Annotated in this window: 40 protein-coding genes and 1 riboswitch; of the genes, 21 read left to right on the top strand and 19 right to left on the bottom strand. The window is 38.9% G+C overall.

Going from position 1 to position 46866, the window contains the following annotated elements:
• Positions 1-119 precede the first annotated feature (119 nt).
• Positions 120-1061 carry a homoserine O-acetyltransferase MetA gene (metA, locus tag R3X26_RS16285; protein ID WP_317718387.1) on the top strand — a complete coding sequence of 314 codons (942 nt, stop codon included), beginning with the start codon at positions 120-122 and terminating at the stop codon, positions 1059-1061.
• A gap of 34 nt (positions 1062-1095) precedes the next feature.
• On the opposite strand, the gene R3X26_RS16280 is transcribed toward metA, so the two are convergent.
• Positions 1096-2376, bottom strand: a complete 1281-nt coding sequence (locus R3X26_RS16280) for a sodium:proton antiporter (RefSeq protein ID WP_317718386.1) — start codon at positions 2374-2376, stop codon at positions 1096-1098.
• 193 nt (positions 2377-2569) lie between these two features.
• Here R3X26_RS16280 and metH point away from each other — a divergent pair, with 193 nt between their 5' ends.
• On the top strand, positions 2570-6250 hold the full coding sequence (metH, locus tag R3X26_RS16275; RefSeq protein WP_317718385.1) for a methionine synthase: 3681 nt from the start codon (positions 2570-2572) through the stop codon (positions 6248-6250).
• Between the two features lie 149 nt (positions 6251-6399).
• Here metH and lysC read toward each other — a convergent pair whose 3' ends face one another.
• The 5 genes from lysC to R3X26_RS16250 all read right to left on the bottom strand — a co-directional run bounded on the left by lysC (position 6400) and on the right by R3X26_RS16250 (position 14858).
• Positions 6400-7752, bottom strand: coding sequence for a lysine-sensitive aspartokinase 3 (lysC, locus tag R3X26_RS16270; protein WP_317718384.1), 1353 nt, complete (start codon positions 7750-7752; stop codon positions 6400-6402).
• A 96-nt stretch (positions 7753-7848) separates the two neighbouring features.
• A riboswitch (Lysine riboswitch) is annotated at positions 7849-8027 on the bottom strand.
• A 188-nt stretch (positions 8028-8215) separates the two neighbouring features.
• The gene (locus tag R3X26_RS16265) at positions 8216-9988 is read right to left on the bottom strand and encodes a PglL family O-oligosaccharyltransferase (protein WP_317718383.1); all 1773 of its coding nucleotides are present in this window, start codon (positions 9986-9988) and stop codon (positions 8216-8218) included.
• Positions 9989-10151: 163 nt separating this feature from the next.
• Entirely contained in the window at positions 10152-13010 is a 2859-nt protein-coding gene (uvrA, locus tag R3X26_RS16260; RefSeq protein WP_317718382.1) for an excinuclease ABC subunit UvrA, read from the bottom strand.
• A gap of 207 nt (positions 13011-13217) precedes the next feature.
• Complete coding sequence (gene galU / locus R3X26_RS16255; RefSeq protein WP_317718381.1) at positions 13218-14093, bottom strand: UTP--glucose-1-phosphate uridylyltransferase GalU; 876 nt, start codon at positions 14091-14093, stop codon at positions 13218-13220.
• A gap of 126 nt (positions 14094-14219) precedes the next feature.
• The gene (locus R3X26_RS16250; RefSeq protein ID WP_317718380.1) at positions 14220-14858 is read right to left on the bottom strand and encodes a response regulator transcription factor; all 639 of its coding nucleotides are present in this window, start codon (positions 14856-14858) and stop codon (positions 14220-14222) included.
• Between the two features lie 297 nt (positions 14859-15155).
• On the opposite strand from R3X26_RS16250, the gene R3X26_RS16245 reads away from it, so the two are divergent.
• From R3X26_RS16245 to tldD, 10 genes are all read left to right on the top strand, one after another.
• Positions 15156-15707: a single-stranded DNA-binding protein gene (locus R3X26_RS16245; protein WP_317718379.1), complete on the top strand. Its 552-nt coding sequence runs from the start codon at positions 15156-15158 to the stop codon at positions 15705-15707.
• Between the two features lie 603 nt (positions 15708-16310).
• Positions 16311-18299 (top strand): RNase E specificity factor CsrD, encoded by a 1989-nt coding sequence (csrD, locus tag R3X26_RS16240; RefSeq protein ID WP_317718378.1) that lies wholly within the window; start codon positions 16311-16313, stop codon positions 18297-18299.
• Between the two features lie 220 nt (positions 18300-18519).
• A complete protein-coding gene (locus R3X26_RS16235) occupies positions 18520-19563 on the top strand; it encodes a rod shape-determining protein (RefSeq protein WP_317718377.1) in 1044 nt (347 codons plus the stop codon).
• A gap of 33 nt (positions 19564-19596) precedes the next feature.
• Positions 19597-20505, top strand: coding sequence for a rod shape-determining protein MreC (gene mreC / locus R3X26_RS16230; RefSeq protein ID WP_317718376.1), 909 nt, complete (start codon positions 19597-19599; stop codon positions 20503-20505).
• Positions 20506-20512: 7 nt separating this feature from the next.
• Positions 20513-20983, top strand: a complete 471-nt coding sequence (mreD, locus tag R3X26_RS16225; RefSeq protein WP_317718390.1) for a rod shape-determining protein MreD — start codon at positions 20513-20515, stop codon at positions 20981-20983.
• A gap of 13 nt (positions 20984-20996) precedes the next feature.
• Positions 20997-21572 (top strand): Maf family protein, encoded by a 576-nt coding sequence (locus R3X26_RS16220; protein WP_317718375.1) that lies wholly within the window; start codon positions 20997-20999, stop codon positions 21570-21572.
• Between the two features lie 18 nt (positions 21573-21590).
• On the top strand, positions 21591-23060 hold the full coding sequence (gene rng / locus R3X26_RS16215; protein WP_317718374.1) for a ribonuclease G: 1470 nt from the start codon (positions 21591-21593) through the stop codon (positions 23058-23060).
• 10 nt (positions 23061-23070) lie between these two features.
• The gene (locus R3X26_RS16210) at positions 23071-26931 is read left to right on the top strand and encodes a YhdP family protein (RefSeq protein WP_317718373.1); all 3861 of its coding nucleotides are present in this window, start codon (positions 23071-23073) and stop codon (positions 26929-26931) included.
• Between the two features lie 95 nt (positions 26932-27026).
• Positions 27027-27863, top strand: coding sequence for a carbon-nitrogen hydrolase family protein (locus tag R3X26_RS16205; protein WP_317718372.1), 837 nt, complete (start codon positions 27027-27029; stop codon positions 27861-27863).
• Positions 27860-29305, top strand: a complete 1446-nt coding sequence (tldD, locus tag R3X26_RS16200) for a metalloprotease TldD (protein WP_317718371.1) — start codon at positions 27860-27862, stop codon at positions 29303-29305. The genes R3X26_RS16205 and tldD overlap by 4 nt, the downstream gene beginning before the upstream one ends.
• A gap of 110 nt (positions 29306-29415) precedes the next feature.
• Here the strand turns inward: tldD and yjgA are convergent, their stop codons facing one another.
• On the bottom strand, positions 29416-29940 hold the full coding sequence (gene yjgA, locus R3X26_RS16195) for a ribosome biogenesis factor YjgA (RefSeq protein ID WP_317718370.1): 525 nt from the start codon (positions 29938-29940) through the stop codon (positions 29416-29418).
• A gap of 116 nt (positions 29941-30056) precedes the next feature.
• Here yjgA and pmbA point away from each other — a divergent pair, with 116 nt between their 5' ends.
• On the top strand, positions 30057-31400 hold the full coding sequence (gene pmbA, locus R3X26_RS16190; RefSeq protein ID WP_317718369.1) for a metalloprotease PmbA: 1344 nt from the start codon (positions 30057-30059) through the stop codon (positions 31398-31400).
• A gap of 119 nt (positions 31401-31519) precedes the next feature.
• On the opposite strand, the gene mgtE is transcribed toward pmbA, so the two are convergent.
• The 12 genes from mgtE to R3X26_RS16130 all read right to left on the bottom strand — a co-directional run bounded on the left by mgtE (position 31520) and on the right by R3X26_RS16130 (position 40945).
• Positions 31520-32887 carry a magnesium transporter gene (mgtE, locus tag R3X26_RS16185; RefSeq protein ID WP_317718368.1) on the bottom strand — a complete coding sequence of 456 codons (1368 nt, stop codon included), beginning with the start codon at positions 32885-32887 and terminating at the stop codon, positions 31520-31522.
• 165 nt (positions 32888-33052) lie between these two features.
• Positions 33053-33334 (bottom strand): HPr family phosphocarrier protein, encoded by a 282-nt coding sequence (locus tag R3X26_RS16180; protein ID WP_317718367.1) that lies wholly within the window; start codon positions 33332-33334, stop codon positions 33053-33055.
• Between the two features lie 3 nt (positions 33335-33337).
• Positions 33338-34228, bottom strand: a complete 891-nt coding sequence (gene rapZ / locus R3X26_RS16175) for an RNase adapter RapZ (RefSeq protein WP_317718366.1) — start codon at positions 34226-34228, stop codon at positions 33338-33340.
• 2 nt (positions 34229-34230) lie between these two features.
• Positions 34231-34683, bottom strand: a complete 453-nt coding sequence (gene ptsN, locus R3X26_RS16170) for a PTS IIA-like nitrogen regulatory protein PtsN (RefSeq protein WP_317718365.1) — start codon at positions 34681-34683, stop codon at positions 34231-34233.
• A gap of 2 nt (positions 34684-34685) precedes the next feature.
• On the bottom strand, positions 34686-34973 hold the full coding sequence (hpf, locus tag R3X26_RS16165; protein ID WP_317718364.1) for a ribosome hibernation promoting factor: 288 nt from the start codon (positions 34971-34973) through the stop codon (positions 34686-34688).
• Between the two features lie 83 nt (positions 34974-35056).
• Positions 35057-36487, bottom strand: coding sequence for an RNA polymerase factor sigma-54 (locus tag R3X26_RS16160; RefSeq protein WP_411572428.1), 1431 nt, complete (start codon positions 36485-36487; stop codon positions 35057-35059).
• A gap of 151 nt (positions 36488-36638) precedes the next feature.
• Positions 36639-37364: an LPS export ABC transporter ATP-binding protein gene (gene lptB / locus R3X26_RS16155; protein ID WP_317718362.1), complete on the bottom strand. Its 726-nt coding sequence runs from the start codon at positions 37362-37364 to the stop codon at positions 36639-36641.
• Between the two features lies 1 nt (position 37365).
• Positions 37366-37863: a lipopolysaccharide transport periplasmic protein LptA gene (gene lptA / locus R3X26_RS16150; RefSeq protein ID WP_317718361.1), complete on the bottom strand. Its 498-nt coding sequence runs from the start codon at positions 37861-37863 to the stop codon at positions 37366-37368.
• Complete coding sequence (gene lptC, locus R3X26_RS16145; RefSeq protein WP_317718360.1) at positions 37844-38407, bottom strand: LPS export ABC transporter periplasmic protein LptC; 564 nt, start codon at positions 38405-38407, stop codon at positions 37844-37846. The genes lptA and lptC overlap by 20 nt, the downstream gene beginning before the upstream one ends.
• Positions 38404-38976 carry a 3-deoxy-manno-octulosonate-8-phosphatase KdsC gene (kdsC, locus tag R3X26_RS16140; protein ID WP_317718359.1) on the bottom strand — a complete coding sequence of 191 codons (573 nt, stop codon included), beginning with the start codon at positions 38974-38976 and terminating at the stop codon, positions 38404-38406. Before kdsC ends, lptC begins: the two co-directional genes overlap by 4 nt.
• On the bottom strand, positions 38976-39950 hold the full coding sequence (kdsD, locus tag R3X26_RS16135; RefSeq protein ID WP_317718358.1) for an arabinose-5-phosphate isomerase KdsD: 975 nt from the start codon (positions 39948-39950) through the stop codon (positions 38976-38978). The genes kdsC and kdsD overlap by 1 nt, the downstream gene beginning before the upstream one ends.
• Positions 39951-39979: 29 nt before the next feature.
• Positions 39980-40945, bottom strand: a complete 966-nt coding sequence (locus R3X26_RS16130) for a calcium/sodium antiporter (protein WP_317718357.1) — start codon at positions 40943-40945, stop codon at positions 39980-39982.
• A 300-nt stretch (positions 40946-41245) separates the two neighbouring features.
• Here R3X26_RS16130 and mlaF point away from each other — a divergent pair, with 300 nt between their 5' ends.
• From mlaF to R3X26_RS16090, 8 genes are all read left to right on the top strand, one after another.
• Positions 41246-42049, top strand: a complete 804-nt coding sequence (mlaF, locus tag R3X26_RS16125; RefSeq protein ID WP_317718356.1) for a phospholipid ABC transporter ATP-binding protein MlaF — start codon at positions 41246-41248, stop codon at positions 42047-42049.
• Positions 42042-42833, top strand: coding sequence for a lipid asymmetry maintenance ABC transporter permease subunit MlaE (gene mlaE, locus R3X26_RS16120; protein WP_317718355.1), 792 nt, complete (start codon positions 42042-42044; stop codon positions 42831-42833). The genes mlaF and mlaE overlap by 8 nt, the downstream gene beginning before the upstream one ends.
• Before the next feature lie 2 nt (positions 42834-42835).
• Positions 42836-43315 carry an outer membrane lipid asymmetry maintenance protein MlaD gene (gene mlaD / locus R3X26_RS16115; RefSeq protein ID WP_317718389.1) on the top strand — a complete coding sequence of 160 codons (480 nt, stop codon included), beginning with the start codon at positions 42836-42838 and terminating at the stop codon, positions 43313-43315.
• A 22-nt stretch (positions 43316-43337) separates the two neighbouring features.
• Positions 43338-43973, top strand: coding sequence for an ABC transporter substrate-binding protein (locus tag R3X26_RS16110; protein WP_317718388.1), 636 nt, complete (start codon positions 43338-43340; stop codon positions 43971-43973).
• Positions 43970-44275, top strand: a complete 306-nt coding sequence (locus R3X26_RS16105) for a lipid asymmetry maintenance protein MlaB (protein WP_317718354.1) — start codon at positions 43970-43972, stop codon at positions 44273-44275. Before R3X26_RS16110 ends, R3X26_RS16105 begins: the two co-directional genes overlap by 4 nt.
• An 11-nt stretch (positions 44276-44286) precedes the next feature.
• Positions 44287-44541, top strand: a complete 255-nt coding sequence (ibaG, locus tag R3X26_RS16100; RefSeq protein WP_317718353.1) for a BolA family iron metabolism protein IbaG — start codon at positions 44287-44289, stop codon at positions 44539-44541.
• 7 nt (positions 44542-44548) lie between these two features.
• Entirely contained in the window at positions 44549-45814 is a 1266-nt protein-coding gene (gene murA, locus R3X26_RS16095) for a UDP-N-acetylglucosamine 1-carboxyvinyltransferase (RefSeq protein WP_317718352.1), read from the top strand.
• 157 nt (positions 45815-45971) lie between these two features.
• The gene (locus R3X26_RS16090) at positions 45972-46703 is read left to right on the top strand and encodes a 1-acylglycerol-3-phosphate O-acyltransferase (protein ID WP_317718351.1); all 732 of its coding nucleotides are present in this window, start codon (positions 45972-45974) and stop codon (positions 46701-46703) included.
• Positions 46704-46866: the final 163 nt, after the last annotated feature.

Raw genomic sequence — 46866 nt, 5'->3', positions numbered from 1 at the left:
TTCATAATGTACGTAATTTCAAAGTTAGTGCTGATTTCTTTCTGTAGTAGTACTCGACAACAGTATCAAATTCGATTAATGTGGCTATATAGACGTCTAGATAGCTCAAGGAGAAAGTAGTGCCAATTAGGATCCCAGATAGATTGCCCGCATCTGATGTACTGAAAAACGAGAATATTTTTGTTATGCCTATGTCTCGTGCTTCTACTCAGGAAATTCGTCCTTTAAAAGTGCTAATACTGAATCTGATGCCTAAGAAGATAGAAACTGAAACTCAGTTTTTACGTTTATTATCCAATAGCCCATTGCAGATAGACGTTGAGTTATTACGTATTGATGATAGGCCAAGTAAGAATACGCCTAGTGAGCATTTAGATGATTTTTATCGTCAGTTTAATACTGTAAAAGAAAAAAATTATGATGGATTAATAATAACTGGTGCACCGCTTGGATTAGTACAATTTGAGGATGTTATTTATTGGGAGCATCTAGAAACTATTATGACTTGGGCAACCGAGCATGTCACCTCTACACTATTTGTTTGTTGGGCTGCACAGGCTGGGTTAAAGTTACTATATGACTTACCTAAAAAAACCCGTAAAGAGAAGCTTTCCGGTGTCTATACCCATCAAATACAACAGAAATATCACCCAGTTTTAAGGGGCTTTGATGATACTTTTTTAGCTCCTCATTCTCGTTATGCTGATTTTTCTCCTGAGTATTTAGATTCACATACAGATTTAGATATTCTTGCCACGTCAGATATTGCAGGTGTTTATCTTGCAGCGACAAAAGACAAGCGCAATGTGTTTGTAACCGGTCATCCTGAGTATGAATCTCATACGTTGCACAATGAATATATACGCGATTTAGCAGAAGGAATGGATCCGGCTATCCCCGTTAATTATTATCCAAACGATAATCCAGATAATGTACCGATTGCAAGTTGGCGAAGTCATGGCCATTTGTTGTTTTCAAATTGGTTGAATTATTGTGTTTATCAACAAACCCCTTATGACCTCGAGCATTTTTCAGAAGAATACTTCACTAAAGATGATTGAAATTAAGGGATGCTAACTTAGCATCCCTTAATTATTAGTCTTGAGGTTCACTCTTTTTTGCTTTATTGATCATCGATGTGATAGTCGAACCCTGAATAAGTATCGAGAATACGACGACGGAGTAGGTCATTACCAAGATAATTTCACGTACATCAATATTCTTATTAGGCACAACCAAAATTCCAGCAGGAACCGCCATCGCCATTGCAAGCGCTAAACCTCCGCGTAATCCACCCCACGTCAAAATTCTAACTGACCAAGGGTTATAACTTCTAAAACGATTAAATAGCGTGTAAGACAAAGCAACACTCGTGTAACGACAAGCAAGAACTAATGGGATAGATATAACCATTAAAATCCAATCTTCAGAATGAAATTCAAAAGTTACCATTGATAAACCAATTAACAAAAATAACAGGCCATTTAAAAATTCGTCTATCAACTCCCAAAAATGGTCAAGGTGGTGCTCGCTCTCTTTTGAAAAACCTTTTAGTCTGGTCCAGTTGCCGATCATTATTCCCGCTATCACCATGGCTAAAGGACCTGATACATGAATAACGTCGGAAAATACATAACCAGCAGTCGGTATTCCAAGAGTCAATAACAGTTCCATAGAATGGTCATCAGTAGAACTAATTAAGTAATGGAATAGTAAGCCAAGTGCGGCTCCATAAATAATTCCCCCTATTGCTTCATGTAAAAATAATAATGTTACAGATCCTACGGTTGGGGTTTCGTTGCCAAAAGCGATGGTAAAAAGTGTTACAAAAATAACCAAACCGAATCCGTCATTAAAAAGTGACTCTCCCTCTATTTGAGTAGATATTCTTTTAGGAGCGTTGAGTTTTTTTACTATAGCAAGAACAGCAATTGGGTCAGTTGGAGAAATGAGAGCACCAAATAATAGACAGTAAACTAAGGCAAACTCCACACCAACTAGCCAGTTAATGACTGCGAATAACATAAAGCCAATCAAAAATGTAGAGACTAATGTTGCACCTAACGCGAGCAGGGTAATTTCCCATTTTTGGTCTTTCATATTATTAAGGTTTATACCCAAGCCTCCGGCAAAAAGTAAAAAGCCTAATACCCCTTTTAATAGAAAATCTTCAAAATTAATACTATCGATGGTCTCTATCGCTAAATTATTTAGATCAAACCAGCCGTTTTGCCCTGCAATAATCATAAGTAATGATAGAACCAACGCGCCTGCGGTAATTGCTATCGTAGTTTGAAGCTTGCCAAATTTCGAGTTGATAAACGCGATCATCATTGCAGCAGCAGCTAAAAAGCACAGTGTGTTGTAGACACTCATTAAATCGTTCCAATTTTTGTATTCGATAGGTGAATTCTCGTTCTAAAAGACAACTTTATCAACATAGATAATAAAAAATTGTTTTAAAGGCCGATGGTTAACCAAAATCCTATTTTAGTTCTTTTTAGACGTCTAGATTTCTACTCGTTCTGTGATAGGATGTCTGCAAAGTTAAAAATATTGAGGCTTAAACGTGTCTGGAAGTAATTTACGAGAAACAATAGAACAACAACTAAAACAGCGAATATTACTCATTGATGGTGGCATGGGCACCATGATTCAAAACCATAAACTCGAGGAAAAAGATTATCGAGGAGAGCGTTTTGCAGATTGGCATTCAGATTTAAAAGGTAATAATGACCTTTTAGTTTTAACTCAGCCTGAATTGATCGCAGATATTCATCGTGATTATCTAGAAGCGGGTGCAGATATCCTAGAGACCAATACGTTCAATGCGACCAGTATTGCTATGGCCGATTATGATATGCAAAGCTTGAGTGGAGAAATTAATTTCACCGCTGCTAAATTAGCAAAAGCAGCTGCGGACGAATGGAGTGCAAAAACGCCAGAGAAACCTCGCTATGTTGCAGGGGTGTTAGGTCCGACTAACCGTACCTGTTCTATTTCTCCTGATGTTAATGATCCTGGTTTTCGTAATGTTGATTTTGACGAATTGGTTGAAGCGTATTCAGAATCAACCAAAGCACTTATCAAAGGTGGCGTTGATTTAATACTGATTGAAACTATTTTTGATACCCTAAATGCTAAAGCCTGTGCATTTGCTGTAGAAGGTGTATTTGAAGAATTAGGTATATCGCTACCAATAATGATATCTGGAACCATTACTGATGCATCAGGGAGAACATTATCAGGTCAAACGACTGAAGCGTTTTACAATTCTCTACGCCATGTAAAGCCAATTTCATTTGGTTTAAACTGTGCGTTAGGCCCAGATGAACTAAGGCAATATGTTGTCGAAATGTCACGTATTTCAGAGTCATTTGTTTCTGTTCATCCTAATGCAGGTTTACCCAATGCTTTTGGTGAATATGATCTCTCTCCTGAAGATATGGCTGAGCATATTTCAGAATGGGCACAAAGCGGTTACGTTAATTTAGTTGGTGGCTGTTGTGGTACAACACCAGAACATATTCGCCAAATGTCACTAGCTGTACAAGATGTTCCACCGCGTGTATTACCAGATATTCCTATAGCCTGTCGTCTTTCTGGTTTAGAGCCAGTAACTATTGATAAAGATTCACTATTTATTAACGTGGGTGAGCGAACCAATGTAACTGGTTCGGCACGATTTAAACGCTTGATCAGAGAAGAATTGTACGATGAAGCCTTAGAAGTAGCTCGGCAGCAAGTTGAAAACGGCGCTCAAATTATCGATATTAATATGGATGAAGGAATGCTGGATTCCGAAGCGTGTATGGTGCGTTTTTTAAATCTATGTGCAACTGAACCTGAAATTTCAAAAGTACCAATTATGGTCGATTCTTCTAAATGGGAAGTGATAGAGGCAGGCTTGAAATGCATCCAGGGTAAAGGCATTGTAAACTCTATCTCGTTAAAAGAAGGTAAGGAAAAGTTTGTTCAGCAAGCAAAACTAGTTCGTCGTTATGGAGCCGCTGTCATTGTTATGGCTTTCGATGAAGTCGGACAAGCAGATACACGAGAGCGTAAACTCGAAATATGTACAGAAGCTTATCGAATTCTAGTTGATGAAGTTGGTTTCCCGCCTGAAGATATTATCTTTGATCCTAATATTTTTGCTGTTGCCACCGGTATCGATGAGCACAATAATTATGCCGTTGACTTTATCAATGCCGTTGCTGATATTAAACGTGACCTTCCTCATGCGATGATATCGGGTGGGGTTTCTAATGTATCGTTTTCATTCCGAGGCAATAACTATGTGCGTGAAGCTATACATGCCGTCTTTCTTTATCACTGTTTTAAGAATGGCATGGACATGGGTATTGTTAACGCTGGTCAGCTGGAAATATATGATAATGTCCCAGAGAAACTGCGCGAAGCAGTTGAAGACGTGGTACTAAATAGAACCGATAAAGGTACTGAAAATCTGTTAGAAATAGCAGATGAATATAGAGAAAACGCGGTCGGTAAAGAAGATGATGCTTCTGCATTAGAGTGGCGTAGTTGGCCGGTAGAAAAAAGACTAGAGCACGCGTTAGTGAAAGGTATCACCGAATTTATTGTAGACGATACTGAAGAAGCGAGAATGAATACTGAGAAACCTCTGCACGTTATTGAAGGTCCGTTGATGGACGGGATGAATGTAGTAGGTGACTTGTTTGGTGAAGGTAAGATGTTCTTACCTCAAGTCGTTAAGTCTGCACGTGTTATGAAGCAAGCCGTTGCTCACCTTGAACCCTATATCAATGCGTCAAAACAAGTGGGCAGCACTAACGGAAAAATCTTACTTGCTACAGTAAAGGGTGATGTTCACGATATAGGTAAAAATATTGTAGGGGTGGTTCTACAGTGTAATAACTACGAGATCATTGATTTAGGTGTAATGGTTTCTTGCGAGCAAATACTTAAAGTCGCTAAAGAAGAAAAGGTCGATATTATTGGCCTATCAGGATTGATCACACCTTCACTTGATGAAATGGTACATGTCGCTAAGGAAATGGAACGGCAAGGATTTGACCTTCCTCTTCTGATTGGTGGTGCAACTACATCGAAAGCTCATACAGCGGTTAAGATAGAGCAAAATTATAGTTGCCCAGTGGTTTACGTTAATAATGCTTCTCGTGCAGTGGGTGTGTGTTCTTCGTTATTATCTGATGAGCTTCGACCTGCATTTGTTGAAAAACTTCAACAAGACTACGTAACCGTTCGTGAGCAACATGCCCGTAAAAAACCAAGAACGAAGCCAGTTTCTTTACAAAGAGCAAGAGATAACAAGGTTAATATTGATTGGCAAGCTTACACTCCACCCGTACCAGCTAAATTAGGTGTTCATGTTTTTGAAGATTTTGATGTGGCAACTTTAAGAGATTATATTGATTGGACGCCTTTCTTTATGACTTGGACGCTGATGGGTAAATATCCTAAAATTTTCGAACATGAAGAGGTAGGCGAAGAAGCGAAACGGTTATTCAATGATGCCAATGCTTGGTTGGATAAAATTGAACGTGAAGGTTTGCTTAAAGCCAGCGGTATTTGTGCGCTATTGCCTGCAGCCAGTATTGGAGATGATATTGAAGTTTATACTGATGAATCTCGGACTAAAGTAGCAAAAGTCCTTCATAATTTACGCCAACAGACAGAAAAACCGAAAGGCTTTAATTATTGTTTAAGCGATTACATTGCACCTAAATCCAGTGGTAAAAAAGATTGGATTGGTGGTTTTGCTGTTACCGGTGGTATAGGTGAAAGAGAGCTTGCCGATAAGTACAAAGCCGCAGGCGATGATTACAACGCTATCATGGTTCAAGCGGTCGCCGACCGTTTAGCTGAAGCGTTTGCTGAATATTTACATCAAAAAGTGCGTACAGAAATTTGGGGGTATGCGCCAGATGAAAATTTATCAAATGAAGATCTTATCCGAGAAAAATACCAAGGAATCAGACCTGCACCTGGTTATCCTGCTTGTCCTGAGCATACTGAAAAAGGCTCACTGTGGGAGCTTCTTGATGTAGAGGAAAAAATTGGTATGTCGTTGACTTCAAGTTACGCTATGTGGCCGGGTGCGTCAGTTTCAGGTTGGTATTTTTCTCACCCTGATTCTAGATTTTTTGCTATTGCTCAGATACAACAGGACCAAGTAGAAGATTACGCAGAGAGAAAAGGCTGGGATGTGTTAGAAGCAGAAAAATGGTTAGGTCCAAATATAGACTAAGTTCTTATTTAAACCAGTGCAATGAGAACGAAAAGGCTTAGTGTTAGAACTAAGCCTTTTTTTAAGATTATCTCACTAGAAATAAAGTTGTACTTGACCTCATTTCATAATACACCTCGGTATGAGGCTATTATTTTAAAAACTTACCGCTAACATTCAAAAAGTTCTTGGTGTAATTTTTGAATGACTTTTCTAGAGTCATTTGAATGAACTAAAAAACATAAATTGTGTGGGCTTGCACCATAGCAAATCATGCGCAAGTTAAACTCTTCTAACGTACCAAATACTTTTTTTGCATAGCCTTTACATTGGCTCATATTATTGCCAATGAGAGCAACCAAGCATAAGTTTTGCTCAACCTCTACCACACAAAGTTGTTCCAATTCTTTTCTTACTTCTGCCGGTAGTTCAGGCGCACCACCAGAGGTATTGGTTTGATCAAGTGTTAGTGAAACACTCACTTCTGATGTAGTAATGAGATCGACAGAAATTTTGTATTTGGCTAAAATTTTAAAGACCTCAGCCAAAAAACCATAAGCATGAAACATATTTGGGCTACGCAGCGTAACCATTGTTTGATTACTGCGCAATGCTAAAGCTCTAAATAGAGGGGAACTCTCTACCTCTTGCCGAATCCAAGTTCCGCCTTTTTCTGGAGCTTTTGATGAGCCAACAAATACAGGGATGCCATGACGAAGAGCGGGCACTAAAGTGGAAGGGTGTAGAATTTTGGCACCAAAGTTTGCCATTTCAGAGGCTTCACTAAAACTAATTTCAGCGATAGGTGAGGCTTTTTCAGCAATTCTAGGATCGGTTGTATAAATTCCAGGAACATCGGTCCAAATTTCGAGGCCTTTAGCCGCTACTGCCTCTGCGATAAGTGCAGCGCTATAGTCACTTCCACCTCGACCAAATGTTGTGGTATTTCCTTCTTTATCTGCACCGATAAAGCCTTGAGTGACGACAACATGATTTTGACACAAAGGGACGAGTTTTTCTTTAGCGAGCTCTGAAATAGTGCCTAGTTCTGGTTCTGCTTTACCAAAAAAACTATCGGTTCTCATTATTTCGCGAATGTTAAATCGAACAGCATTTACTCCTCGTTCAACTAATATTTGAGTGAGTATGTGGGTCGACATACGCTCACCATACGCGACCATGTGATCGGTAAGCTTATCGCTGCTTTGAAACGAGGCCGCTTCTGCTGCTGACGCGACACTTTTTAATAATGAGGCGACGGCTTGTTTGGTTTTATCTGGGTCAGCAAGTTGATCTGTAATGGCATAATGAATTACTTCAAGTTGTTTGATAATAGTTTGGCGACGTTGATCGTCTTGAACACCATTAGCAAGCTCTACTAATAAATTGGTTACACCAGAACAAGCACTACTAACGAGGAGTTTGGTTTTTGGATTATTCTCGATAATTTCGGCACAACGACTCATGGCTTCGAAGTTGGCAACACTTGTTCCACCAAATTTTGCTACATTGAATGCGCTCACGGCATTTCTCCCTGTATATGGTCAAATTAACAGTTTGTTTTTGTTATATTGAAGAGAGATTTCTAGAGCAGAGGAAAAGCATTAATTATCTATGCGGACCTCAGAAGCTCTTCACCAAAAGAAATTTGGTGACAATTGGTAGGATTCAGCCTACTCAACCGACGAATATTCACACTCAATGAATCTTCATCTCGGCATTGCTCCCCCTGATTGCTTTGTACTGGAGTTGAGGCTCCACAAAGCAGCTGCCTGGGCAATGCTCCTCTTCTGTTATAAAGTAAAATATTGTTCTAAATGGCAATATCGTTTTACATCGCTATAAAATGATATCTCTAAGTTCTAGCACCAGAAACTAGAGGTTTTTATTGAACGATTTTGTTATGAAAAAGTCAATTGTTAAAATAGATAATTATACCGAACGCACGACCTTTTTATGTTTTAAGCTAAAAAGAGCACGTAACTTTTATTTGTCGATGTTTATCGTATCTTGTTCCGTTTTCGTTGGTTTTATGATCGGTTCAATATCTAACATTGAAAAATCATTATTTGGGAAAAGAAAACTTGCTTCCGAACGGATTTGCTCAGCCTTACTTATTTCTCCCAAGCCTAAATAAGCAAGAATTAAATGTCGATAGTACTTTTCTTTTGGGGCATTTTTAATCGCGATAACAGACCAGTTAATATACTGGGTAATTAAATCTTCGTCTTTATTGACTAGACCTTGTTTAAGTAAATTACTGCGTAATTGCCAATTAAATTCAATTGTCTCAGAGAAGGGAACCATCACTTGTGAGAGTATAGCGGTATCTTTTGGATATGACTTGTCGAATCGATACAAAGTAAAATTAGCTTGTAATGCTAATCCCATACAAGTCGTGGTCACTAAAGGTACAATCAACGCAACATTTTTAAGAGCAATACTGCTGATAGTTGAAAATGAAACGATTCGATATTTGGATGTTCTTTGATCCACCCAATAAAGCAGAATAATCAATATAAGCCAGTGAATTGCTGATAAGTAAAAAGGCATTCCTATCTGGCTATGAATAATGATTGGAATGAATAAACTGAATATAGCTAATCGAGTTCCTTTCCGGGCCGAATAGATTTTAAATAACACCATAGCGGAAGAAAAAATAAGACCGAGTATAGGAATAATTCCACCCTCAATTCCCCAGTAGAGAATTTCATTTTGTGGATGTTGTAGAGGGCCGTATCCTGCTGGGTAATTAGGATTTAATTGATGTTGTCTCGCTGTATATAATGCATATGCCGTTTCAATTTGACCATAGCCATAACCTGTAAAGGGTTTTTCAACAAGCATATCAATAGTTTGTGGGAATAACATCGTTTTGGATATTTCTGGTGTGTCCGAATTGGATATTGAACCTCCAATTGTGGAAAATAAAATTAATCCTAATCCAGCACCAGCAACAGATAACGCTACCCAACCAGCTAATCTTTGCGGAGTAGAAAATCGATATAAATAAACAACTACAAAGAGAAAACCAATAGCGGCTCCAATCCATTCCAATCCTTGGCTAAGTAAAAACAGCTGTGGCACTGTGAAAATAGGTAAGACATATAGAAACAGAGTGCGACTGATTCTTTGACCATACTTTCTTTGTTGTCTTGCTAACAGATAACCAGACAGAATGACACCCGTTGATAGGAAACTCACCATAACACTGGATTGTTGGAAAACACCAAATGGAAGTTGAGTGAAATCGTTGTAACCAATAATGTCTTTTGGCAATAAACTAAATAACTGCAAATAACTCAATATAGTTTGCATTGCTGTTGCAATAACAATAAACCAAAGTAACCGTTGCTTGTGCTGATTACTTAAAAGGAACTGCTGAAGTATTAAGAAAAAAAACCATCCAGACCAAACAGCTATTAATCGAGGGAGGAAACTGGTCCAGTCATTATGTAAAGGATAAAAAATCGGTATTGTGAGAAAAATACAAGTAATAAAAAGAACGATGGAAAGTTTTGAATAACGTACTTGTCGAGTTTTTGCCATATGGAACAAACCAATAGCAATAACATAACTCAGTGACAACCAAGTACTAATATTAAAAGGAAGAGCTAAGCCTGCGCCACCTAAATTAGGAATATATAAGTGCATGGCTATGAGGAAGACAAAGCCAACTGAATACATGAATTTTCGGTTTAGTGGTGCTTTAGCTTTGCGTGGCGCTAATTTTGTACCACTAAGATGAATGATTGCCATTATTACATCCCTAAGTATAAAAACGAGCAAAGCTCGTTTTTATACTTTACCTTTTTTTCTTATTACAACCTAGAGAGGATTAACTTTAGCTATGTGTTTGTTGAAACAATTAAAAATTTTGCAACCCTGCTTCGAATTTAGTAAGACAAATGAGATTGCAAAATTAAGATAAGTTACCGCTATTACTATTTTTTTTTGCTTTGAGCATTGGTTTCAAGAATCTAGCAGTATGCGATCCTTTTACCTTAGCCACCTCTTCTGGTGTTCCTTCAGCTATAATTTCACCTCCACCTTGTCCACCTTCTGGCCCAAGATCAACGACCCAATCAGCCGTTTTTACTACATCTAAATTATGCTCAATAACAACTACAGTGTTGCCATGATCTCTCAACCTATGTAATACCGTCAGTAGTTGTTGTATATCGTGAAAATGTAAGCCTGTAGTAGGTTCGTCTAATATATAAAGAGTTTGACCGGTATCGCGTTTAGAGAGCTCTTTGGCAAGTTTCACTCTTTGAGCTTCTCCTCCAGACAGTGTTGTAGCCGCTTGGCCCAAACGGATATAAGACAAACCTACATCGATCAACGTTTGTAATTTTCTAGCAATAACAGGAACTGGTGCAAAATACTCTCTAGCATCCTCCACCGTCATCTGTAGAACCTCATCAATAGATTTTCCTTTGTAGCGAACTTCTAACGTTTCACGGTTATAACGCTTTCCTTTACAGATATCACACGGAACATAAACATCTGGAAGAAAATGCATTTCTACTTTTATAACACCATCCCCCTGACATGCTTCACAACGTCCTCCGCGAACATTAAAGCTAAATCGGCCTGGTTTATAACCTCTTGAACGGGCTTCTTGTGTACCTGCAAACAATTCTCGAATTGGTGTGAAAATCCCTGTGTAGGTGGCTGGGTTTGAACGAGGAGTTCGTCCTATAGGGCTCTGATTGATATCGATTACTTTATCGAAGTGTTGTAAACCATTAATTTTTTTGTAAGCAGCAGGCTCTACGGTTGTCGCACCATTTAGATAGGTTTGTGCGATTTTATAAAAGGTATCGTTAATTAAGGTAGATTTACCCGATCCAGACACACCTGTGATACAAGTAAATAAACCGACAGGCAATGAAAGGGTTACCTCTTTAAGATTGTTACCCGAAGCCCCAATAAGCTCGACTGTTTTTTTCGGATCTTTAGGCGTTCTCTTTTGAGGAATACTTATCTCTTTTACACCACTAAGGTACTGACCAGTAAGTGATTCTGGTGTATCAATAATTTGTTGCATAGTGCCTTCTGCTACTACATGACCACCATGGATGCCAGCCCCTGGGCCTATATCAATAACATGGTCTGCAGATCGCATTGCATCTTCATCATGCTCTACAACTAGTACGGTGTTGCCCAAATCTCGTAAATGAGTCAAGGTTTTCAATAAGCGTTCATTGTCTCGCTGGTGGAGTCCAATAGAAGGCTCATCGAGTACATACATTACTCCAACTAAGCCGGCACCAATTTGGCTAGCTAATCTAATTCGCTGTGCTTCTCCACCTGAAAGTGTTTCTGCACTTCTCGAAAGATTGAGATAATTAAGACCGACATTAACGAGAAAGTTTAGACGATCTCCTATCTCTTTCATGACCTTTTCAGCTATTTGTGCTTTTTGTCCGGTTAATGAGAGGTTTGAGAAAAAAGCCATTGCATCGCTAATACTCATTTCTACAATATCGGGCAAAGGTGTGTTTTCTATAAATACATTTCTAGCTTCGGTTCTTAGCCGTGTGCCATTGCAGCTGGTACATGATTTAGTTGAAATATACTTGGCTAAATCTTCCCGTACCGAGTTCGATTCAGTCTCACGATATCGCCTTTCTAATGTATTTAAGATCCCTTCAAATGGATGCCGTTTTACGCGTATATCGCCTCGGTCATTGATATATTTGAATTCAATTTCAGTTTTCCCAGATCCTTTTAAGATGGTATCTTGGATTTTTTTTGGTAAAGAATTAAAAGGCGAAAATAAGTCAAATTGGTAATGTTCAGCTAATGAATTCAACATTTGAAAATAGTAATAATTTTTCTGATCCCATCCTTTTATTGCACCTTCTGCGACACTGAGCGTATCGTCTAAAATGACTCGACTAGGATCAAAATATTGTTGTATTCCCAAACCGTCGCAAGTTGGACATGCACCTGCTGGGTTATTAAAAGAAAATAGCCTTGGCTCTAATTCTTGCATACTATAACCACAGTGTGGACAAGCAAAATTAGCTGAAAAAATAATATCTTGTTTATCTTGTTTATCCATCCAGCAAATGATGGCAATGCCACCCGATAGTTCCAAGGATGTTTCAAAAGACTCTGCTAATCTTTGCTGAAGATCATCTCTTACCTTAAAGCGGTCAACGACTACTTCGATAGTATGTTTTTTATGTAATTCCAAAGATGGTGGATCGGAAAGATCGCAAGTCTCGCCATCAATACGGGCGCGAATAAAGCCTTGTGCCGCTAAATTTTCCAAGGTTTTAGTGTGTTCGCCTTTACGCTCTTTTACTACCGGTGCAAGTAACATAAGTTTAGAGCCTTCTGGGAGTTCTAGAACTTTATCTACCATTTGGCTAACGGTTTGAGCTGTAAGTGGAACCTGATGAAGAGGGCAGCGAGGTTCGCCAACCCGAGCGTAAAGAAGACGCAAATAGTCATAAACTTCGGTAATGGTTCCGACCGTTGAACGGGGATTATGAGAAGTAGACTTTTGTTCGATAGATATCGCGGGTGATAGCCCTTCAATATGATCAACATCCGGTTTTTCCATCAAAGAGAGAAACTGCCGAGCATAAGCTGAAAGCGATTCTACGTACCGTCGTTGGCCTTCCGCATAAAGAGTATCAAATGCTAAAGAGGATTTTCCTGAACCAGATAAACCCGTGATAACGGTAAGTTTATCTCTAGGAATAATTAAATTGATGTTCTTAAGGTTATGGGTTCTCGCCCCGCGGACTTCTATCTTATCCATTATTCTGCTCGTTTTACTTGCAATTTTTCAAGTATCGCACAGTCAAAATTATCTGCAATGATTACTGTATAAAAAAACAGTTAAAGTAAATAAAGAAAATGCTGCCTAGTTGGCAGCATTTTCTTTATGGTTAGGTTACTTAGTTACTTAGTTACTTAGTTACTTAGTTACTTAGTTACTTAGTTACTTAGTTACTTAGTTACTTAGTTACTTAGTTTTTTCAGTTGTGTGTTTATCCAATTCTACTTTTTGTTCGTTTTTCTGATATTGATTTTCGTAACAATAATTGGTTGCTTCAATATAACCATCAACGCTTCCACAATCGAAACGGCGACCTTTAAATTTATAAGCTAGCACACATCCTGATTTAGCTTGTTGTAAAAGTGCATCAGTGATTTGTATTTCACCACCTTTCCCTGGATTAGTATTTTCAATGATATCAAAAATGTCTGGAGTTAAAATATAACGACCGATAATCGCTAAGTTACTTGGCTCGGTACCTGGCTCAGGTTTTTCAACCATGTCATCAACACGAAATATATCATCTTTTATCATTTCGCCAGAGATGACCCCGTACTTATGAATGTCTTCTTTTGGCACTTCTTGTACTGCAACGATTGAACAGCGGAACTGTTTATACAGGGCAACCATTTGTGACAATACCCCTTGACCTTCTTCATTAACACAAAGGTCATCAGCAAGAACGACTGCGAATGGTGCATCACCGATTAATTGTTTACCGGTTAGTATTGCATGACCAAGGCCTTTCATTTCTCGTTGTCTGATATAAGTAAAATTAGCTGATTCCATGATTCTACGAATATCACCAAGCAACTCTTCTTTATTGGTCCCATTAATTTGCTGTTCAAGCTCATAGTTTTTATCAAAGTGGTCGATTAGGGTATTTTTTCCGCGACCAGTGACAATACACATGCCATCTAACCCTGCTTCAATTGCTTCATCAACACCATATTCAATCAGAGGTTTATTGACTACTGGCATCATCTCTTTGGGCATAGATTTTGTTGCAGGTAAAAAGCGTGTACCGTAGCCAGCTGCCGGGAAAAGACATTTTTTTATCATAGATAATCCTTTACAGAATGATTTTCGTTATTATTGGTCATAGAATACCATAGCAATATGACAATTGCGTATTATTGGCTGGTACAGTCTCAATAGTTGGAAAAAATTCAGATTGAGCTTGACGACTTAAGGAAGGTATCGATGAGCCCAAGCTATCGCTTGAGTTCTATTAGAAACACTTAGCTTTTTGAAAATTTTATACAGATGAGATTTAACAGTATGTTCGCTGATAAAAAGTTCATCTGCTAGTTTGTTGTTAGATAGGCCCGAGCGTAGATACTCCAAAACAACAATTTCTCTTGGAGTGAGCTCAGTGCTGTATGGTTGATTAAAACGAACAATCAAAGATTGATAGTATTCAATTAATTGAGACGAAATATTTTTTGGCAACTGATTTTTCCCTGAAAATATAGCCTCTATTCCAGATAGAAATTGTTTATTAGATATGTCCGAGAAAAAGTATCCTTTAAGGCGACCCAATGGTATTAGTGTTGAAGTGCGTATGTTGATCGGGGCATCATAAACAATAATAAAGCACTGTTGGTTCAATCCTGTAAGCCTTTCAATTTGTTTATATAACATGACAGCGTTATTGAATTCGATAAAATACAAACAGCTTTCTTTATCTAAGGACAACTGTTCTATATCGTCACTAGTGACGACCTGATAGTTAATAGTTCGGCGTTTCTTTAAATATCTTAGAAGGCATTCAGAGTAAGTACTGGTATTTTTGACACAAATCACGTTGATGTTATTTTTCATCATGCTTTCTTTATCAAATGGAATTGTTTTTCACCTTATCTTAGCTACTCATTCTGTGTCATGGTGTATTTTTTTGAGGTGTTGATTTATGCGTATCACATTGATTTATTAAGAAAGAATTACGAGGTGTCTTTCATTGAAATGTGGAGTAACCCGAAAGAGTTAAAGCTAATTATGTTGGTTCGTTTTTCTTTATTCCATACTCTAGATTAGTTTTGAGAGTAAGAAAGGTTGAGACTATCAACGTTCATGGTATTCTTGTCGCCTTATATTTTGATGAACACTTAGACGGAGCAGATCATGGCGAGCCGTGGAATAAACAAAGTAATTTTGGTTGGCAACTTGGGTGGCGATCCAGAAGTTCGTTATATGCCTAGTGGCAGTGCTGTGGCGAATATTACTATTGCTACATCAGAAAGCTGGAGAGATAAAGCAACAGGTGAGCAAAGAGAGAAAACCGAGTGGCATAGAGTTGCTCTATTTGGCAAGTTGGCAGAAGTTGCTGGTGAATACCTACGTAAAGGTTCACAAGTGTATATTGAAGGCCAGCTTCAAACGCGTAAATGGCAAGATCAGAGTGGCCAAGATCGCTATACGACTGAAGTTGTGGTTCAAGGTTTTAATGGTGTCATGCAAATGTTAGGGGGTCGTCAAGGAGGCACTCAAGCTATGGGTGGTGGACAACCAGCTCAACAGCAGAGCAATTGGGGGCAACCTCAGCAACCTGTGCAACAAGCTCAAACACCGCCGCAACAAGCTCCAGCTCAAAGAGCGCCACAACAAGCACCTCAACAGTCGCAACCTCAATACAACGAACCACCAATGGATTTTGATGACGATATACCGTTCTAGATCTTATATAAATTAAAAGTGTTGAAAGTACATTAGAAGCCGCTATTAGCGGCTTTCTTTTGTTTGTTAACAAAAAAATGTGTATTTTCAATCAATATTTATATTATTTATGTGCAAATTACTTGATGCTCTAATTAGCAATAACTGGATAAAAAGAAGTTAACGAGCATGTTAAATTAACGGAAAAAGGGCAATTTAACTTTAATAAGTTAGGTGTGGATTTTAATTGATTTAGCAAGGGCAAAAAGGCTTTTGTGTAAATGTTGTCTGGATTGGAGTGAAAGAAAGAGTCATTTAGCAGGGCATTTAAGTCGGACTAAAACATCTCACTATATCGACCGAATGCAGATAAAGTGAACTTTCTATATTTTCTATATGCGCTTTTTTTGCCTATTATCAAAAAGAAAACAGATCATTTATTTTCTATCTATTTATAGCCTAACGTTGCATTATTTACTTTAGGCACAGTTATTGGTTGAGTTTAAGGGTATTATTTATCAAGGATTGAACAATAGATTCAACTCTATCCAATAGCGGCTAGTTATCAAGGAACGGCCTAATATAAGGGACTAAAATTAAATAGTTAAAAGGATTTTACTATTCATGCGTTATACCCCGACTCTTAAGTTAAGTACCAGGCTTACTGCTTTTGTCACTATCATCGTCATTGGGGCGATGTTTATTTTGTTTGTGGGTGGCACTCTTACTTTTAAAAACATTGGGCAAGAATACTTTAACCAACAGGTTGAAGGGATTGTCTCGGTAATTGATCAATCATTAGAAACAGATAACAATCTCAATAGTATTGAACGATGGCTACCACTGCTATCTCAAGCAAATAATATTGTTGAGTTAACATTATTTTCTGCCGATGATGTTATCTATAGCTATGCCGACGCTACCATTGAAATAGATGGCCTGAATTTGTATGAAAAATCCTATCCATTACTAAGTAACCCTGAATTTTCGATTACTATTAAAGCCTTATCACCGTATTTAGAACAAAGTCACTCTTTTAGTGCGTTATCCTCGGTGTCATTAGCCATTGCTCTAGTTTTGTTCTTTTTATTTCAAGGAGTTAGTTGGTTGAAAATACAACTAAAAGGATCAGAACTTTTAGAGGAGCGTGGAAGAATGATTCTTGCTGGAAGAATGTCGCAATATGCTAAAGGCGATGATCAGGAGTGGCCATATACAACCAGTGAGGCTCTGGATGTTTTAATTGCTGAGCTACGAGAAGCACGGTTGGAACGAAGTCGTTTCGATACCTTTATCCGTAGCCATACTTTTTTAGATCAACTGACTGGATCGGCTAATAGAGTGTTGTTCTTTTCTAAATTAGAGTCTGCTCTACAAGAAAGTGGCGCGACAGGGGCTGTATTATTATTTCGAATTTACGATTGGGATAAAGTTAGCGAAAAAATAGACAAGCAAAGGTGCGATGAATTTATCGTTGAAGTTGCTAACGTGATTTCAAGTGTTGTTCAGCGTTTCCCAGATTTTGTATTTTCTAGATACGATGAAAATGAATTTTCTGTTTTAATCCCTCATCAAAATAATAAAGACATTTCCGTTCTTGCCAATCAATGCGTGCGACAGTTAGAGAAAATGCCAACACTAGATTCTATGGACCAAGATAATTGGTGTCATGTAGGGATCACGATGTACTCAGAAGGTGAGCGTGTAGGTCAAATCGTCAATGAGATGGAAACGGCGCTAAAAAGTGCTCAATTACAAGGCATTAATAATTGGAGCCGATTTGATAAAAAGCAAGTGGTTGTTGATCAGCGAGGCACAGTAAGGTGGCGTACATTATTCGATAAGTCTTTTGCTAATGGAAAAGTATTGATTTTTGAGCAGCCGTGTTATTTATATGATGCGTCATTAAATAAAAGCACCTTGTTACATAATGAACTTTTTGCTCGAATAGATGATGGTGTCAGTATCCTTAAAGCATCAAGATTCATGTCAGCTATTGAACAGGTTGGTTATCAATCTTACATGGACCAAATCGTAGTTAAAACGATTTTAACCTATCTTAAAGGCCGAACTTTTAGTTCGCACTATTCCATAAACTTGCATGTCCAATCTTTTAAAGATAAGGCTAACCTTAGATGGATGAGAGATGAATTATTGCAATTAACCGCTGCAACTCGTCGTAAATTGAGCTTTGAATTTGTCGAAGGCCAGTTAGTGGATAATATAGATTATATTCGTCCCGTTATTCGAATGCTTTCGGCCTTAGAATGCGTGGTTATTGTTGAGCAGGCTGGACGCACAATAACCAGCACACATTACATTGAAGAACTCGATGTTAATTATTTAAAATTACACCGAAGCTTAGTGAAAAACATCGATAAAAGGCAAGAGAATCAGTTATTCATAAGAAGTTTAATTGGAGCATGTGAAGGAACGAAAACACGCGTTATAGCAGTTGGAGTGGAACAGGTTAAAGATTGGAACTGTTTACTTGAATTAGGCGTTGATGGAGGACAAGGAAGAATGTTTCAGGCCGAAAAGCAATTCATTCCTAAGCCAGAAGCACCTAAAGTACAAGTGGGTGGTAGAAATCGCTGGCGCAAAAAATATTGAAAGTAAAAATGCAGGGTCACCTATGATCTTTTGGAGTGACTTGTGGCAGTGTAAGTATTTTAAAGCTAATTCGCCTGTAAAATAGGGTGTAAATCAGGCTCAGATGAGAAAAATAGAGATTAATCCCATGTTTATGCCGCAATACCTTGCTGTAATGGCAATGCATTGGTACATTTAGTGCAATTTTTGTCTTCTAATGTTACGCAAATGAGCGAAGAATATGTTTAAGAAACTTCGTGGTATGTTTTCAAATGACCTATCAATTGATCTGGGTACCGCAAACACTTTAATTTATGTCAAAGGGCAAGGAATTGTTCTTGATGAACCTTCAGTAGTCGCAATCAGTCAAAAACGTGCTGGTACAGCAAAAAGCGTGGCGGCCGTTGGCCATGAAGCCAAGCAAATGCTGGGGCGTACTCCTGGTTCTATTTCAGCTATTCGTCCTATGAAAGATGGCGTTATTGCCGATTTCTATGTGACGGAAAAAATGTTACAGCACTTTATTAAACAAGTGCATGATAACAGCGTGCTCAAGCCAAGCCCTAGAGTGTTGGTATGTGTCCCTTGTGGTTCAACACAAGTTGAGCGTAGAGCGATTCGGGAGTCAGCTTTAGGCGCAGGAGCTCGTGAGGTTTATTTGATTGATGAACCTATGGCTGCAGCGATTGGTGCTGGCTTAAGAGTATCAGAACCAACCGGTTCTATGGTTATTGATATTGGCGGTGGTACAACAGAAGTCGCGGTTATTTCACTAAACGATGTGGTTTATTCTTCATCGGTACGTATCGGTGGTGACCGTTTTGATGAGGCTATTATAAACTACGTTCGTCGTAACTATGGTAGTTTGATTGGCGAAGCGACCGCAGAAAAAATTAAACATGTCATCGGTTCTGCTTACCCTGGTGATGATGTGGCTGAAATTGAAGTTCGTGGACGTAATCTGGCGGAAGGGGTTCCTCGTAGTTTTACTCTTAATTCAAATGAAATCTTGGAAGCACTTCAAGAACCACTCACCGGTATAGTTTCTGCCGTCATGGTTGCACTCGAGCAATGTCCTCCAGAACTCGCTGCGGATATTTCCGAAAATGGAATGGTATTAACAGGAGGGGGGGCTTTGCTAAAAGATATCGATCGTCTGCTAATGGAAGAAACTGGTATTCCAGTTGTTATTGCTGAAGATCCCCTCACTTGTGTTGCTCGTGGGGGTGGTAAAGCGCTTGAAATGATTGATATGCATGGTGGTGACCTGTTCAGTGAAGAATAAGTCCATTTGTCCGGTACGAATGGGTAAAATGTAATGAAACCAATATTTGGCAGAGGCCCTTCTCTGCAATTGCGCCTATTCTTCGCAATAACACTATCAGCCAGCTTAATGTTGGCTGATAGTCGTCTTGATACTTTCGCCCCCGTTCGATACATACTCAATAGTGCTGTCGCTCCCATCCAATATGCAGCAGATTTACCGAGAACGATGTTTGATGGTATTTATGAAAGATTTAATTCAAGGCAACAACTGATCGCGAGTAATGCTTCTCTTAAACGCGAAGTGTTACTGTTAAAGAGTGACTTAGGTTTATTGAGTCAATATCAAGAAGAAAATAAGCGCTTACGTAAACTACTCGGTTCCCCCTTTATACGAGATGAGAAAAAAGTGGTAACAGAGGTGATGGCAGTCGATTCATCTCATTATCGCCATCAAGTTGTGATAGATAAGGGACATACTGACGGAGTGTATGTTGGTCAGCCTGTTATCAATGAAAATGGTATTGTAGGTCAAGTGACCTTTGTTGCTGCACACAATTCTAGAGTCCTTTTGCTTGTTGATTCGAGTAATTCAATTCCGGTACAAGTTGTTCGTAATGATATTCGAGTTATTGCCTCAGGAAGTGGCGATCTTAATTCGATTTATTTAGAACATATTTCTTTGAGTACTGATATTCAAGTTGGAGATTTATTAGTTAGTTCAGGTTTGGGGGGCTTGTATCCAGAGGGGTATCCTGTAGCCTATGTTTCTGCTGTTGATAATGATAATAGTCGTCAGTTTGCCAAAATTGAAGCAAGTCCAGTGGTCGCATTTGATCGGTTACGATATTTATTATTGGTATGGCCAAATGAAAATAGGCAGCAACAAGTCCTTTCATCGAGCAATGATATCACGTCAAACGGCGGTCAACATTTTGACCAAGAAATAACCAGTAGTGAGTAATTTTTTTATGGGTAAATCGGTTATTTGGTTCACATTTCTTGTTGCTCTAATATTACAGACTATTCCTTGGCCGGGCGGTTTGGATTTATTTCGTCCATCGTGGCTATTGTTAGTAACTTTTTATTGGGTACTCGCGCTTCCTCATCGAGTAAATGTTGGTACAGGGTTAGTTCTTGGATTGATATGGGATCTGCTGCTAGGTTCAACTTTAGGTATTCGCGGTATTGTTATGGCGACTGCTGTTTTTGTTGTAGCAGTTAATTTCTTAGTTTTGCGTAATATGGCGCTATGGCAGCAAGCCATTTTTATCGGTGTGGTTAGCATTTTTGCCAAATTCTTAGAATTTGGCGGAGAGTATCTTATTCAAGATGTAACGTTTAATCCTATGTTGCTGTGGTCTGGCTTAATTAATTGTATTTTATGGCCTTGGTTGTTTTTATTACTAAGAAGAGTTCGTCGACATTGGTATATCAAATAAAGAGCATAGAATAATGAAACTTTATCTTGCATCTGGCTCTCCACGCCGAAGTGAATTATTGCAACAAGCAGGGTACACCTTCGATGTTGTTTTGCCTGATATTGAAGAGTGCCGACAAGAGAAAGAATCAGCCAAAGATTATGTTTTAAGATTGTCGTATCAAAAAGCAAAAGCTGGTGCTGAATTAATAATTGGATCTCAACTAACTGACGGCAATGAAATAGTTTTAGGGTCTGATACCGTTGTAGTACTAGAAGAGCAAGTATTAGAGAAGCCGATAGATTTACAAGATTCAAAAAGAATGCTGTTGGCCTTGTCAGGAAGAAAACATCAAGTTTTAACCGCTGTTACCGTATTACATAAAAATAAAATCAAATCGAATGTAGTAGTAACGGATGTATGGTTTAAGGTTTTGACTGAAGAAGAAATAGAGCAATACTGGCAAACAGGCGAACCATGCGATAAAGCTGGCAGCTACGGGATTCAAGGTTTAGGTGGGCGATTTGTCTCACGTATAGAAGGAAGCTACTACGCTGTAGTTGGTTTACCTCTTTTTGAAACGGATCAGCTCCTGCAAGAATTTTTTTAGCTTAATGAGGGTACTCTCATGAGTGCAGAGTTGTTAATAAACGTTACACCAAGTGAAACAAGAGTCGCTATGATTGAAGGAGGGATCCTCCAAGAAGTTCATATTGAGCGTGAATCTTGCCGAGGTATTGTAGGTAATATTTATAAAGGGAGAGTATCTCGCGTTTTACCGGGAATGCAAGCCGCCTTTGTAGATATAGGCTTAGATAAAGCTGCTTTTCTACATGCATCAGATATTGTACCTCATACTGAATGCGTTGCTGAAAACGAGAAGCAACAATTTCAAGTGAGAGATATTTCCGAATTAGTTCGCCAAGGACAAGATATTGTTGTTCAAGTTGTTAAAGATCCTTTAGGAACAAAAGGCGCTAGATTAACCACCGATATTACCCTTCCTTCTCGTTATCTTGTTTTCATGCCAGGGGCAAGCCATGTTGGTGTATCTCAACGTATTGATAGCGAAAATGAACGAGATAGGCTTAAAAAAACCGTCATGGAATATTGTGATGAAGATGGCGGCTTTATTATTCGTACAGCAGCGGAAGGAGCGGATGAAAAAGAGCTCGCTCAAGATGCGATTTTCTTAAAGCGATTATGGAAAAAAGTTGGCGAACGACGAGTGAAATATAAAACTCGTTCGACCCTATATGGCGAACTTGGTCTTTCGCAGCGAATTTTACGTGACTTCGTGGGTACAGAGTTGACGCGTATTCAAATTGATTCCAGATTAGTATTTGAAACGCTAAAGGAATTCACCTCTGAATTTGTCCCTGAATTGACCGAAAAACTGGCTCTTTATGAAGGCGATAAACCTATTTTTGATATGTTTGATGCCGAAAATGAAATTCAACGATCTCTTGATCGAAAGGTTGAATTGAAGTCAGGTGGGTATCTAATCATAGATCAGACAGAAGCAATGACGACGGTTGACATCAACACTGGCGCATTTGTTGGTCGTAGGAACTTAGAAGAAACAATATTCAATACTAATATTGAAGCGACTCAAGCTATTGCTAGGCAACTAAGATTAAGAAATCTTGGTGGTATTATTATTATCGATTTCATCGACATGATGTCTGAAGATCATCGTTCACGAGTTGTTGCTTCACTAGAACAAGCCCTTTCCGTTGATAGAGTTAAAACGAATATCAATGGTTTTACTAATTTGGGCTTGGTTGAGATGACAAGAAAAAGAACTCGAGAAAGTATTGAACATATTCTCTGTTCAAAATGTCCAACTTGTGAAGGTCGTGGTTCAGTTAAAACTGTTGATACCGTTTGTTATGAAGTGCTACGTGAGGTGACAAGAGTTAACCGTGCATATGAAGCGGATAAATTTGTTGTTTATGCTTCTCCTGCAGTGGCTGAAACGTTAGAAGGTGAAGAATCTCATGCTCTTGCTGAGTTAGAGGTATTCATTGGTAAGCAAGTAAAAATACAGGCAGAACCTCTTTATGTTCAAGAGCAGTTTGATGTCGTCATGATGTAACGGGGTATATGTGGCTTCATTCGCAACGAAAAGCAGCAAATTAATACTATGGTTGATAGTGATAGTGATGGTATTTTTAGCCATTGCTGTTACTAGCTTGCGTGTTGCTCTCCCTAAATTAGATTACTTTCAAACTGAAATCAGTCATATCGTTGAAGAAATTTCTGGCATACCATTTGAAATAGGTGAAGTAAAAGGCTATTGGCGTAATACTCACCCTTCTATATCATTAAAAAAATTAAATGTTCCGCGTATTTCTGACCAAAATATCGCCTTTGATATTAATGAGGTCGAGTTAGAGTTTGACTTAATTAAATCAATCATCACTTTAGAGCCCAAAATTGCGTCATTAAATTTAAAAGGCCTTCATCTGGATATCAGTAATATTAACGTATTTAAATCTGATACTTCGCCAAATAGCTCCTCAAACAAAAATAATTCAGGCATTGCTCAGGTTGAAAAACTTTTTTTTCGTCAGTTAAAAGATTTTAATTTATTAGATTCTTTTATTACCTATCAAACTTATGATGGCGACATTAGAACGTTAGATATTGAGCAATTAAAATGGCGTAATAAAGATCACAATCACAGAGTAGAAGGCTCGGTTAGTGTAGTAGGCACTCATATTAACAGCTTAGTGGTAAAAGCTGACTTCGACGATAATGGTTCAATCAGAAATGTATCAGGCGATTTTTTTCTTCAGGCTCGTAACATTAGAGTTACACCTTGGTTAACTAATGAATGGATAAAAGAAACAGGAATAACCGGCGGAAATATCAGTTTTAATAGCTGGTTTAGCGTGAAAAATAATAATCCTGTGAATGCTTATGTCGCTCTTTTACCGTCAGAATTAAGCTGGCAAGACCAAAGTGAGCACTTACTTGTCGCTGAAGAAGGCGTATTTAAATTAACACCTTCATTAAGTGATAATGGTTGGAAAGTTAGTGGGCACTCGCTACGCATTAGAACCGACGAATATGAATGGCCGAATATGGATCTTGTGTTTGAATCGGTACCGAATCAATGGACATTTAATGTCTCTCAACTTGAATTAGCTGCGCTAAAGCCATTAGTTACTCTGATCCCTAACTCCGATCAACTACAATTATGGCTTTCAAGATTGCAACCGAAAGCTTTAGTTGAAGATTTAAGAATATCACAAGACAAAGCTGATAAATCTCTTTCTTATTCTGCTTCTATTACTAATGGAGAGATACAGAACTGGGAGTTATTGCCAGAAGTTCATGATTTACAAGCAAGCGTTGTTGGTAATGAATCGGGGTTATCAGCTCATGTAACCCTTATAGATGATATTGTTCCTTATGGTGATGTCTTTCAGGCTCCTCTGCGCATTAAAAACGGCGAATTACGGATTCATTTAGCAACAGATGGGCAAAATGGTTGGCGTCTTTGGTCTGACAAAATATCGGTAGCGACGCCTGATATTCAAGCTCAAGGCGAATTTAGACTCGACTTTCCTCATAACTCAGCTGCTTTTCTTTCTTTATATGCTGAAGCGGATGTTTATAATGCTGGTGAAACTTGGCGCTATTTACCGACTCGAGCTCTGGGGCAAGATTTAACCAATTATTTATCGACCGCGATTCAAGGTGGTAAGGCTAATAACGCCAAGATAATTTGGTACGGTCCACTTAGTGAATTTCCTTATCAAACAAATGATGGCATATTTCAGGTTCACGTTGGGTTACAACAAGCTAAATTTAGCTTTGATACCCATTGGCCAACGATTACTGATATGCAGTTGGATTTGCTATTTGAGAACGATTCTATGTATTTAGATTCTCAATCAGCAAAACTCAATGGCGTAAAAGCGCAGCGAATTACTGGTCAAATACAACATCTTGGTCCAAGTGGCGCAGTTGAAATTAAAGCGAAAGCGGTTGGTAAAGGTCAAGCTGTCCGTGATTATATGATGGCAACGCCTTTGGTTAACTCAGTTGGTGCTGCCTTAACCGCGGTTAAAGTTTCTGGTGATGTTAGTTCAGAATTCCAACTCAAAATCCCATTTGATACCGATATCCCTACTAGAGCGTGGGGATTTGCTGATCTCAATAAGAATCATATCAATATTGAATCTCCTCCGATGGAATTAAAGCAAGCGACGGGTAGAATTACGTTTGATAATGATATTGTTAGTACTTCAGGTTTATCCGCTTACTTACTAGAACAACCTATATCATTAGACTTTAAAGGTGAGAGTTTACAATCCTTGTATTCAGTGGGTATAGATATTGTAGGACATTGGGATGTAGAACCATTAACACCTTACCTAGGCTCATGGACTGAAAAAGTACAAGGTTACGCCCCTTGGAACATGGGAATAGATCTACAACTCAATGATGTAGGATTTACTTATCAACTCGATAGTTCGGCTAATTTAGAATTTATTTCTAGTCAGTATCCTGTTCCATTAGAAAAAGCATTGGGTAAAAAAAGTTCACTACAGCTACAAGCATCAGGTAATCAACAGAGTATTTCGGCTCGATTACAGTTACCTGATGTGAAATATCAAGCGCAGATAGATATCACTGGTAAAACACCTATATTGGAAGCAACGAGTTTACTGGTAGGAAAAGGAGGCTTCAAAGTTAGCCCGATTGTTGGTCATGATATAAATATCAGAATGCCCACCTTTGATCTTGATAGTTGGCTATCTCTCATAGGACAACACGGCTCTAAGAATCAAGAGTCACGTTTAAGTCAAATGAATACTCCAGACATTCCCATGCCTCAAAGAGTGGATATATCTACCGATAAATTGACTTTCGCGACTCTGGACTGGAATCATGTTGAATTTAGTGCAAGAAAAAAGAATTTATCTTGGTTAATTGATATAGAAAGTGCTGAAGTAAAAGGCCAAGCAAAGTATTTAGCGCCTTATGACCTGACTGTTGCGCTAGATACTTTACATGTCTTTATACCTTCTCTAGATAGTGAATCGCCAGAAAAATTGGTATTTCGAGCGGATGAACAAGCGCCACTTATCAGTGAATTTGATAGAAGTTTTCATCAATTGATACCTAATTTAACATTAAATATTCAAGATTTTTGGTTGCAAGGTTATAAGGTAGGAACGGTTGATATTGATTTGCAACGCAAAGGGAAGCGGATCAATTGGAATAATATTGCTATCAATAGTGGTAAAAGTCAGATTAATGCTAAAGGTTGGTGGGAATTAAATGAGGATATTAGTCAATCTTCAATAGATATGTCGATGAAAGGTGAAAATAATACCGAATTATTAGAACGTTTTGGTATTCGGTCTGGAATTCAGAAAGCACCTTTTGAAATGACATCTCATTTATCTTGGAACGGTGCGCCCTGGTCAATGCAAGTTGATACGTTAAATGGAGATATGACGGCTAAATTTGGCAAAGGTATTATTTCTGGAGCAGGGAACGCAGCAAAGTTTCTTGGTATGTTTAGCTTAGATTCTATCATAAGAAAGATGCAACTTGATTTTACCGACGTGTTTGATAAAGGCTTGGCATTTAGTCATATTACGGGCTCCGGTAAAATGGAAAAGGGCGTTTTTGTCACTAACAATCTAGAAATGGATGCCACTGCAGGTGAGATGCTTATCCGTGGTATGGCTGACTTGAATAACAATATAGTGGATGCTGAAGTTGAATTTACGCCTGATCTCACCTCGGGTATTCCAGTACTCACGGCTTTTGCAGTCGCTCCACAAACTGCTATTGTTGTTTTTGCTATTTCTACTGTTATTTCGCCTGTGGTTGATGTGTTTACGAAAATTCGCTATCAAATAGTAGGAACACTGGACTCACCAGAAGTCAAAGAGCTTTCTAGAAGTAAAGGTGAATATAAGTTACCGAGCGGTAGCCGTTAATTATATCATGAGTAATATACTGTGATAGTTAATAGAAATCATGGGCAGTTAAAGTCGTCATTAGTTAATCATGTTGAATAAAAACAGGAAGTACTATGAATAGTATTGGTATCATTCAGATGACATCTGGCTCTGAACCAGAAAAAAACGTGGCTTTTATTGATGTTCAACTGAAACAACTGGCTAAAGATGGTGCTCAGCTCGTGCTTATGCCTGAAAATTGTCTCGTTTTCGGTTCTAAGGCGGACTATAGGCTTCATGCTGAGCCATTAGATACCGGCATTGTTCAGCAACAGTTATCGGCAATGGCTAAGCAGTATAACCTTTGGTTAGTCGTTGGTAGTATGCCTATTATTCGTGGTAATAAAATTAGCACTACCAGCTTAGTTATTAATAGTAACGGTGAGCGGACGGCGTATTACGATAAACTTCATATGTTTGATGCGGATGTTGAAGACAAACAAGGTCGCTACCGAGAATCAGAAATATTTCAAGCGGGTAATGACGTGGTGGTGGTGGACACACCGGTAGGAAAAATTGGACTCGCTATCTGTTACGATCTTCGATTTCCTCAATTATTTTTAGAATTAGCGGCAAAAGGGGCTCAAATTATTTCTCTGCCTGCTGCATTTACCGTTCCCACTGGTGAGGCACACTGGTCTATTTTAATGAGAGCACGAGCAATTGAATCTCAATGTTGGATTATAGCGAGTGCCCAGACGGGGCAACACCCTTGTGGAAGGGAAACATGGGGACACTCCATGATTGTTTCTCCTTGGGGAAAAGTGACGAAGCAACTTGGTCGTGAAGTAGGTGTTTTACTTGATCATATTGATCATCGAATAACTGATTCCGTTAGAAATAATATGCCGCTGTCTAAACATGCTCGATTTCACTCAGAATTACAAAAACTAATTAAAGGCAACGAATGACCATTAATCGTGTAGAAAATGATTTACTCGCCCCATCTGGCTTAACTGAACAGCATATCGCCGATACGTTAGCTAGTATTGTTACTCGTCAAGTGGATTATGCTGATATTTATTTCCAATCCAGTTGGCATGAATCTTTAGTACTGGAAGACAGTATTATTAAAGATGGATCATTTAATATCGATCGCGGTGTTGGAGTACGAGCCATTACCGGCGAAAAAACTGGGTTTGCTTATTCAGATCAAGTTCAGTTCGACAGTTTAAAGCAGAGTGCGATTGCGGCTAAAGGTATTGCTCAACAGGGACAAGCAGGTAAAGTAAAAACGTTCAGCAAATCAGCAAATAGCAATAGTTATTCAAGCGTTAATCCGTTGGAGAGTTTGGAAAAGCAACAAAAAATAGATCTCCTGAAAGAATTAGATGCGTATATTCGTACTAAAGAGCCTTTGGTTAAAGAAGTGTCGGTTAGTTTAAGTGGTGTTTATGAACAAGTGTTAGTTGCCGCTACAGATGGGACTTATGCTGCTGATATTCGACCTCTTGTTCGTCTTTCCATTAGTGTTTTAGCGATGAAAGGTGATAGAAGAGAACGAGGAAGCTCTGGTGGTGGTGGCCGTTACGGGTACGATCATTTTCTGGATAATCAAGGAGGCCGAAAAGTTGCGTTTTCATTCGCAGATGAAGCGATAAGACAAGCATTAGTCAATCTAGAAGCCGACGCTGCGCCAGCGGGCGCAATGCCGGTGGTGTTAGGAGGTGGGTGGCCTGGTGTGTTATTACATGAAGCCGTTGGACATGGTTTAGAGGGTGACTTCAACCGAAAAGGATCATCGGTATTCTCAGGTAAAATTGGTGATAAAGTGACCTCGAATCTTTGTACTATTGTCGATGATGGAACAATGCTCAATCGTCGTGGTTCATTGAATATTGATGATGAAGGCGTTCAAGGACAATACAATACTTTGATCGAAAATGGCGTATTGAAAGGTTATATCCAAGATAAGCACAATGCTCATCTAATGGGCGTTAAACCGACAGGGAATGGACGCAGAGAATCATATGCTCATTTACCTATGCCTCGTATGACTAATACGTATATGTTACCGGGAGAGCATAGCCCAGAAGAGATTATTTCAACGGTTAAAAAAGGACTTTACGCTCCTAATTTTGGTGGAGGCCAAGTTGATATCACCTCGGGTAAATTTGTTTTTTCTACCTCAGAAGCTTATTTGATTGAAAATGGTAAAGTTACTCGCCCTGTTAAAGGCGCAACACTTATTGGATCTGGTATCGAAGCAATGCAACAAGTTTCTATGGTAGGAAATGATTTATCACTGGATAAAGGAGTCGGTGTTTGCGGAAAAGCAGGACAAAGTGTCCCTGTAGGTGTTGGCCAACCGACCTTGAAGTTAGATTCGATTACTGTTGGTGGCACAGAGTAACAAGGTAAAGTTAGATAGATTTATCTTGTTACTTAGACTTTGTGATATCGGTTTATCTTACAAGCTCAGTATAATGCAGACAGAGCTTGTAAGAATACTGTAGATTGATTTTAATTTAATTCATTTAGCTCTTTCAGTACCTGAAATATTTCACGATAAGCTTTTGGTGGCTTATTGGCTTTCTTCTCTCGATTCGCTTGTAAGTAAAGTTGACGTAAACGCTGTCTATCAGCATCAGGATACGCTGTTAAAATTTCATTTAATACAGAATCGCCTTTCTCAACTAAATCATCCCGTAATTGTTCAAGTTTATGCAGTTCAGCCGTTGCTTGTGAATATTTGTTTCGATATTTATCTAGAGCTGCTTGAATTGGTTCAACTTCAACGCTTTTCATTAATTTACCGATATATTGTAACTGACGCCGTTTTGCCTCATTTTTAAAACGCTGCGCATCGGTTATAGCGATTCTTAATGACTCCGGAAGTGGAAACTTCTCCAAAATAGAAGGTTTAAGTCCAACAAGCTCAACGCCTAAATCTTGTAGAGCCTGCATATCTTGTTTCATCTCAGTTTTACTTACCCAGATGATCTCTTCTTCTTCTTCCCATGGTGCTTTTTGGTTTTTTCTTGCCATTTTATTAAGTTCTCGTAGTTATCTAGAGAGATTTGACACTATTTTAGCAAGATTTATGGGGAGAAAGCGAAAACCTTGTTATTCTAAGTAAAGATATTCGCAAAAGAACTGAAATTATGGATGTTAAACAACAAATTGCCCAACAAAAAATAGATCTTGAACTTGCTGTTGAGAAAGCATTAACACTTGCTACTGGTGTTGCCGACGCAGCGGAAGTCGCTATTAATAAAACCACTGGCATTAGCGTGTCGACTCGGATGTGTGAAGTAGAGAACGTGGAGTTTAATAGTGATGGAGCGTTAGGCATCACCGTTTATCGTGGCCAATGTAAAGGCAGCGCCTCTACATCAGATTTAAGTGAAAGAGCGATTCAACAAACAGTAGAAGCTGCGTTAGATATTGCTAAATATACTTCAGAAGACCCATTTTCAGGTCCGGCACCGAAAGAATTAATGGTAAAAAAAATACCCGATTTAGATCTTTTTCATCCCGATGAACCTAACCCTGACCGCGCCGCTAGTATCGCCATTGCTGCCGAAACAGCGGCGTTAGACTATAGCGATCAAATTAAACAAAGTGATGGTGCTAGTTATGATAGCCATTATGGCGTGAGAGTTTATGGTAACAGCCATGGCCTACTTGCTAGCTATGCTTCTAGTCGACACAGTATGAGCTGTGTAATGATTGGTGAGGGCAGTGATGGTGGAATGGAAAGGGATTATAGCTATAGTGTCGCTCGTTGTATTGATGATTTATGGACGCCTGAAAAAGTGGGAATCAGTGCAGCGGAAAAAACGTTAGCAAGGTTAGATGCCAGAAAAATAGCGACTGGCCAATGCCCAGTATTATTTGCCGCTGATGCAGCAACTGGCCTTATCGGCCATTTGATTATGGCAATTAGTGGTGGCAATCTTTATCGAAAATCGTCTTTCTTGCTGGATGGTTTGAACACTCAAGTTTTTCCTGATTGGTTTAATATTGAAGAAAAACCTCATGTACTTAGAGGACTCGCATCAAGCCCGTTTGATAGTGAAGGAGTGTTTACTCAAGATAGAACTATTATAACAGATGGTATTTTATCGACTTATCTTCTTACCAGTTATTCGGCACGTAAACTTAATATGACGCCGACAGGTCATGCAGGAGGGATCCACAACTGGTTTGTTAAGCCTACGGGAGAAACATTTGAGCAGATGTTGCAAACTCTGGGTACAGGGTTACTCGTTACCGAGTTGATGGGGCAAGGTGTCAATATTGTCACTGGTGATTATTCTCGTGGTGCATCTGGTTTTTGGGTTGAAAACGGTGAAATTCAATATCCAGTATCAGAAATCACTATTGCTGGTAACTTAAAAGAGATGTTTAAACAAATTGTAGCGGTGGGTAGTGATATTGAAACTCGTTCACAAATTCAAACCGGTTCTATTTTAATTGAATCAATGAAAGTGGCGGGAGAGTAATTACCGTTAGGGTGATTACTCGTTAGCACCTCCTAGTGAGGTGCTTTTTTTGTTTATAGTTATTTATAGAACCGTTTTAATACTGTATTAAAGGAGGCGAGACTTACGCTTAGCAAAGGTTATATTAACAAGCTTGCTAAGCCTAAAAATACAGATAGACCGATTACATCCGTAATGGTTGTTAATGCCATTCCACCAGCTAAAGCAGGGTCTACGTTGATTTTTTTCAACAAAATTGGAATGGTCACACCTGCTATGCCCGCAACGATTAAATTGGTGAGCATGGCCGCAGATATAATTCCACCTAATAGCCAATCGTCTTTCCATAAAACAACGATTCCACCTATAATGCAGGCCCACAAAATACCATTTAACAGGCCAATAGCCGCTTCTTTGAGAAGTAATTCTTTTTTGTTACTATCACCTATGTGCCCTAATGCTAATCCTCTTATCACTAGTGCAACGGTTTGATTACCGGCCACACCGCCCATAGAAGGTACAATGGTCATGAGAACTGCAATGGCAGCCATTTGTTCGAGTGTGGCTTCAAACATATTAGATACAGAGGCTGCGGCTAAAGCGGCAAGTACGTTAGCTCCAAGCCAAACACTTCTTCTTCTGGTCGATTTAAAGACTGGGGCAAACGTATCTTCGTCATCGTCCATACCTGCTAAGCTCATCATAGAGTGTTCTGCATCTTCGCGTATTATATCGACCACATCATCGATAGTAATACGACCAACTAAGTGTTGGTTTTCATCCACAACGGGAGCGGATACCCAATTTCGACGTTCAAACAGGCTGGCAACATCTGAGTCACTGGTTTCAACTAAAATCGCTTCATCAGCATCGTCCATGACTTCACTGACTTGAATATCAGGTTGGGTAGTGATTAATGTTGTTAATGAAAGGTGACCTATAAGTCGACTTTCTTTGTCTATGACATATAAGGCATCGGTGACATCAGGTAGTTCACCTTTCATCCTTAAGTAACGTAATACAACATCCAGATCAACGTCACCACGGATTGTGGTCACATCGGTATTCATCATTCCGCCAGCTGTGTCTTCTGGATAGGAGAGCGCTGTTTCGACTCGAAGTCGATCAGCAATATCCATTTGGTCGAGAATTTCTTTAGATACGTCATTTGGTAAACTACGCAGAACGTAGGCTAAATCATCGGTATCCATGCCTTCGGTAGCTTCGACGAATTTCTCCGGGGCCATTTGTGAGACTAGTGCATCTTTGACGTCTTCATTTAACTCGTCAAGAATTTCACCGTAGTCTTCAGGATCGGTCAGTTGCCAAAGTACATCACGAGATTTTCGAGGAGAGGATTCGAGGAGATGAGCGATATCTTCTGGTTCCATATCCTGAAGTTGACGTCGGACATGAACAAAGCGACCACTATCTAGTGCATCACTAACTTCTTGGAGGGTTTGATGAGCTTGTTGAGCTTGATCGAGTTCTTGTTGCTGCTCTGCCATTGCCGCTCCTAGAGGATAAATACGAAAATTGTTTGGAATAGTAACGCAATTCTACTTGTTATTTAATAAGTTCTTATGACTTACAAGCTTTTTTGTTGATTACTAAGTTTTAAAAACTGAATTTTACGGGTGAATTGAAAGTATAGTGTTAATTTGTAGTGAGCTTTATTCGTCTTCTTCAAATTTCGCTTCAATTAATTGGCAAACTGCGGTCAAAGCTTGATCGGCTTGTTCGCCTTCTGCGTTAACGGTGACATATTGTCCTTGAGCCGATTCTAACATTATCAAGCCCATTACACTGTCGGCGGACATTTCTTTGTTTTCTTCATTACTGACGGTAACTGTAGCGTTATAACTTTGAGATAATTCCACTAATTTTACGGCTGCTCGTGCATGTAACCCTAATCGATTTTGGATTAATACTTTTTTACTGCGTCTTAATGTCATGGTTTATAACCGCCGTTTTTCTATGCTCGTATGTCGAATCTGTACCTGTTTACCGAGAGATTTAAAATACTCACCCAATTGTTGCGTTATGTAAACAGAGCGATGTTTTCCTCCGGTGCAACCAATAGCAATAGTAAGGTAACTTCGGTTATTTTTTTCCAGATCGGGAAGCCACTTTTCCACAAATTTTTTGATGTCACTCTCTAATTCTACTACACAGGCTTGTTGTCCAAGAAAATCAGTAACGGGTTTATCTAATCCTGTGTAAGCTCTGAGATTAGGTTCCCAATGTGGATTAGGTAAAAAGCGAACATCAAATATGTAGTCAGCATCATGCGGTAAGCCATATTTAAAACCGAATGATTCAAATACCATAACCAATTCGTTTCTCTCTCTGCCTAAGATCCTTAAACGAACTAACTCGCTCAAATCATGCAAAGATTGATCGCTGCTATCAATGACTAAGTCGGCTTGTTCTTTTACGTATTCTAATAGGCGTTTTTCTTTTTTAATGGCTTGTTCAAGTGATAATTTTTCGCTACCTAAAGAGAGAGGGTGAATACGCCGAGTTTCACTGTATCTTTTTAGCAATGATTCTTGGCTAGCCCCTAGAAAGAAGACGGTAACATCGGTTGATTCTCTTAACTGAGCTATTTTTTCTACGATATCTTGAGGGTTTGTTGGTAAGTTCCTAATATCGATACTGACCGCGATATTTTGTTGGCTATGTTTAGTTGACTCTACAAATTGATCGAGTAAAGCGATAGGCAGATTATCGACAGTATAGTAGCTGAGATCTTCAAGCACTCGAAGAGCGACGCTTTTTCCTGCGCCAGACTGGCCACTTATTATGACAAAATGGTTTTTCTTTTCACTTGGAATTGCGTCGATCATATTTACGTATTATCTATCATTATATTAAAGAGTTCTTGGTCACTTTGTGCAGCTCTAAGTTGTTTCAGGATTTGTTTATTGCTCAAGCGCTCAGCCATAGATGAGAGCGTTTTTAAATGCTCTTTACATTGTGCGTCTGGAACCAGTAAAGCAAATAATAGATCAACAGGTCGATTGTCAATGGAATCGAATTCAATTGGGTCTTTACATTGAACGAGTACTGCAACGGCTTTATCCGTTGATGTAAGCATTCTCGCATGTGGAATAGCAATACCATTACCGATACCTGTACTGCCCATTTTTTCTCTATTCAGCATACATTGGAATAGTTCGGTTGAGTTCTCTCCAGTATGTTCAGCTGCTATTTGACTTATTAGCTCTAGCGCTCTTTTTTTACTGGTACATTGGACTGCACTTTTAGTGCAATCCAATGTAAGGACTTGATTAATTTGCATAGTTAATGATTACTAAGTTTCTCTTTGTGTTTGTTTAACTGACGTACAAGTTTATCGACTAGAGAATCTATAGCAGCATACATGTTCTCTTCATCTGCAGTAGCATGGATATCACCTTGACTAACATGCAGTGTCGCTTCGGCGATATGGTGCACCTTTTCTAAGCGTAATACCACATGAACATTGGTAATATTTTCAAAAAATCGCTCTAATTTTTGAAATTTAGTGTGAACGTAGTCTTGCATTGAATCGGTTAGATCAACGTGATGGCCTGTAATATTGATTTGCATAGACTTTCCTTCTTCGTTGTTTACTAGAGTAATAAACCGTTAACTAAAGTAATAAACCGTTAACTAAAGTAATAAATTACTTACTAAAGTAGGCGTTTACGCTGACTGGAAGGGGCTATACCTAAAGATTCTCGGTATTTTGCAATGGTACGTCTTGCAACCTTAATTCCTTGGTCAGCTAACAGTGCGGCAATCTTACTATCACTTAATGGTTTGGCCGTATTTTCTGCGGCAACCAATTTCTTTATAAGTGCACGAATTGCCGTCGATGAACATTCTCCACCATTATCAGTACTAACATGGCTAGAGAAGAAATATTTCAACTCGAATATGCCTCGCGGGGTATGCATAAATTTCTGCGTAGTCACCCTAGATATGGTTGATTCATGCATTTCTACTGCTAATGCAATATCATTAAGCACCATAGGTTTCATTGCTTCTTCCCCGAAATCGAAGAAGCCTTGTTGATGTTCAACAATGCAACGAGCAACCTTTAATAACGTCTCGTTTCGGCTTTCTAGACTTTTGATTAACCATTTTGCTTCTTGAAGATTATTACGAATAAATTGGCTATCTGCACTATTACCTTTTCCAAGCGCTGCGTATTGTTGATTGACTTTTAATCTTGGGACGCTGTCTGGATTAATAGTGACAGACCATTTCCCTTTATCTTTGAATACACTCACATCAGGAACAACGTATTCTGTTTCATCAGGTGTAATTGAGCTTCCGGGTCTTGGGTCTAATTGCTGAATGAGTTGCATAACTTCCCGAAGCTGCGCTTCTTTCAGTTTGCTTTCTTTCGATATGAGTTTGTAATCTCTATTGCCTAATTGGTCAATATGGTTGGTTAGTACTAATTTGGTCTCATCTAACCAAGGAGTTTCAGGTGGGTAAGTTGCCAATTGAAGTAAAAGGCATTCCTGTAAATTCCTTGAGGCAACACCTAAAGGGTCGAACTGCTGAATGCGTTTTAGTACTGCCTCTACTTCATCTAACTCAACGTCTTTGTTGTTTACGCTTTCTAAAATATCTTCAACGGATATCGTAAGGTAACCATATTGGTCGATAGCATCGACGATTGCCGTTGCTATGGTTCTATCTGTGTCAGAAAAAGGCGTTAAATCAAGTTGCCATAGTAAATAGTCTTGCAGGCTTTGAGTGGTCTCACCTTGGTAAACAGGCATGTCATCATCAAGAGCAATGCCTGTATTACCTGTGTTAGCACTATAAACATCATCCCAAGATGCATCGATTTCTAAATCGTCTGAAATTTCTGATTTTTCGATCGCATCTGAGCTGTCTGGTAATTCAGGCTCAGCTGATACTTCTGCCGTAGCTTCAGTTGAGTTATCTTCTTTTATTTTTTCATTATTATCGGAAGATACTGGTTCCTCTTGACCTTCATCTACATCAAGTAGCGGGTTTGATTCCAGCGCTTCTTGGATCTCTTGTTGGAGATCTAACGTCGATAATTGCAACAAACGAATGGCTTGTTGCAATTGCGGAGTCATTGCGAGTTGTTGACCCAGTTTGAGTTGTAATGATGGTTTCATCCAGTATTTAAAACCTTGTTCCGTTGTCAGCGTTGCAAAATTAGCGTTCCAAATTAAACGCTAAGTAAATCCATTTTTTATCTAATCTCTTTATTTATGTACTTATTAATCATAGACGGAATTGTTCGCCTAGATAAACTTGTTTTACTTGTTCGTTATTCAGAACTTGTTCTGGTGTTCCTTCGGCAATGAGATGCCCTTGGCTTACAATATAAGCTTTTTCACAGACATCCAATGTCTCACGAACATTGTGGTCGGTAATCAATACCCCTAAACCACGATCTCTCAAATGCTCAATAATCTTTTTTATATCAATAACCGATATAGGGTCAACACCAGCAAAAGGTTCATCTAGTAGTATGAATTCAGGATTAGCAGCTAAAGCACGTGCTATTTCAACCCTTCTACGCTCACCACCAGATAATGCCATACCTGCACTTTTTCTAATGTGTTGGATATTAAATTCATCCAGCAAGTCTTCCATTCTATCTTGTTTTTCTTCTCGACTTAAACTTTTGCGAGTTTCAAGAACCGCCATTATGTTGTCTTCAACAGATAGTTTACGAAAGATAGAGGCTTCTTGAGGCAAATAACCTATCCCTAGCCTTGAGCGACTGTGCATCGGTAAAATGCTGATGTCGTTGTCGTCAATCATGATTCGACCTTCGTCTCGAGCAACCAGTCCTACTATCATATAGAAGGAAGTTGTTTTTCCCGCGCCATTCGGTCCCAGTAATCCCACTATTTGACCAGATTCAACCGTTAGACTGACATCGGCAACGACTTTTCTATTTTTATAGCTCTTGGCTAAGTGTTCAGCTTTTAATATCGCCATATTATTGTTTTGTTGCTTGTGCTGGTTGAAGAACGGTTTTTACTCGCTCACCTGCACCGCTATTTGCGGTGAGTTTTTGTGACCCAATTTTATAGGTTATTTTGTTACCCTGAATTGTGCTTTCATCTTGTGAAAGGATAGCATCTGTAATCATGGTTAACTGATCTGAACTTACATTATAGTAAAGCTCTCTTGCTTGACCATTTAATGTGTTGCCATCGTCTGTCAATTGAGAAAAAGTAGTGGGTTCACCATAACCTTCTATTTCTCTCAATGCTCCGTCTTGCGGATTTCGAATAACAACCAGTTTATCGGCATTGATACTAATACTACCTTGTTTTAGTTTCACATCACCAGTAAAAGTAACGGTATTACTTTTCATATCCAGATTCTGTGTATCGGAATCGATATAAATAGGCTGATCAGAGTCTGATTTAAGTGCATATGCACTACTTGTCGCAAACAGACAAGCAAGAAGACTAAGGTGTAAGAGTTTCATATCTACCTTGTACGTTATTAAATAGTGTGGCGACGTTTTGACCGAAATTACCTTTCATCGCTTGACCTTTATTCTCAAAAGTGGGGCCGATCAATAACACCGTGTTATCTGCCCAAAAATCTCTATTATCTAATTGAATAGAAAGTTTGTCAGTCGACATGGTATCAAAACTCGCGTCTGGTAATAAGTTTTTCGCTAAAACATTATCGTATAAAGTGAGTACATGATTTTTATCCAATATGCCACGATCTGCTGTGACTTCCCATTCTTTCGTCTCACCTTCTTTATAAATATAAAGAATAGGGTATTTAAATTTGGTTTCACCGCTAACAGCAAAATGGTCTAAATAAGAGGAGGTTATATGATAACTTCTCACTCCATCATCGTTGTAGTTGGTGTTATCGACATTTTTACCACTTAATGCTGGTAGTTCTACATTAGGATCAATTTGAAGTACATCGGTATCTTTGCTGCCAAACAGGTAATAAGCTGAAGAGACGGCAATCAGCACTAGGATGGTGTAAAAAATACGAGATATGTTCATATACTCAAACCTTGATGCATATCTATTTCGGATCTCGCTTCTAAAATAAGATCGCATACTTCGCGAACTGCACCATAGCCACCTTTAGTATGAGTGACGTAGTTTGCTCGTTTAGCAAGTAGAGGGTGGCCGTCTGCAACACACACTTTTAAGCCAACTTTTTCCATCACTGGCCAATCAATAAGATCATCTCCTATGTAAGCGGAATGTTCCGCAGAAACATTAACTTTTGAGCAAATATCATTATAGGCTTGTAGTTTATTGTCTTGTCCCTGATAAATCAGTGTGATCCCTAAGGCTTTCATGCGATTTTCTACAATTTGCGACTTCCTTCCAGTAATTATCGCTACTTCAATACCTGCTTTCATGAGAGATTTCACACCATACCCATCGCGTGTATGGAAGGTTTTTAATTCCTCACCGTGATTCCCCATATAGATTAAACCATCAGAAAAAACACCATCAACATCACAAATAAGGAGCTTTATATTTTTTGCTAGCGCAAATATTTCCTGCTCAACTTGTCCATACAGGGTGTTGACAAGATTATTTGAATTGGTATTTGACACTACATTACTCCTGCTTTTAATAAGTCATGCATATTAAGAGCGCCGACGAGTTGATCATCTTCACATAATAATAAGCTAGTGATTTGTCGCTCTTGCATCATATTAACCCCTTCAACAGCAAGCATATTAGGATTCGCCATTGTTGGGTTTTTAGTCATAACTTCACCAATAACGGTAGAGTAAACATCAACTTTTTGATCTAATAAACGACGTAAATCACCGTCGGTAAAAATACCGAGTACGTGATTGGAAGAGTCGACAATAGCGGTCATTCCCAATCCTTTTTGGGATATTTCAATCAAAGCATCTTTAATTAAAGCGGTTTCCGTTACTTTAGGTAAACTGTCACCTGTACGCATAATATCTTTTAATTTTAGCAGTAATTTTCGACCTAATGCGCCACCTGGGTGTGATAAAGCAAAATCTTCCGAGGTAAATCCTCTGGCTTGTAATAGAGAAACCGCTAGAGCATCACCCATCACTAATGTTGCTGTTGTGCTACTCGTCGGAGCTTGACCTAGTGGACATGCTTCTTTAGCAACAGTGATTTGTAGATGAATATCAGCCAGCTTAGCCATTGTTGATGATGGGTTACCCGTCATACTAATGAGCTTGATATTGAGTCTTTTCAATACAGGAAACAAAGAGAGTATTTCAGATGACTCACCTGAATTTGATATAGCAATAACAATATCTTTTGACTCTATCATACCAAGATCACCGTGTGCCGCTTCTCCCGGATGGACAAAAAAAGCCGAGGTACCTGTGCTTGCTAATGTCGCTGCTATCTTATTGCCTATGTGTCCTGATTTACCCATCCCCATGACCACAACTTTTCCGTTATTATTTAGGATCAAGTCGCAGGCAGTGCAGAAATCATCATTGAAGTATTGGGCTAATTGGATTAATCCAGCTATTTCAGTATCTAAAACCTGTTTAGCTGAACGTTTGTAATCAAATAACGACATAGACATTATGTTCCTAACACTGTTTTGAATTTTGGTTAAGCCGTCATATTAGCAAATAAGTAGGCTTGATAACCAATGAAGCAAGTGAATAAAAGTGCGCCTTCTATTCGGTTAATTGAGCGTGATTTACCTAAGGCGAAAAGAACCAATAGCAAAGAAACCGTCAGCATGACCCAAAAGTCACGTCCCATTGCATGTTGGCTCAAGATGGAGGGATTAAGAAGTCCCGGAATGCCCATAACTGCTAATATATTGAATACATTAGAGCCGATAATATTACCTACCGCCATATCGTCTTCACCTTTCAATACACCTGCTAAAGATGCCGCCAATTCAGGTAAACTGGTTCCGATAGCGATGATCGTTAGACCTATTACTAAATCGCTCATGCCAAAATATTTTGCGATGATGACAGCATTATCCACTAGAGTATCAGCAGACAAAGGTAAAATAATCAGACCGATAACAACCCACATGGCGGCTTTAATATTACTCACGCCTTCTGGGATTTCAGACTCTTGTTCTTCTATAAATGAATCGCCATTGCTTTTTTCTTTTTGACTTATTCGTAACATTGCGAGAATGAATACAGCAAAAAGAACAAATAACAACACACCTTCGTAGAAGCCCAAATGGCTATCCCAAAGAATAATGCCGGATAATAAGGTAACAACAATCATCAGAGGGAGTTCACGGCGAATGACGCCAGAACTGATGGAGAGCGGTTTTATTAACGCTGTTATTCCTATGATCAAAGCAATATTAGCGATGTTTGAACCTAAAACATTACCAACGGCTGTATCTGATTTCCCAGCAAGTGAAGCACTGGCTGAAACCATCATTTCAGGTGCAGATGATCCCATTGCTAGAATCGTCATACCTATAATCAGTGGTGAAATTCCAATATTCTTTGCTAATGCAGCGGCCCCATACACTAACCTATCGGCACTCCAAACTAAAAAAACCAGACCTACTATAAGAAAAGCTACCGCTTCAAACATGATTATTCCTATCAAAATTTACTATTTAACAAGGTGGCCGCTTATTCTATATTCAGCGTAATAAAAGAGAAGTTCAATTTTGAAGAAATTTATACGGAAATGTATGTGATTTCTTAATTACAAGGTTAAATTTGTACATTTCTTTACTTAATTTTAAAATTATACTATCAGAAACAGTACTATTTCTAGTTGAAATAAGGTTAGAATCTGAATCTTATGTATCTTCGCTAAGTTTGTCGATAATATAGCATTTAAATTGATAGCTTTAACAGTATTTAGCACAGCAGAAAAAGTGACCCTATGCCCGCAACGGATTTTGTAACCATAAATGATCTCACTTTTCGTCGAGGTGATCGAACCATATTCAATAAAGTGAGTTTGGTTGTACCCGAAGGAAAAATCACTGCAATTATGGGGCCTTCAGGAATCGGAAAAACGACGTTATTGCGCTTAATTGGAGGTCAAATTCCTCCTGATTCAGGTGACATTTGGTTTGATAAACAAAATATTCCTAAGTTAAGTAGGAGCCAGCTTTATCAGGCAAGAAAAAAAATGAGCATGCTATTTCAATCTGGTGCTTTATTTACTGACCTCAATGTTTTCGATAATGTCGCTTTTCCACTTAGAGAGCACACTCAGCTTAGCGACGCTTTGATACAAACTTTAGTCAAGTTAAAATTGGAAGCCGTTGGTTTACGTGGCGCAGGGCACCTTATGCCGAGTGAGCTTTCAGGAGGAATGGCGCGCAGAGCTGCTTTAGCACGTGCAATTGCACTAGATCCAGAGCTTATCATGTATGATGAACCTTTCGTTGGACAAGATCCTATTACTATGGGTGTGTTAGTTGAATTGATTAAAAATTTGAATCAAGCGTTGGGATTAACCTCTATTGTTGTGTCTCATGATGTTCCCGAAGTGATGAGTATTGCCGATTTGGTTTATTTATTAGCGGATGGGCGCATTATTGCTTCAGGATCACCTGAGCAACTAAGAGCAAATCCCGATCCTATGGTGCAACAATTTTTATTAGGGCATGCTGACGGACCGGTACCATTTCGTTTTCCTGCAAAACCAATAGAAGAGGATCTTCTCGATCATGTCTAATCCATTGGTGAGTTATTTAGAAAATTTAGGTGCAGCTGGTATTAATCGTTGCCGTTCAGCTGGTCGCGCGACATTAATGTTGGCTGGGGCCGTATTTAATAGACCACAGCCAGTTAAGAATTTTCCTTTATTGGTTAAACAACTCTACAGTATTGGTGTCCAATCATTAGCTATTATTGTTGTCTCTGGTTTATTCATAGGTATGGTGCTTAGCTTACAAGGCTTTGTAGTATTAGTTGATTATGGTGCGGAAGGCAGTTTAGGCCAAATGGTGACTCTTTCTCTGTTAAGGGAATTAGGCCCAGTGGTTACTGCACTGTTATTTGCTGGGAGAGCTGGGTCCGCTCTCACGGCTGAAATTGGTTTAATGAAAGCAACTGAACAGCTTTCTAGTTTAGAAATGATGGCGGTAGATCCATTAAAAAGAGTCATCGCACCAAGATTTTGGGCTGGATTAATCTCGATGCCACTGCTTGCAATGATCTTTATTATTGTCGGTATATGGGGTGGTCAAATGGTTGGAGTTGATTGGAAAGGTGTTGATCATGGCAGTTTTTGGTCTGCAATCCAATCGTCAGTACAACTCGGTAGAGATGTTGGAAACAGTTTAATTAAATGTATGGCATTTGCTATTACAGTTACTTGGATAGCTTTATTTAATGGTTACGATGCAATACCTACGTCAGAAGGTATTAGCAAAGCAACAACACGCACAGTAGTGCATTCTTCTTTAGCTGTATTGGGAATTGATTTTGTTCTTACAGCATTGATGTTCGGGAATTAATGATGCAACAAACACGTAAATTGGAATTATGGGTCGGTGCTTTTTTATTCGCAGGTTTAGTCGCCGTACTCATTATGGTATTTAAAGTTGCGAATGTTACCGGGTTAAGTTCGAGCAATTCATATAACCTGAAAGCCTATTTTGATAATATCGGTAGCTTGAAAGTTCGCTCCCCAGTAAAAATTGGTGGTGTGGTCGTTGGGCGTGTCAGCAGCATAGACCTAGATAAAGACAACTTTACACCAGTTGTAACCCTTGCTATTGATGAAAAATATGGACAATTCCCAGAAACATCCAGTGCCGAAATCTTAACATCGGGCCTTATAGGGGAGCAATATGTGGGCTTAGTTCCGGGTTTTATATTCGATGATATTGAAATGCTAGGTAACGGCGATTTTATTGAGGATACCAAGTCAGCAATCGTACTTGAAGATCTTATAGGTCAAGTATTATACAGCGTAAATGATTCAGACAAGGAGTAATAGAATGAATTTTATCAAGAAAATGTTTAATGTGGTCATTTTCAGTGTTGTTCTTTCTGGTGTGAGTTACGCTCAAGAAGTCGATAAGGCAGATCCTTATGACATGATAAAGGCGGTTTCTGAAAATTTATTTGATCGTTTAAAAACAGAAAATAGTGCAATTAGAGATAATCCAGAATTATTAAAACGTGTAGTTGAAGAAGAGTTGATGCCTTATATCGATTATCGTTACGCAGCGCTCAAAGTGTTAGGTTCACACCTTAAAAAAGAAAAAAACAGAGACAATGTGATGGAATTTATTGATGCCTTCCAAGGTTATCTCGTCACCTCTTACGCGCAAGTTTTAACGCTTTACTCTGATCAAATTGTTCAATTTGAACCCAAAAAACCGCTCAATCCAAGCGGCAGAACCACAAGTGTTAAAGTCGATGTTATTGATAATCCAAGACCGGATATTAAGTTGGAATTTAAATTAAGGCTCGATAAGAAAACACAGCAATGGTTGGCGTTCGATATGGTAGCAGAAGGTATTAGCTTATTATCCACTAAACAGTCTGAGTGGAACTCCACTCTCAGAAAAGAAGGTATTCCTGCTGTTTCTCAAGAGCTTATCAGGCTATCAGCTCAACCTGTTCGTTTTGAAGGTGAAGGAAAATGATCCAAGACCAATGGCAACAAAGCGCCGATGGTTATACTCTCAACGGAGAGCTTACAAGAGAAACTGTTCCTGAATTGTGGGCTTTTTTGCAACGCTGGGAACCCAGTCAAACCGAGCTAAATGTTTCACTGCAATACGTGCAACGAGTGGACTCTGCCGGAATGGTGATGTTGATTCATTTAATTCAGCATGCAAAAAAGTCAAATTGCCATATAATGCTCGGTTTTGTACCTAATCAGCTACAAACGTTATTCCAATTAAGCAACATCGAAAGCGTGTTGCTTAAAAATATTAAAAGATAAGTGGATCTATTGTGGAAAGTATAGAAGTAAAAAAAATCTTAGATGACGCGCTTGAAATTCAAGAGATTCATGTCAAAGGGGATGGGAGTCAATTTGAAGTCATTGCTATTGACCCGTGCTTTGAAACTCTGAACCGAGTAAAAAAACAGCAATTAATTTACACACCTCTGATGGAACATATTCAGAGAAATGATATTCATGCTGTTACGATTAAAACGTTCACACCAGAAGAGTGGGAACGTGATAAGAAATTGATGTCGCTATAAGGTTATTATGGAAAAGTTTAGAGTTACAGGCTCTCATCAACCGCTTTGTGGTGAAGTTGAAATTGGTGGAGCTAAAAATGCGGCATTACCTATTTTATTTGCAGCAATTTTGGCTGAGGAGCCGGTTGAGGTCGCTAATGTTCCTAAGTTGAAGGACATTGATACTACAATGGAGCTTCTTACTCGTTTAGGCGCAAAAGTTACACGAAATGGTTCTGTTCATGTTGATAGCAGTTCAATCAATGAATTTTGTGCGCCATACGATTTAGTTAAAACAATGCGAGCATCTATTTGGGCATTAGGCCCGTTAGTTGCTCGTTTTGGGCAAGGTCAAGTATCACTTCCTGGTGGGTGTGCGATTGGTGCTCGACCTGTGGATTTGCATATTCATGGTTTAGAGCAATTGGGCGCAACGATTACACTTGACGAAGGTTACGTAAAAGCCGAAGTTGATGGTCGCTTAAAAGGCGCTCATATTGTTATGGACAAAGTGAGTGTTGGAGCAACCATTACCATTATGTGTGCTGCCACTCTCGCGGAAGGTAAAACCACTTTAGACAATGCTGCGCGTGAACCTGAAATAGAAGACACCGCCAATTTTCTTAATACCTTAGGTGCTAAAATTTCAGGTGCTGGAACCGACACCATTATCATTGAAGGTGTTGAGCGCTTGAGTGGTGGGAAACATTCTGTTGTTCCGGATCGCATTGAAACCGGAACATTTTTAGTTGCGGCCGCGGTATCTGGTGGCAAAGTGCTATGTAAAAAAACCAAGTCATATCTTCTTGAAGCGGTGTTAGCAAAGTTAGAAGAGGCGGGTGCTGATATAAAAACAGGAGAGGATTGGATTAGTCTCGATATGACTGGGCGTGAATTAAGCGCGGTTTCGATTCGAACGGCTCCACACCCTGGTTTTCCTACCGATATGCAAGCGCAGTTTACCTTACTCAACATGATGGCAAAAGGTGGCGGTGTTATCACCGAAACTATCTTTGAAAATCGTTTTATGCATGTTCCAGAGTTGCAACGTATGGGAGCAAAAGCAGAAGTTGAAGGTAATACCGTTATCTGTGGTGATGTAGAAGAATTGAGTGCAGCTCAAGTTATGGCAACAGATTTACGAGCTTCTGCAAGTCTTGTTATAGCTGGATGTATTGCCAAAGGTGACACGATTGTTGATCGCATTTATCACATCGATCGTGGTTATGAGAAAATAGAAAATAAGTTAAAAAAACTCGGCGCAAAAATAGAACGCTTTAGTGGCGCAAGCTGAAAATAATCAATAAAAACCGAAATCTATCAGGTTTCGGTTTTTTTAATGGATTATAATTTGATTTTTCTTCAGTTCTATAACGAGCTGATTTTTTTATATTTTATAATTTTAATATTTAGCTATATATTTATACATCTATTTATAACGGAGAAGCTGAATGGTCGCGTTATTACGTGTTATTGCCGTGCTGATATTTGCAATAGTCATGTTTGTGTTTGGTTGTGGTTATAGTTTACTTACACCACGAGATCCTAAGTTGGTTTACATTATTGGTGGTAAATTTTGTAAAATGGCAAGGATCTTTGGGTTCAAATTGGAATTACGATTTCCTGATGATGTTTATAATAGAGGCCAACACCTCTACATAGCTAATCATCAAAATAACTGGGACCTCTTTACCGTTTCTTCAGCTGTTACCCCAAAAGTTGTTACAGTTGGGAAAAAAAGTTTAGTTTGGATTCCACTTTTTGGACAGTTATATTGGATCACAGGCAATATTCTTATTGATCGTTTTAATCGTTCTAGAGCGAAAGGAACCATTGATCAAGTTGTTGATAAATTGAAGTCGAGTGATATTTCTGTTTGGATGTTTCCTGAAGGAACACGTTCTCGTGGTCGTGGATTACTTCCCTTTAAAACAGGCGCTTTTCATGCCGCTATAGGAGCGGGAATTCCTGTTATTCCTATTGTATGTAGCACTACTCAAGATAAGATTAAATTTAATCGTTGGAACAACGGTCACGTAATCGTCGAGATGTTGCCGCCAATTAGCACTGAAGGGTATAAAAAAGAAAATGTGCGTGAGTTAGCTAACTTATGTCGTGAACAGATGAAAGCGAAGCTAGAAGAGCTTGATGCAGAAGTGGAACGTCGGAATGCAAAAGAATAGCACTAAACTGCTTTTTAACTTAGGATCTTAAATTAACCTAGGATATTAAATTAACTTAGGATATTAAATAAAAAATAAAGAGTGCACTTAGCACTAATGCCGTTCACTTAAGGTGAACGGCATTGTTTTTTCTAGGATATCGGCTTGGCTTTTTCTTCACGAT

Source organism: Vibrio sp. TH_r3 (assembly GCF_033101115.1).
GTDB lineage: Bacteria > Pseudomonadota > Gammaproteobacteria > Enterobacterales > Vibrionaceae > Vibrio.
This window is presented reverse-complemented; position numbering and strand designations above follow the sequence as displayed.

What these genes read in the sequence shown, in the direction of transcription:
- mlaE (WP_317718355.1), top strand. Translation starts at nt 42,042, where the DNA reads ATGTCTAATCCATTGGTGAGTTATTTAGAAAATTTAGGTGCAGCTGGT.
- R3X26_RS16180 (WP_317718367.1), bottom strand. Translation starts at nt 33,334, where the DNA reads ATGACATTAAGACGCAGTAAAAAAGTATTAATCCAAAATCGATTAGGG.
- csrD (WP_317718378.1), top strand. Translation starts at nt 16,311, where the DNA reads ATGCGTTATACCCCGACTCTTAAGTTAAGTACCAGGCTTACTGCTTTT.
- hpf (WP_317718364.1), bottom strand. Translation starts at nt 34,973, where the DNA reads ATGCAAATCAATATTACAGGCCATCACGTTGATCTAACCGATTCAATG.
- R3X26_RS16235 (WP_317718377.1), top strand. Translation starts at nt 18,520, where the DNA reads ATGTTTAAGAAACTTCGTGGTATGTTTTCAAATGACCTATCAATTGAT.
- R3X26_RS16265 (WP_317718383.1), bottom strand. Translation starts at nt 9,988, where the DNA reads ATGGCAATCATTCATCTTAGTGGTACAAAATTAGCGCCACGCAAAGCT.
- R3X26_RS16130 (WP_317718357.1), bottom strand. Translation starts at nt 40,945, where the DNA reads ATGTTTGAAGCGGTAGCTTTTCTTATAGTAGGTCTGGTTTTTTTAGTT.
- R3X26_RS16160 (WP_411572428.1), bottom strand. Translation starts at nt 36,487, where the DNA reads ATGACTCCGCAATTGCAACAAGCCATTCGTTTGTTGCAATTATCGACG.
- R3X26_RS16220 (WP_317718375.1), top strand. Translation starts at nt 20,997, where the DNA reads ATGAAACTTTATCTTGCATCTGGCTCTCCACGCCGAAGTGAATTATTG.
- tldD (WP_317718371.1), top strand. Translation starts at nt 27,860, where the DNA reads ATGACCATTAATCGTGTAGAAAATGATTTACTCGCCCCATCTGGCTTA.
- lptB (WP_317718362.1), bottom strand. Translation starts at nt 37,364, where the DNA reads ATGGCGATATTAAAAGCTGAACACTTAGCCAAGAGCTATAAAAATAGA.
- yjgA (WP_317718370.1), bottom strand. Translation starts at nt 29,940, where the DNA reads ATGGCAAGAAAAAACCAAAAAGCACCATGGGAAGAAGAAGAAGAGATC.
- R3X26_RS16105 (WP_317718354.1), top strand. Translation starts at nt 43,970, where the DNA reads ATGATCCAAGACCAATGGCAACAAAGCGCCGATGGTTATACTCTCAAC.
- mlaF (WP_317718356.1), top strand. Translation starts at nt 41,246, where the DNA reads ATGCCCGCAACGGATTTTGTAACCATAAATGATCTCACTTTTCGTCGA.
- lptC (WP_317718360.1), bottom strand. Translation starts at nt 38,407, where the DNA reads ATGAACATATCTCGTATTTTTTACACCATCCTAGTGCTGATTGCCGTC.
- mgtE (WP_317718368.1), bottom strand. Translation starts at nt 32,887, where the DNA reads ATGGCAGAGCAGCAACAAGAACTCGATCAAGCTCAACAAGCTCATCAA.
- uvrA (WP_317718382.1), bottom strand. Translation starts at nt 13,010, where the DNA reads ATGGATAAGATAGAAGTCCGCGGGGCGAGAACCCATAACCTTAAGAAC.
- R3X26_RS16250 (WP_317718380.1), bottom strand. Translation starts at nt 14,858, where the DNA reads ATGATGAAAAATAACATCAACGTGATTTGTGTCAAAAATACCAGTACT.
- rng (WP_317718374.1), top strand. Translation starts at nt 21,591, where the DNA reads ATGAGTGCAGAGTTGTTAATAAACGTTACACCAAGTGAAACAAGAGTC.
- R3X26_RS16280 (WP_317718386.1), bottom strand. Translation starts at nt 2,376, where the DNA reads ATGAGTGTCTACAACACACTGTGCTTTTTAGCTGCTGCTGCAATGATG.
- R3X26_RS16245 (WP_317718379.1), top strand. Translation starts at nt 15,156, where the DNA reads ATGGCGAGCCGTGGAATAAACAAAGTAATTTTGGTTGGCAACTTGGGT.
- pmbA (WP_317718369.1), top strand. Translation starts at nt 30,057, where the DNA reads ATGGATGTTAAACAACAAATTGCCCAACAAAAAATAGATCTTGAACTT.
- mlaD (WP_317718389.1), top strand. Translation starts at nt 42,836, where the DNA reads ATGCAACAAACACGTAAATTGGAATTATGGGTCGGTGCTTTTTTATTC.
- mreC (WP_317718376.1), top strand. Translation starts at nt 19,597, where the DNA reads ATGAAACCAATATTTGGCAGAGGCCCTTCTCTGCAATTGCGCCTATTC.
- R3X26_RS16110 (WP_317718388.1), top strand. Translation starts at nt 43,338, where the DNA reads ATGTTTAATGTGGTCATTTTCAGTGTTGTTCTTTCTGGTGTGAGTTAC.
- galU (WP_317718381.1), bottom strand. Translation starts at nt 14,093, where the DNA reads ATGATAAAAAAATGTCTTTTCCCGGCAGCTGGCTACGGTACACGCTTT.
- R3X26_RS16205 (WP_317718372.1), top strand. Translation starts at nt 27,027, where the DNA reads ATGAATAGTATTGGTATCATTCAGATGACATCTGGCTCTGAACCAGAA.
- lptA (WP_317718361.1), bottom strand. Translation starts at nt 37,863, where the DNA reads ATGAAACTCTTACACCTTAGTCTTCTTGCTTGTCTGTTTGCGACAAGT.
- rapZ (WP_317718366.1), bottom strand. Translation starts at nt 34,228, where the DNA reads ATGATCGACGCAATTCCAAGTGAAAAGAAAAACCATTTTGTCATAATA.
- ptsN (WP_317718365.1), bottom strand. Translation starts at nt 34,683, where the DNA reads ATGCAAATTAATCAAGTCCTTACATTGGATTGCACTAAAAGTGCAGTC.
- murA (WP_317718352.1), top strand. Translation starts at nt 44,549, where the DNA reads ATGGAAAAGTTTAGAGTTACAGGCTCTCATCAACCGCTTTGTGGTGAA.
- kdsD (WP_317718358.1), bottom strand. Translation starts at nt 39,950, where the DNA reads ATGTCTATGTCGTTATTTGATTACAAACGTTCAGCTAAACAGGTTTTA.
- R3X26_RS16090 (WP_317718351.1), top strand. Translation starts at nt 45,972, where the DNA reads ATGGTCGCGTTATTACGTGTTATTGCCGTGCTGATATTTGCAATAGTC.
- mreD (WP_317718390.1), top strand. Translation starts at nt 20,513, where the DNA reads ATGGGTAAATCGGTTATTTGGTTCACATTTCTTGTTGCTCTAATATTA.